This is a genomic window from Candidatus Nanosynbacter sp. TM7-057, from assembly GCF_022828295.1.
Lineage (GTDB): Bacteria > Patescibacteriota > Saccharimonadia > Saccharimonadales > Saccharimonadaceae > Nanosynbacter.
This window is the reverse complement of sequence record NZ_JAJQJT010000001.1, coordinates 170,708-228,378: the sequence shown is the minus strand read 5'-3', so window position 1 is coordinate 228,378 and position 57,671 is coordinate 170,708. Positions and strand designations below refer to the sequence as shown.

Annotated in this window: 52 protein-coding genes, 3 tRNA genes, 3 rRNA genes and 1 other RNA gene (1 of these 59 cut by a window edge); 50 read left to right on the top strand and 9 right to left on the bottom strand. The window is 43.2% G+C overall.

Annotated features, from left to right (window positions below; all coding sequences use genetic code 11):
- Nucleotides 1-42 precede the first annotated feature (42 nt).
- Nucleotides 43-1,566 (bottom strand): YifB family Mg chelatase-like AAA ATPase, encoded by a 1,524-nt coding sequence (locus LRM45_RS01170; RefSeq protein WP_243826414.1) that lies wholly within the window; start codon nt 1,564-1,566, stop codon nt 43-45.
- Between the two features lie 66 nt (nt 1,567-1,632).
- Between LRM45_RS01170 and ssrA the strand changes: the two genes are divergently transcribed.
- The 4 genes from ssrA to LRM45_RS01150 all read left to right on the top strand — a co-directional run bounded on the left by ssrA (nt 1,633) and on the right by LRM45_RS01150 (nt 7,159).
- Nucleotides 1,633-2,035: a transfer-messenger RNA gene (ssrA, locus tag LRM45_RS01165) on the top strand.
- A 1,348-nt stretch (nt 2,036-3,383) separates the two neighbouring features.
- Entirely contained in the window at nt 3,384-3,755 is a 372-nt protein-coding gene (locus LRM45_RS01160; protein ID WP_243826413.1) for a hypothetical protein, read from the top strand.
- A gap of 54 nt (nt 3,756-3,809) precedes the next feature.
- Complete coding sequence (locus LRM45_RS01155; protein WP_243826412.1) at nt 3,810-4,250, top strand: hypothetical protein; 441 nt, start codon at nt 3,810-3,812, stop codon at nt 4,248-4,250.
- Between the two features lie 8 nt (nt 4,251-4,258).
- Nucleotides 4,259-7,159 carry a type IV secretory system conjugative DNA transfer family protein gene (locus LRM45_RS01150; RefSeq protein ID WP_243826411.1) on the top strand — a complete coding sequence of 967 codons (2,901 nt, stop codon included), beginning with the start codon at nt 4,259-4,261 and terminating at the stop codon, nt 7,157-7,159.
- Nucleotides 7,160-7,173: 14 nt separating this feature from the next.
- Here LRM45_RS01150 and LRM45_RS01145 read toward each other — a convergent pair whose 3' ends face one another.
- Both LRM45_RS01145 and LRM45_RS01140 read right to left on the bottom strand, forming a co-directional pair.
- Complete coding sequence (locus LRM45_RS01145; RefSeq protein ID WP_243826410.1) at nt 7,174-7,743, bottom strand: hypothetical protein; 570 nt, start codon at nt 7,741-7,743, stop codon at nt 7,174-7,176.
- Nucleotides 7,744-7,753: 10 nt separating this feature from the next.
- Nucleotides 7,754-9,358, bottom strand: a complete 1,605-nt coding sequence (locus tag LRM45_RS01140) for a hypothetical protein (protein ID WP_243826409.1) — start codon at nt 9,356-9,358, stop codon at nt 7,754-7,756.
- Nucleotides 9,359-9,508: 150 nt separating this feature from the next.
- On the opposite strand from LRM45_RS01140, the gene LRM45_RS01135 reads away from it, so the two are divergent.
- From LRM45_RS01135 to LRM45_RS01075, 13 genes are all read left to right on the top strand, one after another.
- Nucleotides 9,509-11,497: a DNA gyrase/topoisomerase IV subunit B gene (locus tag LRM45_RS01135; RefSeq protein WP_243826408.1), complete on the top strand. Its 1,989-nt coding sequence runs from the start codon at nt 9,509-9,511 to the stop codon at nt 11,495-11,497.
- 9 nt (nt 11,498-11,506) lie between these two features.
- Nucleotides 11,507-14,005, top strand: a complete 2,499-nt coding sequence (gene gyrA, locus LRM45_RS01130; RefSeq protein WP_243826407.1) for a DNA gyrase subunit A — start codon at nt 11,507-11,509, stop codon at nt 14,003-14,005.
- Between the two features lie 2 nt (nt 14,006-14,007).
- The gene (locus tag LRM45_RS01125) at nt 14,008-14,439 is read left to right on the top strand and encodes a divergent PAP2 family protein (RefSeq protein ID WP_243826406.1); all 432 of its coding nucleotides are present in this window, start codon (nt 14,008-14,010) and stop codon (nt 14,437-14,439) included.
- Nucleotides 14,440-14,652: 213 nt separating this feature from the next.
- Nucleotides 14,653-16,179 (top strand): 16S ribosomal RNA (locus LRM45_RS01120).
- A gap of 599 nt (nt 16,180-16,778) precedes the next feature.
- A tRNA-Ala gene (locus LRM45_RS01115) sits at nt 16,779-16,855 on the top strand.
- Between the two features lie 49 nt (nt 16,856-16,904).
- Nucleotides 16,905-16,981, top strand: a tRNA-Ile gene (locus LRM45_RS01110).
- A 13-nt stretch (nt 16,982-16,994) separates the two neighbouring features.
- Nucleotides 16,995-17,071, top strand: a tRNA-Val gene (locus tag LRM45_RS01105).
- Between the two features lie 89 nt (nt 17,072-17,160).
- On the top strand, nt 17,161-18,300 hold the full coding sequence (pyrD, locus tag LRM45_RS01100; protein WP_243826405.1) for a dihydroorotate dehydrogenase (quinone): 1,140 nt from the start codon (nt 17,161-17,163) through the stop codon (nt 18,298-18,300).
- 270 nt (nt 18,301-18,570) lie between these two features.
- A 23S ribosomal RNA gene (locus tag LRM45_RS01095) occupies nt 18,571-21,688 on the top strand.
- A 181-nt stretch (nt 21,689-21,869) separates the two neighbouring features.
- Nucleotides 21,870-21,978 (top strand): 5S ribosomal RNA (gene rrf, locus LRM45_RS01090).
- Nucleotides 21,979-22,096: 118 nt separating this feature from the next.
- Complete coding sequence (locus tag LRM45_RS01085) at nt 22,097-22,795, top strand: DUF3152 domain-containing protein (protein ID WP_243826404.1); 699 nt, start codon at nt 22,097-22,099, stop codon at nt 22,793-22,795.
- Nucleotides 22,792-23,508: a hypothetical protein gene (locus LRM45_RS01080; protein WP_243826403.1), complete on the top strand. Its 717-nt coding sequence runs from the start codon at nt 22,792-22,794 to the stop codon at nt 23,506-23,508. The genes LRM45_RS01085 and LRM45_RS01080 overlap by 4 nt, the downstream gene beginning before the upstream one ends.
- 327 nt (nt 23,509-23,835) lie before the next feature.
- Entirely contained in the window at nt 23,836-24,045 is a 210-nt protein-coding gene (locus tag LRM45_RS01075) for a con-10 family general stress protein (RefSeq protein ID WP_129637339.1), read from the top strand.
- A gap of 41 nt (nt 24,046-24,086) precedes the next feature.
- Here the strand turns inward: LRM45_RS01075 and LRM45_RS01070 are convergent, their stop codons facing one another.
- Together LRM45_RS01070 and LRM45_RS01065 are read right to left on the bottom strand one after the other, a co-directional pair.
- The gene (locus tag LRM45_RS01070; protein WP_243826402.1) at nt 24,087-24,551 is read right to left on the bottom strand and encodes a hypothetical protein; all 465 of its coding nucleotides are present in this window, start codon (nt 24,549-24,551) and stop codon (nt 24,087-24,089) included.
- Complete coding sequence (locus tag LRM45_RS01065) at nt 24,523-25,335, bottom strand: ROK family protein (protein ID WP_243826401.1); 813 nt, start codon at nt 25,333-25,335, stop codon at nt 24,523-24,525. Before LRM45_RS01065 ends, LRM45_RS01070 begins: the two co-directional genes overlap by 29 nt.
- A gap of 76 nt (nt 25,336-25,411) precedes the next feature.
- Here LRM45_RS01065 and LRM45_RS01060 point away from each other — a divergent pair, with 76 nt between their 5' ends.
- From LRM45_RS01060 to LRM45_RS01035, 6 genes are all read left to right on the top strand, one after another.
- The gene (locus LRM45_RS01060; protein ID WP_243826400.1) at nt 25,412-25,882 is read left to right on the top strand and encodes a hypothetical protein; all 471 of its coding nucleotides are present in this window, start codon (nt 25,412-25,414) and stop codon (nt 25,880-25,882) included.
- A gap of 111 nt (nt 25,883-25,993) precedes the next feature.
- The gene (locus tag LRM45_RS01055) at nt 25,994-27,070 is read left to right on the top strand and encodes a 30S ribosomal protein S1 (RefSeq protein WP_129635204.1); all 1,077 of its coding nucleotides are present in this window, start codon (nt 25,994-25,996) and stop codon (nt 27,068-27,070) included.
- A 49-nt stretch (nt 27,071-27,119) separates the two neighbouring features.
- Nucleotides 27,120-28,889: a translation initiation factor IF-2 gene (gene infB, locus LRM45_RS01050; RefSeq protein WP_243819013.1), complete on the top strand. Its 1,770-nt coding sequence runs from the start codon at nt 27,120-27,122 to the stop codon at nt 28,887-28,889.
- 104 nt (nt 28,890-28,993) lie between these two features.
- Nucleotides 28,994-30,493, top strand: a complete 1,500-nt coding sequence (locus LRM45_RS01045) for an ICP22 family protein (RefSeq protein WP_243826399.1) — start codon at nt 28,994-28,996, stop codon at nt 30,491-30,493.
- A gap of 34 nt (nt 30,494-30,527) precedes the next feature.
- A complete protein-coding gene (locus tag LRM45_RS01040; protein WP_243826398.1) occupies nt 30,528-30,842 on the top strand; it encodes a DUF5663 domain-containing protein in 315 nt (104 codons plus the stop codon).
- A gap of 62 nt (nt 30,843-30,904) precedes the next feature.
- The gene (locus LRM45_RS01035; RefSeq protein WP_243826397.1) at nt 30,905-31,333 is read left to right on the top strand and encodes a DUF5663 domain-containing protein; all 429 of its coding nucleotides are present in this window, start codon (nt 30,905-30,907) and stop codon (nt 31,331-31,333) included.
- 42 nt (nt 31,334-31,375) lie between these two features.
- Here the strand turns inward: LRM45_RS01035 and fmt are convergent, their stop codons facing one another.
- From fmt to priA, 3 genes are read right to left on the bottom strand one after another with little or no spacing between them, the layout of a single operon-like run.
- Nucleotides 31,376-32,260, bottom strand: coding sequence for a methionyl-tRNA formyltransferase (gene fmt, locus LRM45_RS01030; RefSeq protein ID WP_243826396.1), 885 nt, complete (start codon nt 32,258-32,260; stop codon nt 31,376-31,378).
- Nucleotides 32,220-32,795: a peptide deformylase gene (def, locus tag LRM45_RS01025; protein WP_243826395.1), complete on the bottom strand. Its 576-nt coding sequence runs from the start codon at nt 32,793-32,795 to the stop codon at nt 32,220-32,222. The genes fmt and def overlap by 41 nt, the downstream gene beginning before the upstream one ends.
- Nucleotides 32,796-32,815: 20 nt before the next feature.
- On the bottom strand, nt 32,816-34,756 hold the full coding sequence (gene priA / locus LRM45_RS01020; protein WP_243826394.1) for a replication restart helicase PriA: 1,941 nt from the start codon (nt 34,754-34,756) through the stop codon (nt 32,816-32,818).
- 39 nt (nt 34,757-34,795) lie between these two features.
- Between priA and LRM45_RS01015 the strand changes: the two genes are divergently transcribed.
- The 26 genes from LRM45_RS01015 (at nt 34,796) to LRM45_RS00895 (ending at nt 56,764) form a co-directional block, all read left to right on the top strand.
- On the top strand, nt 34,796-35,455 hold the full coding sequence (locus LRM45_RS01015; protein WP_243816586.1) for a phosphoribosyltransferase: 660 nt from the start codon (nt 34,796-34,798) through the stop codon (nt 35,453-35,455).
- Between the two features lie 64 nt (nt 35,456-35,519).
- On the top strand, nt 35,520-35,822 hold the full coding sequence (locus tag LRM45_RS01010) for a helix-turn-helix domain-containing protein (protein WP_243826393.1): 303 nt from the start codon (nt 35,520-35,522) through the stop codon (nt 35,820-35,822).
- On the top strand, nt 35,822-37,450 hold the full coding sequence (gene recJ, locus LRM45_RS01005; RefSeq protein ID WP_243826392.1) for a single-stranded-DNA-specific exonuclease RecJ: 1,629 nt from the start codon (nt 35,822-35,824) through the stop codon (nt 37,448-37,450). The genes LRM45_RS01010 and recJ overlap by 1 nt, the downstream gene beginning before the upstream one ends.
- A gap of 87 nt (nt 37,451-37,537) precedes the next feature.
- Nucleotides 37,538-38,035, top strand: a complete 498-nt coding sequence (locus LRM45_RS01000; protein ID WP_243826391.1) for a hypothetical protein — start codon at nt 37,538-37,540, stop codon at nt 38,033-38,035.
- Nucleotides 38,036-38,094: 59 nt separating this feature from the next.
- Complete coding sequence (locus LRM45_RS00995) at nt 38,095-38,310, top strand: 30S ribosomal protein S21 (protein ID WP_039326918.1); 216 nt, start codon at nt 38,095-38,097, stop codon at nt 38,308-38,310.
- Entirely contained in the window at nt 38,310-38,768 is a 459-nt protein-coding gene (locus LRM45_RS00990) for a GatB/YqeY domain-containing protein (RefSeq protein WP_243777742.1), read from the top strand. The genes LRM45_RS00995 and LRM45_RS00990 overlap by 1 nt, the downstream gene beginning before the upstream one ends.
- Nucleotides 38,769-38,777: 9 nt before the next feature.
- Nucleotides 38,778-39,335 carry an adenylate kinase family protein gene (locus LRM45_RS00985; RefSeq protein WP_243809613.1) on the top strand — a complete coding sequence of 186 codons (558 nt, stop codon included), beginning with the start codon at nt 38,778-38,780 and terminating at the stop codon, nt 39,333-39,335.
- Entirely contained in the window at nt 39,332-40,099 is a 768-nt protein-coding gene (gene map / locus LRM45_RS00980; RefSeq protein WP_243826390.1) for a type I methionyl aminopeptidase, read from the top strand. The genes LRM45_RS00985 and map overlap by 4 nt, the downstream gene beginning before the upstream one ends.
- Before the next feature lie 47 nt (nt 40,100-40,146).
- Nucleotides 40,147-41,373, top strand: a complete 1,227-nt coding sequence (gene ftsA, locus LRM45_RS00975) for a cell division protein FtsA (RefSeq protein ID WP_243826389.1) — start codon at nt 40,147-40,149, stop codon at nt 41,371-41,373.
- Nucleotides 41,374-41,410: 37 nt separating this feature from the next.
- The gene (gene ftsZ, locus LRM45_RS00970; RefSeq protein ID WP_243826388.1) at nt 41,411-42,604 is read left to right on the top strand and encodes a cell division protein FtsZ; all 1,194 of its coding nucleotides are present in this window, start codon (nt 41,411-41,413) and stop codon (nt 42,602-42,604) included.
- 5 nt (nt 42,605-42,609) lie between these two features.
- Nucleotides 42,610-43,065, top strand: coding sequence for a transcriptional regulator NrdR (nrdR, locus tag LRM45_RS00965; RefSeq protein ID WP_129632309.1), 456 nt, complete (start codon nt 42,610-42,612; stop codon nt 43,063-43,065).
- The gene (locus tag LRM45_RS00960; protein WP_243812837.1) at nt 43,065-43,322 is read left to right on the top strand and encodes a hypothetical protein; all 258 of its coding nucleotides are present in this window, start codon (nt 43,065-43,067) and stop codon (nt 43,320-43,322) included. The genes nrdR and LRM45_RS00960 overlap by 1 nt, the downstream gene beginning before the upstream one ends.
- Nucleotides 43,315-43,923 (top strand): vitamin K epoxide reductase family protein, encoded by a 609-nt coding sequence (locus LRM45_RS00955; protein ID WP_243826387.1) that lies wholly within the window; start codon nt 43,315-43,317, stop codon nt 43,921-43,923. The genes LRM45_RS00960 and LRM45_RS00955 overlap by 8 nt, the downstream gene beginning before the upstream one ends.
- Nucleotides 43,924-43,995: 72 nt before the next feature.
- Entirely contained in the window at nt 43,996-46,416 is a 2,421-nt protein-coding gene (locus LRM45_RS00950) for an RCC1 domain-containing protein (protein ID WP_243826386.1), read from the top strand.
- 8 nt (nt 46,417-46,424) lie between these two features.
- Nucleotides 46,425-47,132, top strand: coding sequence for an LPXTG cell wall anchor domain-containing protein (locus LRM45_RS00945; protein WP_243826385.1), 708 nt, complete (start codon nt 46,425-46,427; stop codon nt 47,130-47,132).
- A 59-nt stretch (nt 47,133-47,191) separates the two neighbouring features.
- A complete protein-coding gene (locus LRM45_RS00940) occupies nt 47,192-47,560 on the top strand; it encodes a hypothetical protein (protein ID WP_243826384.1) in 369 nt (122 codons plus the stop codon).
- A 141-nt stretch (nt 47,561-47,701) separates the two neighbouring features.
- On the top strand, nt 47,702-47,836 hold the full coding sequence (locus LRM45_RS04210; protein WP_275973413.1) for a hypothetical protein: 135 nt from the start codon (nt 47,702-47,704) through the stop codon (nt 47,834-47,836).
- Nucleotides 47,837-47,936: 100 nt separating this feature from the next.
- Nucleotides 47,937-48,926, top strand: a complete 990-nt coding sequence (locus tag LRM45_RS00935; RefSeq protein ID WP_243826383.1) for a WxL protein peptidoglycan domain-containing protein — start codon at nt 47,937-47,939, stop codon at nt 48,924-48,926.
- Between the two features lie 28 nt (nt 48,927-48,954).
- Nucleotides 48,955-49,641, top strand: coding sequence for a LiaF transmembrane domain-containing protein (locus LRM45_RS00930; protein WP_243826382.1), 687 nt, complete (start codon nt 48,955-48,957; stop codon nt 49,639-49,641).
- Nucleotides 49,642-49,911: 270 nt separating this feature from the next.
- Nucleotides 49,912-50,571: a DUF4145 domain-containing protein gene (locus tag LRM45_RS00925; RefSeq protein WP_243826381.1), complete on the top strand. Its 660-nt coding sequence runs from the start codon at nt 49,912-49,914 to the stop codon at nt 50,569-50,571.
- Nucleotides 50,571-53,480 carry an isoleucine--tRNA ligase gene (gene ileS / locus LRM45_RS00920; RefSeq protein WP_243826380.1) on the top strand — a complete coding sequence of 970 codons (2,910 nt, stop codon included), beginning with the start codon at nt 50,571-50,573 and terminating at the stop codon, nt 53,478-53,480. The genes LRM45_RS00925 and ileS overlap by 1 nt, the downstream gene beginning before the upstream one ends.
- 112 nt (nt 53,481-53,592) lie before the next feature.
- Complete coding sequence (locus LRM45_RS00915; protein ID WP_243826379.1) at nt 53,593-53,781, top strand: acyl-CoA reductase; 189 nt, start codon at nt 53,593-53,595, stop codon at nt 53,779-53,781.
- Between the two features lie 46 nt (nt 53,782-53,827).
- Nucleotides 53,828-54,655, top strand: coding sequence for a sugar phosphate nucleotidyltransferase (locus tag LRM45_RS00910; RefSeq protein WP_243826378.1), 828 nt, complete (start codon nt 53,828-53,830; stop codon nt 54,653-54,655).
- A gap of 69 nt (nt 54,656-54,724) precedes the next feature.
- On the top strand, nt 54,725-55,030 hold the full coding sequence (rplU, locus tag LRM45_RS00905) for a 50S ribosomal protein L21 (RefSeq protein WP_129745226.1): 306 nt from the start codon (nt 54,725-54,727) through the stop codon (nt 55,028-55,030).
- A gap of 94 nt (nt 55,031-55,124) precedes the next feature.
- Complete coding sequence (locus LRM45_RS00900; RefSeq protein WP_243826377.1) at nt 55,125-55,889, top strand: ParA family protein; 765 nt, start codon at nt 55,125-55,127, stop codon at nt 55,887-55,889.
- Nucleotides 55,886-56,764: a ParB/RepB/Spo0J family partition protein gene (locus LRM45_RS00895; RefSeq protein ID WP_243777727.1), complete on the top strand. Its 879-nt coding sequence runs from the start codon at nt 55,886-55,888 to the stop codon at nt 56,762-56,764. Before LRM45_RS00900 ends, LRM45_RS00895 begins: the two co-directional genes overlap by 4 nt.
- Before the next feature lie 6 nt (nt 56,765-56,770).
- Here LRM45_RS00895 and lepB read toward each other — a convergent pair whose 3' ends face one another.
- Complete coding sequence (gene lepB, locus LRM45_RS00890) at nt 56,771-57,376, bottom strand: signal peptidase I (protein ID WP_129632352.1); 606 nt, start codon at nt 57,374-57,376, stop codon at nt 56,771-56,773.
- A 41-nt stretch (nt 57,377-57,417) separates the two neighbouring features.
- Here lepB and LRM45_RS00885 point away from each other — a divergent pair, with 41 nt between their 5' ends.
- Nucleotides 57,418-57,671, top strand: the start of a protein-coding gene (locus LRM45_RS00885; RefSeq protein ID WP_243826376.1) for an LCP family protein. The gene runs 1,390 nt beyond the window's last position; 254 of the gene's 1,644 nt are visible here — the first part of the coding sequence; the start codon lies at nt 57,418-57,420; its stop codon lies beyond the right edge, outside the window.

Here is a 57,671-nt window from a genome sequence, read left to right as displayed (position 1 = left end):
TGCTATTGTAACAGAGATGTCTGTTATTTTCAAGGATAATAATTAACCTATGTTAATCTGTCTGTATTGTAGGCTTTCTGCTATGTGCGGAACTTCTATAGACGCGGATCCTTCTAAATCTGCGATAGTGCGAGAAACTTTTATAACCTTAAAGTAGCTGCGAGTGCTTAAATCTAGTTTTTTGGCTGCGTTCGTCAAGAAGGTCTTTGCAGATTCTGAGATTGATGTAATTTTATCAACGTTACTACTTGGAATGTCATTGTTGTATTTATAACTACACTTATATCTGTCTCTCTGAATAGAGTAGGCTTTATATATCTCAGATAAAAATGTCTCTTGTTGTGATTTTGTCGACATTTTATTATTTAATAATTTTTCATGGGGGACTCGTGAAACCGATACCGTTAGGTCTATTCGATCGAGTAGTGGTCCCGATAATCTTTTTTGATAATTTAGAATTTGATTTTGTGAGCATATACAAGTTTTTTCTGGATCTCCAAGAAATCCACAAGGACAGGGATTCATTGTGGCTACTAATAAGAAATTGGCAGGGAAGTTGAATTTACCATTTGCACGACTGACGGTAATTTCGTGATCCTCTAAGGGCTGACGAAGTGATTCAAGCACAGTGCGTGGATATTCGAGTAGTTCATCAAGAAATAGGACACCTCTATGAGCTAAACTGATTTCTCCCGGCTGCACTTTCGATCCTCCGCCAATAATAGAGGCTCTACTTGCGGTGTGGTGCGGCGACCTGAATGGCCTATCTACTATGGGGTTATTTATTATAGTGTGTTCTCCAAGACTGTGAAGTTTTGTCACCTCTACTATTTCATCCTCTGATAGGGCTGGTAATAGATTCTTCAAAGATTTTGCTAACATAGTTTTTCCTGACCCTGGAGGGCCGGACAATAAAATATTATGTCTTCCGGCAACGGCTATTTGAATAGCTCTCTTTGCTTGTTCTTGTCCGTAGATGTCGTCGATGGTTGGAGTGTTTTTATGATTGCGAGATATATTTTTTATTAATGATCTGTCTATTGGCTTAATAATCTTTTCTTTTTTGAGATGTAAGAAGAGTGATTTTAGGTTTTCTACTGGGAATATGTCAACTCCAGCCACTAGCGCCGCTTGTTTGGTGTTTTGGGCTGGCACGTATACTGATTTAATTTTTTGGTTTTTAGCTACTTCGGCTGTAATAATTGCTGATCGTATTGGACGTAGGCTGCCGTCTAGCGCTAGTTCTCCCGCAAAAACCGCATTACTTACGTCGCTTTGGTTGAGTACGCCGTTGATGCATAAGATAGATAAGGCGATGGGAAGATCGAAGTGAGATCCGTCTTTTGGTAACTCTGCCGGTGCTAAGTTGATGATTATTTTTCCTTTCGGAAAATCCAGGGAAGAGTTTTTTATTGCACTGCGTACTCGATCTCTGGATTCGTCGATGGCTTTATTACCCATTCCGACAATTTGCAGGCTAGGAAGTCCTTTTGACATATCTCCCTCAACTTCGATGATTTGCCCGCTAAATCCATAAGGTGTAGCTGAAATAACTCTACTAATCATGAATCTATTAAAACATAAGCATGTAGATTTTTGAATGAGATCAGGGTATAATATGAACCGATATGTGGGGCTGATATAGCTTTCGACAATTGGACCTTATCACGACATTCTGCGAGCCGACGATACGCGTAACGTATGTTTTTAGATGCAAACTTTGTTGCAAAAGCAAAGTCATTCGTAGCGAGCGCTTTCGCTCCTAAGATGACCTTTGCGCCAATCGCTGCCTAATTTTTAGCGATCATCCTTGTATTGTGGCAACAGTCAATATCTAAGGGTGTTATATCTATGTTGCTAGCTATATATTTGGAAGTAGCGGATATATAGGACTTTTACTACGTAACGGAACTCGGTTTTCTTGGTTTATTTTAAATCCGAGTAGCGTTATTAAACAAATTTAGATAAGCCTATGCTCGTAGACGGATGTTGTGATACCAGTTGGACCCGGGGGCAGTACCCGGCAGCTCCACCAGATAGATTAAACTAAAAGTCAGCCTTGTCGCTGGCTTTATTTATATTAAAGAGTAGAATTTATCTTTAATATAGAAAAACAACCACCTGCGAGTAGTGGTTGTTTTCAAAAAAGTGGAGTTTTACAATTTCTTTTTATTTTTGGCCTCTGTATAACTTTTTTATTCAGAAGCTACCCCTATAATAAGCTATATAAATGCTTATGTCAACAATATTTTTGTAAAAAGTTTAGTAAAAAATACCACACATTTTATAATCTTCTTTCTAATTTTCGCAACTATTTTTTCTAATGGCTTTTACTATGAAGTTATATGTCGGAGACTGGCGTTTGTTTGATTGCTTTTTATGTCTTTTATGTGTGCGACAAATTAAATTATCGCACATTTTCTAGGACTCTTTTATTGAAGTGTAAAAAGTGGCTTTGTATACTATGAATAAACTTTATACTTTCGTTTTGTAATTTTTAATTAAAACTGTATAACATCTTTGGTGTATAGAATTTAATATGCATACTAACGTTTGGATGTTCTTGTAGTAATATAAAAAAATAATTTTGTTAAGTTTGCTGTAGTGTGACAATAAAAGTGAACAGAGTTTTATAAAGCGGGGAATAGAGATTATTTTTTATTGCGGATTTGAGAGTTAGGTGTCAGTCTGATATTGACTGTACAAACTTATTTTTGTGGCAATGTTTGGATGACAGGTAATCATAGGCTAGTTGTGTAATTGGGCGGTTGATAAGTCGACGATATCTTCATTGAATAGCACGTAATCTGTGCTAGATAATACTCAAAAATGACAAGATTGTTGTAAAATACACAGATGACTATAAAGTAATAAGAGAATAATTAACAGATGATAATTTTAACAACATTAAAAAATAGGTGAAAATTACAATATTTTTGGCCGAGTAATGGTTGACATATAAATAGGGCTATGCTAGTATAAGGTTAAGCTTTTAGAAAAACAAAAAAGCAAAAATACATTAACAATAAAATTTATATAAAGCCGCGTTTTTACGTATAAATCGACGGATAGTTGGCTGCATGATTTTTATAATGACGCAGCCAATGCTCCGCCTTTACTTCGTAAATTGTAAAAGCGTTGAGCGCGCGGCTAGTACCGCATACATCCAGTTAATCCTCGTTAAAGAACTAGCGGTGAAAGTCCTGGATGTATGCAGAGGAAAACTGCAAGGATGCTCCTTAATTAAGGAGCGGTCAAATCGCCTCGAGCGGTAATAGGCAAGTAGCACCCGCGCCTAATAGTTATTTTTTATCGGCGGATGGTTTGTGTCTATACGCTATAGTATTGTCGCTCAGGCTTCTTGTGTATAGTATGATGTGAGTATGGGGATGAAGATAATTAGTTTTATAGCGTTGGTTGCATTGATTTTGACTGCGGTTATTTTGAACGCGACAAACCCGAGTTCTGCTGGTCCGTTTGGGATTTTAGCGTTTTTTGTATGTTTGTATGTGCTATTTATCTGTCTAACTTATGTAGTATTTTTAACATCGGAGCGAATAGCTGCGAAATTTTTTAATTTCAAGAATAGTCGCAATGAATCTAAATATAAGACGTATTATTACTCTACTGTAATCTCTCTTGCTCCAGTTATTTATGTGGGTATGCAATCGATGGGAGATGTTGGGATTTTTGAGATATTATTACTTGGTGTGTTTGAGTTGCTGGCGTATTTTTTTATACATAAAAGATACTAATCTCGTCCTGAATGTAGTCGTGTATTTTAAGTAGTTACGTGGTACAATATATTTATGAATCCCGAACTGCCACAAGTTAATAGAACTCCTGAGGTACAGCCACAAAATATAGGTGGCGGTGAGTATAATGTAGAAAATACATCATTAAATCCTGAGATCGGAAGAGAGTCCGAGCAGTCACTTGGTGCTAGGGTTGAACAATATAACAATATCCCCGTGGCTTTGCCTGTTGATAATACTACAACAGTTCCTTTATCTCAAAACGACGCTCAAAGTACGAAGCAGTCGGGGGTAGTAGCTGATGATGATACTCCTCTGGTGGCAGCCGATGAAGATCTGATAGAAAGAGAATGGGTGGATAAAGTTAAAAAGATTATAGCTTTAACAAAAGATAATCCATATGAGAGGAATAGAGTTATTGCACAGCTGCAGGCTGATTATTTAAAAAAACGATATAATAAGACTTTAGGTCAAAATGACGACGGTAGTAAGTAGGGTTTTATATGGGTGCGGGTCCTTTGATAGTTAGTTTTATCGCGATTGTTATTATAGCCGCTGGTTCTGCGGTAGCTTTTGTGCTGTATCGTAACATGCTGAGGGAAGCCAAAAATTATGAACGAGGCTTGAAGATGGTGCCGCTACTTATACATTTGCCTCCGACAAGTGAAGACGTCAATAGTTCAAATCGAGATGAGCGAGATTTAACTGAAGAGGTGCTGTCGCAAGCCCAGGTGATGTACAATATTATCTCAAGTACGGCAACTAAAGGATTCAAAAGTAAAGTCTACGGCCAACGTCATATATCGTTTGAGATTGTTGCACATGGTGGGTTAGTTCATTATTATGCTGTTGTTCCGCTAGTGTTAGTTGATGTTATTCGTCAAGCTGTAGCGGCGGCATATCCTTCCGCTAGGCTAGAAGAGGTATCTGATACTAATATATTCAGCAAGGTCGGCAAGATGAGCGGAACCATCGGCGGCGAATTCACCCTGAAAAAGTCCTTTGTTTATCCAATATCGACTTATCAGGAGTCGAAAAGAGATGCTTCCAGGGCATTATTAAATGCTTTATCTTCGGCGTCCAGAGAAGATGGAATAGGTGTGCAATTTTTACTACGTCCGGCGTATGACGGTTGGTCCAAGGCTTCAGAGTCTCATATTGACAGCATGAAGAAAAATAAGGGCAAGAAGAAAGGCTTTGGAGGCGTTGCTCCTATGGATATTATGGAGGCTCTGTGGAAACCGCCAGAGAATAATGAAAAAGACGGCGGTTCTAGTTCTGAGGACAAGCAGCTAACATCTTTAGAGCAGGCGGAGGTGGATGCTATCAGCGAAAAAGCTCGCTATCCTGCGTATGAAGTTCTGGTGCGTGTTGTAATTTCGTCAAACACTGCGGCGCGCTCTCAAGTGTTGTTAAAAAATATAATAGCAGCCTTCTCGTTGTTTGACTCACCGCGCAATAATGGGTTTAAGTTCTCTTTAACTAGGAATGTTGAGGAAATGACAACAGCATATATTATGAGGTTCTTTCCTCAGGAAACTCGTAGTAATATTCTCAACAGTGTAGAAATGGCAACGTTATTCCATTTGCCTGGAGCTAACGCGATTCCGACTTCACAGGTTAAGCGACAGATGTCCAAGCAGGTTGATGGACCAACAGACGTTTTGGATGAGGGTTTGCTGATTGGGTATAACGAATTTCGAGGAGTCAAAAAACCTATCCGAATCGGCACAAAAGACCGCCGCCGCCACGTATATATTATTGGTCAAACAGGCGTTGGTAAATCTGTCTTGCAGGAAAATATGGCTTATCAGGATATGATGGATGGTCGGGGATTTGCCTTTATTGATCCGCACGGTGATTTGGTTGAATCTTTATTGGGTAAGGTTCCAAAAGAACGCGTTGAGGATATTATCTACTTTAATCCTGCCGATATGACTAATCCAATTGGGTTGAATATGTTTGAGTTCGACACTCCAGACCAAAAAGACTTTTTGGTTCAAGAGGCAATTAATATGCTGTATGGTCTTTACGATCCAGGCCATACGGGAATTGTTGGCCCTCGTTTGGAACATATTTTTAGAAACTGCGCCTTGCTGCTGATGTCGGATCCTGCTGGTGGAACGTTTATTGACGTGCCGAAGTGTCTTATTGATCCTGAATTTGTAAAAAGCAAGCTTAAGTATGTAAAAGATCAGCAAGTTATTGATTTCTGGACAAAGGAATTTCCTGCGTCACAGAGGTCAAATGAGGCAGGTGAGGTTATTTCATGGGTTGTATCAAAGTTTGGTCCATTTATCTCCAACGATGCAATGCGCAATATCATTGGTCAGACTAAATCTGGATTTAATTTGCGTGAAATTATGGATAATAATAAGATTTTGCTGGTTAACTTGTCGAAAGGTAAGATGGGTGAACTTAATTCGAAGCTTCTGGGTATTATTTTTGTGATGAAGTTCCAGGCAGCAGCGATGTCTCGGGCAGATATCCCAGAGGATCAGCGAGTTGATTTCTCATTGTATGTTGACGAGTTCCAGAACTTCGCCACTGACAGCTTTGAGTCTATTTTGTCTGAGGCTCGTAAGTATAAATTGAGTCTTATTATGGGTAACCAGTTTATGACGCAGTTAACAGATAAGATACGAGAAGCTATTATTGGTAACGTCGGTACGGTTATTTCTGGGCGTATCGGTGTAACTGACGCCGAATTGATGGTTAAGAAGTTCCAGCCGACCTTCGATGTCGACGACTTGGCTAAATTGCCAAACTTCCAATCTATAACCTCTGTGATGATTAATAATGTGCCGTCTGCGCCGTTTAGCATGAATTGGATTCCTCCGATGGGGCAAGTTAATAATCAGCTGAGAGACGCGTTAGTAAGGCTATCTGCTGCTAAATATGGTAGACCGCGAGCTGTTGTCGAGAAGGAGATATTTGACAGGATTAGAGGTAGTGTGCAACCAAAGACGAGTCCTTCTCAATTAGCGCCTTCTGCTAATCAAAAGGCATCTGGTGGGTCGTCGTTCTTGGATGAATGGCTAGCGAAGAGACAACAATTAGGAGGAAAGCCCGCTTCTAACTCAACTGTAAGACCAGTAAATTCGCAAGCCCCACAGACTTCCTCGCAAATACAGAATCCGCAAGGTCGCCCAGGGGTGGTTAATAATGCGCCTTCTAATATAAATAGCGTAAATGCTACAGCTTCTAATCTTGACAGCAAACAGCAAAGTCAACCTTCTGCGATAGATAGTGCTGTCGTCAATAGGACAAATGTGTCCATGACTACAAATAATAACCCTGTCTCTTCTGTAAATGTAAAACCGAACCAACCTGTGGTTAAGAATCGGCTCGATTTACGTAATGGTGATGATGACGATAGTGAAGTGATGATTAGTTTGAGATAAGATTCAACATCTATCTAGCTATTTTTCCTGTTATTGATAAACCCTACTCGAGCGTATTCGATAACAGCGCCGATAGACCAGCCAGCTACAAACAAGATAATAGTTTCTGATCCTGATAATAGATATCCGTATCGTTTGGCGATAAAATACACAACGACAGAAGCTATTGCACCTAAGGCGCCAGAGATGATTAAGTTAGGGCGGGCAACGGTATTGCCGATTGCGTCACTAGTCTTTTCGACGACTGGATTATGAATGACCTTGCTGAAAGCTCTGGATGGAGCTGATAGTTGGTCTTGTACATTTTCCAAAGTCTTCTTATACGAAGCTTCAATATCTTTTTTTGTAAGAGGCTTATCTTCTTTTATCTCTTTAGATTCTTTTTGTTCTTGTCGCTTTTCTTGGCGGGCGGCAATTTCTATAGCCTCATGTTTAATGCTATTTTCATTTTCGGCATTTGATTTTTCTTTTTCAACCGCCTTTTCTAGGGATCTTTCGATTTCAGCAGCTTTTTCTCTGCTTAAATCTACTAATTCTCTGGTGTCGACAGCATTCTCTACGGTAGATTTTAATTTTTCACTCATTTTTCACCTCCTATAAAGTTCCTGCGGACATGTCTCGCCGAATGATTCTAACTTCTTTATTTAATTGACGTGATCGAGCGTAGAAGTATACGACCACGGCTGCAATAATTCCTGCGAACATCATATTCTCGCTGGCACCAGTTTTTGGTAGTTGCGAAGTGGTTTGTTCAATAACTTTCGGTGCAGGGCAGTCAATTTTCGTACTGACAGTATTGCCAAATGTGTTATCGATCCTACAGTCATAAGACATTGGATTACTTTTACCGCTAGCCATCGCCGGGATGCTGTTCTTTATTTGGACGGTAAAGCTGCGCTTTTGAGTTTCTCCTGGCTTGATCTTGATAGGGTTCCATACTAGTACTTTTGCGTTGCCGCTGCCCGCGCTAGCACCTTTATCATCTGTCAATGTTCCGCCACCAGCGTCGAATATGTCTGCATATTCCAATAAATCGCTGACTTGATCTTTAAACGTAAATTCTTCCTCTTTAAGACCTTTGTTTTTTACCGAAAGAGTGTAGGTAATTCGATCTCCAGATTTCGCAACCGTAGTTGTTGCATCGGCATTATTTTGGGTGAGATTAACTGCGGTTTTTGTCTGCACGAACGAGGCAGAACATCGACTATCATTAATCCATATGGTAGAGTCGCCTGGGCATGGTTGACATTGAGGATCATCCTTTAATAATTTAGGGTTTTGAGGGCACCTTGCTGGCTCTGGTATAGTAAATGTCTTTACGCAGGCGTCTGAGGTCTTATCGCCTAATGAGCTCTTTACCGTTAGAACAACTTTGTATGATCCCGGTGTTTTCTCTGTATAAGTTACGATCTTATCGTTGCCTTCGATAGTCTTAACTAGAGTATTTCCTCGGTAAATGCTGTATACATATTTTTGGATTGTCGCACCATTGGCCGCACTGGCGTTAGCAGTAAATTGATATGTATCGCCATTCTTCTTTATGTCTAAGGCGTTACACGTAGCTACTGGCTGTGGCGGAGTGGAGCAGTTGGGGTATGTTCCGATTTGCCCAGTTGGACATTGATGGCTCGGTGGTGCGATTTTAAGGATTAAGTTACCGCAGTTAAGCATGATTGCAAACCATCCGGTTCCAGCTGAATATCCAACGAATGCTCTATATGAGAAGCTGCCCCAGAGGTTGTGAGGTCGATAGTAGAAAGTGCGAGCACTGCCTTGTGACGTACGAACTACGTAAGATCCTTCACCTCTTGCTGCGCCAAAGTGAGGTGTAAGTCCCCATGAATAGGTACCCATATTGCTATTTAAGGTTTGAAGATTACCAGTTGCCGCTACCAAATCAGAGCGGCTAATACCAAGATGATCGTAGAGGTCGTGAATATTATTTGTGTTCGCGTCATAATGAGCCATTAGTTGTTGGCCACTAGAAATTCCGCCGTAAATTAGGTCGCTGGAATCTGCTGCGTTGGCTGATTCTGGCGGTGAAAAAACAGTGAAAGATTGCACAATAAGCGCTAGGGCAGTTAAGATAAGCCCGATCTTTCGAGTAGCTTCTTCCTTACGTAAGCGTTTCGCATAAAAGCCCAAACTGTGGATCATTGAAGGGCTGTATGGTAGGCGCGAGATAATTTTTTTGAACATTTTGACCTCTTTTATTTTTGTTGTTATATAACTTTAATCTAACTTTAGCATAAGCATACTAAAAAAGTAAATAGTTTGAGAATATATCTATTTTGATGTATAATAAGGTTGTTGAAAAGAGCTGATAATTCAGGTAATAGTGAGGGAGATATGGCTAAACAAACAAATGAACAATCTTATGATGGCTCACAAATCCAGGTCCTAGAGGGTCTTGAGCCGGTTCGTAAGCGTCCAGGAATGTACATCGGTAGTACGGGGTATGAGGGCGTGCATCACTTGATTAAGGAGATTGCCGATAACTCAATTGACGAGGCAATCGCTGGTTACGCTACAAAGGTCGAAGTAACTTTGTTAAAGGATGGTGGTGTTCGAGTATCTGATGATGGTCGTGGTATTCCTGTCGATAAACACCCAAAGACAGGTAAGAGTACATTGGAGACGGTATTAACAATCTTACACGCCGGTGGTAAGTTTGGCGGAGGCGGCTATAAGGTTTCGTCTGGACTTCACGGTGTTGGTTCTAGTGTTGTGAACGCGCTATCTACGCGGATGATTGCTGAAGTTAGGAAGAACGGCAAAATCTATCGCCAAGAATACGCAACAGGCGTGCCTCAGGCAGAATTAGAAGTAGTTGGAAAGTCTGATGGTTCCGGTACGACAATTACATTTTATCCAGACCCAACCATCTTTAAGGAGACGGTTAATTTTGACTATAAATGGGTTGTTAATTATCTTCGTCATCAGGCGTACCTTACAAAAGGCATTCACACGTCGGTTATTGATGAGCGAACTGGCGAACGAAAGGCTTTCTACTTTGAGGGCGGTATTCAGAGCTATGTAAAAAACCTGAATATTGGCAAGGATGTTTTATCGGACGATATATTTTATGTCGAGAAGCAGGTTGAAGATTGTATGGTGGAAATTGCGGTTCAGTATAACGACACTTACGCTGAAGTGGTAAAGCCATTTGCCAATAACGTCTTAACTCCTGATGGCGGTACTCATTTGGTTGGTTTTCGAACAGCCCTCACGCGTGTAATTAATGATTATGCTCGCAAGAATAGCTTACTGAAAGAAAAAGAGGATAATCTGACTGGTGATGACATCCGCGAAGGTTTGACGGCAGTTATTTTGGTGAAGTTGCCAGATCCTCAGTTTGAAGGTCAGACCAAGAATAAACTTGGTAATCCAGAGATGCGCCGCTATGTTGATCAGGTGATGAGCGAATATTTTGCGTACTACTTGGAGGAAAATCCAGCTACGGCTAAGAAGGTTGTCGGCAAGGCTACGCTGGCGGCGCGAGCTCGTAAGGCGGCAAGAGCTGCGCGCGACAACGTTATCCGTAAGGGGGCATTTGAAGGCTTAAATCTACCCTCTAAGTTGACAGACTGCTCATCTCGTAATCGAAAAGATTGTGAATTATTTATTGTCGAGGGTAATTCAGCTGCAGGTTCGGCTAAGGATGGTCGCGATTCAACTATTCAGGCTGTTCTTCCTCTTCGCGGTAAGGTGTTGAATACGGAGCGTGCAAGGTTTGATAAGATGTTTGCTAATGCTGAAATTGTTTCGTTGATTAAGGCCATGGGCGTTGGAATTGGTGACCAATTTGATATCAGTGGTATTCGTTACGACAAGATTATATTTATGACAGATGCCGATGTTGACGGTGCGCACATTTCTACACTTTTGATGACATTCTTCTTCCGATACATGTCTGAAGTGATTGAAGCGGGTCATGTATATTTGGCGAAGCCGCCTCTGTTTGGGTTGAGTAGAGGAACTGGCAGCAATCGTAAGATAGATTACGTTTATGATGAAGTAGCCCTCGAGCAAAAATTGAACGAAAAGATCAATGAGCGCAAGGCTGCTGGTGTAAAGATTGATGAAAATGCTGAGAAATTTAAGCAAGCAGGCTACACGGCACAGCAGCGATTTAAGGGTCTTGGTGAGATGGATGCCGCTCAATTATGGGAAACGACTATGAATCCAGAAAATCGAACATTAGTGAAGGTTAATATTGAAGATGCGGAACGGGCAGATGCGATATTTACGAAGCTTATGGGTGATAGCGTAGAATTGAGGAAAAATTTTATTCAAACAAATGCCGCTAAGGTTAATGTGGAAGATTTGGACTTTTAAGGAGGAGATATGGCGGACAATGACAATAAAAATATAGTAGAACCAGAAATTCTGAACGGAGAGCCAGAAGTTCGCGGTATTGAAAAGTCGACAGTTGAGCGTGTTATGGAAGACTCCTTCCTTAAATACTCTATGTCGGTTATTATTGACCGTGCTTTGCCAGACGTTCGTGACGGACTGAAGCCTGTTAATCGTCGTATTTTGTATGCGATGAATAAGAATGGTTGGCGTGCTCCTCATGCTACAGTGAAGTCGGCGAAGATCGTTGGTGAAGTTATGGGTAACTACCACCCGCACGGTGACTCATCAATTTATGACGCCATGGTGAACTTGGCTCAACCCTGGAAGATGCGTTATACGCTGGTTGAAGGTCAGGGTAACTTCGGTTCTATGGACGGTGACGAGCCAGCGGCTTCTCGTTATACTGAGGCGCGAATGGATAAAATTGGCGGCGAGTTGCTGTCTGACATCGACAAAGAAACTGTTGATTTTCGTGATAACTTCGACGGAACAGAGAAAGAGCCGGTAGTTTTACCGTCAGCCGTCCCAAATATTCTATTGAATGGTCAGATGGGTATTGCTGTTGGTATGGCAACGAATATTCCACCGCACAACCTTGGCGAGGTGGTTGACGCTACAGTCGCTCAAATAGATAATCCTGAAATTACACTAGACGAACTATTGACGTATATTAAGGGTCCTGATTTTCCGACGGGTGCGGAAGTTTATGGTGGTGCGCCAATGCGTCAAGCATATGAAACTGGGCGTGGCTCGGTTACGATTCGTGCGGTTGCGTCGATTGAAGAGCGCAAAAATGGCCGTTACAGTATTATAATCACCGAAGTTCCGTATGGTATGAGCAAAGAGGGCTTTGTTGATAAGGTTCGAGAACTTGTCCTTGCCAAAAAAATAACGCACATTGCCGATGCGCGAGATGAAAGTGCTCGCGGTAAGGTTCGAGTTGTTGTTGAACTGAAAAAAGATGCTTATCCAAAGAAGATTCTTAACCAGTTGTATAAATTGACTGGATTACAAACATCATTCCATTATAATGTCCTGGCTTTGGTCAATGGTATTCAGCCTAAAGTTATGGGCTTGAAAGAGATTTTGGCGGAATTCATTAAGCATCGTCAAGGCGTTATTCGACGCAGGACTGAGTTTGAACTTCGAAAAGCTAAAGAGCGGGCGCATATATTGGAAGGTCTGAAAATTGCGCTTGATCATATCGACGAGGTGATCAAGACAATTCGCGAAAGTTATGACGATGCCGACAAGCGTTTGATGGAGAGATTTGGTCTGTCGGAAATTCAAGCGGCCGCAATTTTGGCGATGCAACTACGACGATTGCAAGGGCTGGAGCGCGACAAGATTGAAGAAGAATTGAAGCAACTTCATGAACTGATTAAGAAGCTGGAGGCAATTTTGGCTGACGAGAACGAGATTTTGCGTGTTGTTAAGGAAGAATTGCTTGCTATGAAAGAAAAGTATGGCGATGAGCGGCGCAGTAAGATCATTAATCACGAACTAGGAAAGTTCTCTGACGAGGAACTGATTCCAGAGGAAGAGTCGGTAATTCTGCTTACAAGCGAGAATTACATCAAGCGAACTCTTGTGAGTGATTATCGTAGGCAAAATCGTGGCGGTAAAGGCAAGCGCGGTATGACGACTAAGGAAGAAGATGTCATTGATCAGGTTGTTCAGGCAAGCTCGCACGATTATCTGCTATTCTTCACCAATATGGGTAGAATTTTCCGACTGAAGGCTTACGAAGTACCAGCCGCCAGCTTGAGTGCGAAAGGTGTTGCTGCGGTTAACTTATTACAACTTCAGCCAGAAGAGAAGATAACAGCGATTATCAAGCACGAAAAGAACGCTAATGAAGACGGATATCTATTTATGGCGACAAAGAAGGGTACAGTTAAGAAGACTCCTGTAAAAGATTATGCCAATGTTCGTACGAACGGATTGATTGCTATTAAATTGGATGAGGGCGATGAACTGCGCTGGATAAAGAGGACGACTGGCGAAAATGATGTGATTATATCTACGTCTGCAGGACAAGCTATTCGCTTTAATGAAAAAGATACGCGCCCAATGGGCAGATCGGCTCGTGGTGTTCGTGGCGTAAGATTACGTCCAAATGACTCTGTTGTTGGTATGGATATCGTTACGGGTGACGACCAAACCTTGCTGGTGGTTAGCGAGAAAGGTTTCGGTAAACGCACAAAGGTGTCGAATTTCCCAAGCCATAAGCGTGGCGGAGTTGGTATAAAAGCCGCTGTCGTAACTGCAAAAACTGGTCCGATTATCTCTGTGCAGACTATTGATCCAGAAATAACAGAGGCGCTATTGGTTTCTCAGAATGGTCAAACTATCCGCCTGGGCTTGAGCGATATTAAATTGCTCGGTAGGACGACTCAGGGTGTGACGATTATGCGTCTATCTGACGGCGACGCTGTTTCGTCAATCGGCTTGATGGCTGATCGCCCGCAGGATGAGGGTAATTAATAGTGAAGGTCTTGATAGTTCCAGTAATCGCATGGGCGATATCCCAAGGGCTGAAGCAAGTGTTTCATCTCATGGGGCGTAATCGTCGAGTATTTAGCGGTGATACAAACCCAAAAATACTTCTATCCGGAGGTATGCCAAGCGCTCATAGTGCGATTGTTGTATCGTTGGCGGTATTTCTGGGGCTACAAGACGGCTGGGATAGTTCTGTATTTGGACTAGCTACTTGGCTGGCTATTATAGTGATGTATGATGCTATGATGGTTCGCTATTCGTCTGGAATGCAGGGCGAAACGCTTAATAAGTTAATCTCTGAGCAGGGTAGTAAGTTGAAAAAACTTCGCGTTGCTCATGGTCACACCCCTGTAGAAGTGGCGGCTGGAGCGGTTATTGGTGTGTTTGTAGCTGCCGTTGTATTTTTCGCAACAAAATAATTGTAAAAATCTATTGACCTAGGCAATTATATACTGTAAGATTAGTAACAAGTCTGGTTGCTGGAGTGCGAGTTAAGCAACGATTTACAATCTGTAAAGCGAGGTAAATCATACTTCAGTCTGACTTAAAATGAACTTTAACAATTTGATTGTGCAATATCATCGTCAGTTTATATTTTTGTAGAGCCTTAATACTTTGATACAAAGTAGATTTTAACGGAGAGTTTGATCCTGGCTCAGGATGAATGCTGGCGGCGTGCCTAACACATGCAAGTCGAGCGGCAGCGAGTTTTACACTGAATTCTGGAAGCTTCTGGGTAATATAGAAGATCTATTCAAGAATTTTGTGTAAAATGTCGGCGAGCGGCGGACGGCTGAGTAACGCGTAGGAATTTGCCCCAAAGTGAGGAATAACTGCCCGAAAGGGTAGCTAATGCCGCATATGGTCTTCGGATTAAAGCCTTCGGGCGCTTTGGGAGAAGCCTGCGTTGGATTAGGTAGTTGGTAGGGTAATGGCCTACCAAGCCGACGATCCATAGCTGGTCTGAGAGGATGATCAGCCAGACTGGAACTGAGACACGGTCCAGACTCCTACGGGAGGCAGCAGTGAGGAATCTTCCACAATGGGCGAAAGCCTGATGGAGCAACGCCGCGTGAAGGATGAAGGCCTTCGGGTTGTAAACTTCTTTTATGAGTGAAGAATATGACGGTAACTCATGAATAAGCACCGGCTAACTACGTGCCAGCAGCCGCGGTCATACGTAGGGTGCAAGCATTATCCGGAGTGACTGGGCGTAAAGAGTTGCGTAGGCGGTTTAATAAGTGAATAGTGAAACCTGGTGGCTCAACCATACAGACTATTATTCAAACTGTTAAACTCGAGAATGGTAGAGGTAACTGGAATTTCTAGTGTAGGAGTGAAATCCGTAGATATTAGAAGGAACACCGATGGCGTAGGCAGGTTACTGGGCCATTTCTGACGCTAAGGCACGAAAGCGTGGGGAGCGAACCGGATTAGATACCCGGGTAGTCCACGCCGTAAACGATGGATACTAGCTGTTGGAGGTATCGACCCCTTCAGTAGCGAAGCTAACGCGTTAAGTATCCCGCCTGTGGAGTACGGCCGCAAGGCTAAAACATAAAGGAATTGACGGGGACCCGCACAAGCGGTGGATTATGTTCTTTAATTCGATGATAACCGAAGAACCTTACCAGGGCTTGACATCCAGGGAAGGTCTGCGAAAGTAGACTGTGCCTTTTGGAACCCTGTGACAGGTGATGCATGGCCGTCGTCAGCTCGTGTCGTGAGATGTTAGGTTAAGTCCTTCAACGAGCGCAACCCTTGTGAATAGTTGTATTTTTCTATTCAGACTGCCCCGGTAACGGGGAGGAAGGAGGGGATGATGTCAGGTCAGTATTTCCCTTACGTCCTGGGCTAGAAACGTAATACAATGGCTAGTACAATGCGCAGCGAAGCCGCGAGGTGAAGCAAATCGCATCAAAGCTAGTCCCAGTTCGGATTGTAGGCTGAAACTCGCCTGCATGAAGTCGGAATCGCTAGTAATCGCAAATCAGCAAGTTGCGGTGAATACGTTCCCGGGTCTTGTACACACCGCCCGTCAAACCATGAAAGTGACCAACACCCGAAGTCCGATTCGTCGGCCTAAGGTGGGGGGCATGATTGGGGTTAAGTCGTAACAAGGTATCCGTACCGGAAGGTGCGGATGGATTACCTCCTTTCTAGGGAGTAACGATGCCAATCTGTCGAGCAATCACAGATTGAGCTAGGTCGGTCTCGTAAATGTGTCGAGCTTACATATTTACAATAGTCCTCTCGAGGACGAGACAAAAGTTCAACCTTTCTCTACGATAAGCCGATTGATGAATTGCACAATCAAGTTGTTAAACGAAAAAGTCCCTCTACGAGGGGCTTTTTATATGATAGATTTAATTAAATCTGATATTTTGGTAGAATTGCGATTATAAAAAATAGCCAATAATTTTTGGCTATTTATGTTTTTTGCTGACGCTTATTATAGTCCGCCGCCAAAAAGTGAGTTTAGTAGCCAGTTTAATGGGATAGTGTGTAGGCTGAGCATAATAGCGAATCCTACTCCACATGTAACAAGTCCCCAAAATTTGAAACGGTCATAGCTACTTACGCCGCTTCCCAGATTGTCGGCTAATTTTTGATGAAAAACGACGACGATTCCACCAGCAATTAAGACTAAAATCCCAAAAAATAACGAGCCAAAACTAAATTGATATAACATATTATTAATTATACACTTGTCAGAATTAAAAAGATACTGTACAATTAAAAAGTCTTGGCAATTTATGGGGACATAGCTCAGTTGGCTAGAGCACCTGCTTTGCAAGCAGGGGGTCCAGGGTTCGAGTCCCTGTGTCTCCACCATATGGGGTGAAGTGGGCTTACGTCCACGACACTCCACCAAGACGAATGAGGGCGATTAGCTCAGCTGGTTAGAGCGCGTCACTGATAATGACGAGGTCGGAGGTTCGAGTCCCTCATCGCCCACCATATTTTTTAATATGGGCGCTTAGCTCAGTTGGCTAGAGCATCTCGTTTACACCGAGAGGGTCGGGGGTTCGAGTCCCTCAGCGCCCACCAATCATAGATAGTCAGGATTATCGCCGAGTAGGCGATTTTTTATTTACAATTCTTGCGTAATAAGCAATAGATAGCTATACTCTTAAAATATGTATAAGCGTATTATCAAGCCAATATTATTCCTACTAACACCAGACTTTACTCACAAGTTAACTATTTTTTGCGGTCGTTTGGCGCAGGCGTTTTCTCCTATTAGATGGTCTATTCGTAAATTATGGAGCTTCCAGGACAAGTCGCTACAGCAGGAAATTGATGGAGTTGTATTTAATAACCCAATAGGCTTATCAGCAGGATTTGATAAAAATGTACAATTGTCACCTTTAATGGAAGATGTTGGATTTGGCTTTGCTTCTGGTGGATCTGTGACTATGGAGCCGAGAAGGGGGAATCTGCGACCATGGTTTCATCGATTGCCGAACACCAAGTCTGTAGTTGTGTACGCTGGTATGCCAAATTATGGATTAGAGAAGATTAGTGACTACATTGAATTAAACAGACCTAAAGTTAAATCAATGCCGGCTGTTGTGTCTGTGGCTGTTATTGCTGATAAATCCACGAAAGACGAATTTGGGCCAGTCGTTCCGGAGGAATATATAATTCGGGACGTAAAAAAAGCGGTTAGTTATATCGTAGAAAACAATCTGGCAAGCGTTATAGAGATTAATATCTCTTGTCCGAATGCTGGCAAGGAGCCGTTTATCTATGCCGATACACTAGAGACTTTATTAAGCGAATTAGATTCTGTAGAGAGAAATGTTCCTTTCTGGGTTAAAATGCCACATTTGTATGATTTGAAGCAGTTCGACTCGCTATTAAAGGTTATTGTTGAGCATAATATTCAGGGCGTAACGGTTGCTAATTTAATAAAGGATCGTGAGAAGGTAGATCTTAAAGATCCTTTGACTGGTGACATTAGGGGTGGATTAAGCGGCGAACCTACTCGCACACATAGCTTAGAATTGATTAAGCATACATATAAAAACTATGGAGATAAACTGACTATTATTGGTGTTGGAGGAGTTTTTTCGGCCGAAGATGCATACGCTAAGATTAAGGCAGGCGCTAGTCTAGTTGGGCTTATCACTGGGCTGTTTTTCGAAGGTCCGCAGTTAATTGGGCGAATAAATCGCGAGTTGATTCAGTTGCTAAAAAATGACGGTTTTTCTAGTATTTCTGAGGCGATTGGTGCTGATTTTAATAAAAAGCAAAAAAAGTCGAAAAAACTTTGAAAAAACCCTTGCAAAAGAATCTCAGCTGCTGTATAGTTAATTACTAGTTAAGCGAATGTTCAAACGAACCTCTGGCAATACACTGCAAAGCGTGCGAGGGCAGTGAGAAAACATCTGAGTGTAGATAGATTTGTCAATTTATTGACCTGTCAATTGTGCACTCAAATGTGTGAGGCACTGATCATTAACAATTTGAGAGTAAAAGAAATTGAGTTTTTAATTGACGGTAGTAGTAATTGCAAAGTAGCAACTACTAGTTAAGTCAATGCATAAAAAGGTACTCAAGGGCGCTAAATGGATGCCTAGACGTATATTACCGACGAAGGACGTGGAAGACTGCGATAAGCTTCGGGAAGCTGTCAACAAGCTTTGATCCGGAGATCTCCGAATGGGGAAACCCAGCATGAGTCATGTCATGTTGCCACTTGCTGAACACATAGGCAAGCGAGCGGGAACCATCTGAACTGAAACATCTTAGTAGGATGAGGAAGAGAAAGTAAATAACGATTGCGAAAGTAGTGGCGAGCGAAATCGCAACAGCCCAAACCTTTTAAGTTTTTGCCTATTAATTTAGGCAAATAAGTTGGTAGACGAATACTTATAAGGGGTTGTGATATTACATATGACCAAGTCAGAGAATTTGATTCATTCAAATAATCTGATTTGCGATAACTGGCTATCAACAGTTAGTAAGGTAAGAAATCGGCGTGGTTAGTAGAATAGTTTGAATGACTAGCCAAAGAACGTGAAAGCCGTGTATATGAAAACGACGCTGACCTTATGTATGTTTTATCGAGTAGGACGGGGCACGAGAAACCCTGTTTGAATCTGGCTGGACCACCAGCCAAGGCTAAATATAATATACGATCGATAGTGAACTAGTACAGTGATGGAAAGGTGAAAAGAACCCCGGGAGGGGAGTGAAATAGATCCTGAAATTTAGTGCCTACAAGGAGTCGGAGCCGGCTTGTCCGGTGACGGCGTGCTTTTTGTAGAACGATCCAGCGAGTTAATTTTTACAGCGAGGTTAAGTCAATTGACGGAGCCACAGTGAAAGCGAGCCTGAATAGGGCGATTAAGTTGTAAGGATTAGACCCGAAACCGGGTGACCTAACCATGAGCAGGTTGAAGCCACTGTAACAGGTGGTGGAGGACCGAACCAGGATACGCAGCAAAGTGTTTGGATGACTTGTGGTTAGCGGTGAAATGCCAATCGAACTCGGAGATAGCTGGTTCTCCTCGAAATAGCTTTAGGGCTAGCGTCGTGTTAGTAGCACATGGGGGTAGAGCTCTGTAAAGGACTGGGGCGGGCAACTGTACCCACCCTTAACAAACTACGAATACCATGTGTGTAATCACGGCAGTTAGAACATCGGTGCTAAGATCGGTGCTCAAAAGGGAAACAGCCCAGACCATCATCTAAGGTCCCTAAATTAACGTTCAGTGGGAAACAAGGTGAGATTTCTTAAACAGCTAGGATGTTGGCTTAGAAGCAGCCATTCATTTAAAGAGTGCGTAACAGCTCACTAGTCAAGAGATCTTGCGTGGAAAATGTAACGGGGCTAAAACGTTATACCGAAGATATGGATGTCAGATTTATCTGGCGTGGTAGAGGAGCGTTCCTATCAGCGGTGAAGTCGAATCGGAAGGTTCGGTGGAGCGGTAGGAAGTGAGAATGCTGGAATGAGTAACCATAAGAGAGGTGAGAATCCTCTCGGCCGTAAGAGCAAGGTTTCCTGAGCCATGGTAATCATCTCAGGGTTAGTCGGGCCTAAGCCGAGGCGCAGAGCGTAGGCGATGGACATCAGGTTAATATTCCTGAACCGGTTAAGTTTTGTACACTGTTCACGGGGAAGTAATCGAAGCGGATTCATGGTTTATCCGTCCAACCGAGCGGGAACGCAAAGGGAGTGAAAGTGATTCTTCGGAGTCGCGATTTTGGTGAAAGCCCTGGCTAGAAAAGCAGGTGTACGCGTGGACTTAGCCGCCCGTACCGCAAACCAACACAGGTGCTCGAGTCGAGTAGACTCAGGCTTACGAGCGAACCTTCGCTAAGGAACTCGGCAATACAGCGACCGTAACTTCGGGATAAGGTCTGCCCCCACTTCGGTGGATATCAGCCGCGTTCACTCAGTGAATATTAGGTTAAAGAGTACATTTTTAATCACAAAACGAATTTTCTGAGATAGAGCAAACGAATTGTTCTTTTGAACGCGAACCTCTGACGTCTAACGATGTGGGGGCCGCAGCAAAAGAGCCCACGGAACTGTTTATCAAAAACACAGGTCTCTGCTAACACGAAAGTGGATGTATAGGGGCTGACTCCTGCCCAATGCTGGAAGGTTAAGGGGAGCGCTTCACGGTGCGAACTGAAGCCCTAGTCAATGGCGGCGGTAACTATAACCGTCCTAAGGTAGCGAAATTCCTTGTCAGGTAAGTTCTGACCCGCACGAATGGAGTAATCATGTGGGCACTGTCTCAGCGAAGGACTCGGTGAAAGTGCATTGGCGGTAAAGATGCCGTCTGTCCGTACCAGGACGAAAAGACCCCATGGAGCTTTACTACAGCTTTACATTGAATATGGTTTCAACATGTGTAGCATAGGTGGGAGACTTTGAAGCAGATACGCCAGTATTTGTGGAGTCACCAAGTGAAATACCACCCTTGTTGTGATTGTGTTCTCACGCTGACCGTTATCCGGTTAGCGGACCGTGTATGGTGGGTAGTTTAACTGGGGCGGTTGCCTCCTAAAGAGTAGCGGAGGCGTTCAAAGGTTGGCTAACTTCGGATGGAAATCGAAGTGATAGTGTATGCGCATAAGCCAGCTTGACTGTGAGGAGTACATTCCAATCAGAGACGAAAGTCGGAGCAAGTGATCCGCTGTACGTACATTTGTACATGAATGTGGGATCGACAGCGCAAACGGATAAAAGTTACCCTGGGGATAACAGGCTTATAGCGCCCAATAGTTCACATAGACGGCGCTGTTTGGCACCTCGATGTCGGCTCATCACATCCTGGAGGGGGAGCACCTTCCAAGGGTTCGGCTGTTCGCCGATTAAAGTGGTACGCGAGCTGGGTTCAGAACGTCGTGAGACAGTTCGGTTTATATCCGGTATGGACGATAGGAAACTTGAGAGGATCTACCCCTAGTACGAGAGGACCGGGGCGGACGCACCTCTGGTGTATCGATTGTGGCCACCTGCTGCATTGTCGAGTAGCTATGTGCGGACTAGATAAGCGCTGAAAGCATATTAAGCGCGAAACTAACCTCAAGATAAGGTTTCCCTATGAGGACACAGAAAGACTATCTGTTTGATAGGCGCAAGGTGGAAGTACAGTAATGTATGGAGCTAAAGCGTACTAATAGTCCCATTGCCTTTTTATGTCCTTGTCCGTGGAGTTTATGCTTGCATAAACATTGCGGATAAGGTAGACTTAACTAGTAATTGGTGCTTTTCAAAAGTACCGGTCAATTAAAAATCAATTCCGTGCTGATGTTGGACATCGAAGAAAGGGGTTTGGCCCACCGTGGAGTATATACGGAACCAAGCGTCGTAACCCCCTCCTTCGGTGCCCATAGCGAGGAGGAAACACCTGTTCTCATTCCGAACACAGAAGTTAAGCTCCCCAGCGGCGATTATACTGCGAAAGTGGGAAACTAGCACGGTGCCGAATTATAAGAAAGCCATCCTAATAGGGTGGCTTTCTTCTTTATTTTAAAACGTTTGTGGTATGTTTTGGCAGATGCTAGAATATAAGTATGTGTATAGTGTGCAGGGTGGCTACTGGTGGTATGGCGATTGCTGTTGCCCTAACGCCAGCGGTTAATATAACAGCACCCAATGAGACTAAGAGTGATGTGAAGAAGGCGATTAGTGCTAAAATTTTCTCTGAAATAAAATCTCCGTCGTCGCTATCCAGCTTTAAGGTGTCAGATATCCAGACTCCAGATTGGCACTCCATATATCAATCGTCAAAAAAATCAAATTCTGGAGTGAAAAAAGAAGTCACATACACAATATCAACAAAGGGGAATGTCCGATCAAATTTGTCTGAATTCTCGAAACAGGTAAACGAAACCTTAAACGACAATCGAGGCTGGGCGCGTATGGGAATTGTTTTTAAAGAGGTAAAAGAGGGTGGAAACTTCAATTTAGTTCTGTCGCAAGCCGAATTAATGTCGTCGTTCTCGTCAGGTTGTGACGCGGATTGGAGTTGTCGAGTCGGGTCTTCTGTTATTATCAATGATAATCGATGGTCTGGCGCGACTACAGCGTGGAATAAAGCGGGTGGCGACATTCGTAATTATCGACATATGGTAATCAATCATGAAGTTGGGCACTGGCTGGGGCATGGGCATTTGAATTGTTCTGGGGTTAATAATCCAGCGGCGGTTATGCAGCAGCAATCAATTGACTTGCAAGGTTGTACCTTTAATCCTTGGCCGCTTGATAGTGAATTGTGGTCAACTACGCTAGGGATAGAACTATGAAATTGATAAAAAATTATCGCACACTTAAATTGGCCATTGCCATGAGTTTTATAACGCTGATAATGATATTGGCGTATGGATTCATGAGTTGGAAATCTTGGGAAAACGTTCAAAGCGTAACAAAAAACACTAACGAAGTGGAAAGCTCGCTGTTTGTTAACTTGCAAAAAGACAAATTATCCGCTGAAAAATTGAACGAATATTTGGTTGATTTAAAAAATAAACGCCAAAGCTGCGATGTGGTATTTTTTATATCTTGGCAGAGGGACATTAATGCTAGATTTAAAAAGTATTCGGAAGAATGTAATAAATCAGTAGAGAAGATGAACCGAACTATACAGAGTATAGAGAAGATTGTTGGCTTTATGGAGTTTGATAAGGAGTTGAGCGGTGAAATACGTACAGTGTCAGATAACCTATCGAAGACCAGGCAAAATGACTTTATTGCTATAGAGAAAATATGGACTGGCGTAAAGAAGAGGTTGGAATCCAGAGAAGACGAGGTTGACTTACGTAAGCTAGTGATGAAGAGGATAGACGCTATTTTATTGGCTGTGCGTGATTTGAAGTCGGCTAACGAAAAGAAAGACAGCGACCAGTTTGCTATAGCTAGGGATAAATTTACTGTGGCTATTAACGCTTGGATTGGTTTACAAAATGAGTTGACACAAGAATCTCAGCTTAGGATAGATAATCTATTAAGAGAGTTTTAGAATAAATCTGCAATAAAAAATATCCCTCTATGTGATGGGATATTTTTCTTCTCGAATCTCGCAGAAAACGAGAATTTTTTGTGGTGGAACTCATGATTTCTAAAGCTCCAACAGGTGCCGTCAGTAACTGACTTTATTAGTATAGCTAACGTGTCAGTAAAATGCAATATTTTATTCACAATAAAAACTACTTATGTAAATATTGACAAAGTATTAGTAATATGCTAGCATATAAACATAACACATATCATGTGTGATATATAAAGGTGAGGGTTTCCATTTAAATTTATGTGGAAATCTTTTTTAAAAACGGAGGAAAACCTTCCTATGGCAGGAACAAAGGCTGGCGGCTTAAAGGCTGCTCAAAAAAATCTAGCTCGTGATCCAGATTTTTACGCAAAAATCGGACGTAAGGGCGGTAAAAACGGTCGAACTGGTGGCTTTGCTGCAAATCCAGCTTTGGCTCGTATCGCTGGTGCTAAGGGCGGACGCATTTCACGCCGTACTAAGAAGACAGTACAAAAAATTGCAGAATAAGACCGCTCCAATCTCTTAAAATTAGCCTCCGTATGAGAGGCTTATTTTATTTGATATCTTTTAAGCTGGCAGGATTTTGCTTGATTTACACGCCATTCTGAATGGCAATTAATACACCTGTAAGATGAGGAAGTGGCCTGTAATCCAACTGCGCCACACTGAGGGCAAAGACTGCGTTTATGTAGCCAGTCCCTGTAACTATCCAAAGAATCTTGAATATTATCGTAATCCATACTGAGAGTTAAGCCGTATTTTGGAGCCAAAGTATCAACGGCGTACTCCCAGGCGGATCTTTCCATTTCGATTAACTGGATATCATATTGATAATTTTTATGACCAAGTTTAGCGTGGGCGATTTCGTGTAAAAGTTGCACTAAGTCTTCTTGTGAATCTAATTTTTCGTAATAGACTGTTTGCGAATTAGGATTCCAGGAAAATACTTCACCCTCCTTGAATTGTAGTTCTGGAAAATCGTGTTCAATTTGAGGCAAGCTGACTGATGGCATTGTCGTAGCATCCGTATAATACAATTTCTTCTGGGTTAGGGGCGCTGATTATTTTTGGTACCGATATAGCGGCGGGTAAGTTTTCTGCCAGAAGACCGCTTAAAATATCTGAAAAATAGGATGTGAACACTCCCACGCTCCCGCCAATAACAACGACATCTGGTTGCGTAAAGGCTATGAGGGGTTGCAATCCAGCTTTTATCCTATTGGCGACCTCTTCCCAGACTTCCAGGGGTGTGTCTGATGATAATTCGCCAAAAATTCTCTGTAAAACCCTACCCGCAGCAATCTCTTCCCAAGTGGTAATCTTGCCATTGTAATTCAAAGACATATGTCCGCCCTCGCAGTCGCTAAGCTCTTTATGTAGATTTCCATTCAGGATTAAGGAAGTGCCAACGCCGGTCCCTAGGGTGATGTATAGACCGCATCTGGGAGTTTTGGGCAATCTGAGCATACTTGCCAGTCCTGCCATATTGGCGTCATTTGCGATGAATATTGGTATATTAGGAAAGTATCGGGAAAGCAGCTCGCGGATAGGTTGATTTTTCCAACCGAGATTTTGACACCACACTGCCATGCCGTATTTGACTACTCCTGGCAGGGCTATGGAAATTGCGTCAATTGGCTTATCATTCGTAATCAGGTGAATTTGATCGGCAACACGTTGAATATATTGGTTTACGTTTTTAGGGGTGGGGAATTTAATGATATGCTTAGGATTTTTTTCCTCGTCAAAGCCGGCTACTAATGTTTTGGTCCCACCTGTGTCAACCGTAATAATCATATATTTATTATATCACCAGCTTTACTTATAAGAGGTCATTATGATATAATAAAGAAAATTTGAGTGGAGATATAATATGAAGCGAGTAAATCAGACTGGATCAATTGGAATTTTTGTAGTAGTGGGTGCTATTTTAGTGGCTATATCTTTGGCTGTTCTTTACGGAATTAGGCAGAATAATTTGTCACAAGACGGGTCGCCAATTTCTAGCGATTTGGTAGCATCAGAGAATAGCAACAAGAATTCGCAAAACAACAGTACACCTCAGCAGTCTGCAGATCAAAAAACGAATAGTCAGTCGGGCGGAAGAGGTGAGGCGCGAACCGACGTGAAGACTGAAGAGTCAAAAAAGACAACTCCTGCGTCTGAATCTTCTCAGTCTCAACAATCACCATCATCTACAACGCCAGCTCCCTCTACTACTTCTAAGCAATCTGATAAAGGATTGCCAAAAACTGGACCAGAAGATGTAGCTGTTTCTGCAGTGGCCTTTGGTATTTTGGCGTTTTTGACGGTGGCTTATCAGCGATCTCGCTATCTTATCTAACTTTGACTTCTATCTATCTGTTGTGATATAATTGTGATAATCTGTGGGGATATTTTTATTATGTCCCTGAAGAATAATATCAATTTTAAGGAAGGGGTCTTTAGAAGACTTATGGCAGATGCCAAAATTACAATGGATGACCTGCTGGCTCAAGCAGGCGATAGTGTTAAACAACTTACTGTTGGCGAAACGGTTGACGGTACTGTTTTATCAGTAAAGAAGCACGAAATTTTAATCGATTTAGGACCTTTGGGTGTTGGCTTGGTTCCACGCCGCGAAGTTAGCCTTTCAAAGAACTACAATGTTGGCGATTCAGTAATTGCTAGCGTAATTGATACCGAATTGGAAGATGGTTATTCGCTACTTTCATTGCGCAAGGCTGCGAAAGATCGTGGTTGGGATGAAGTTATGGCTAAATTGGAATCTGGTGAAATCATCACCGTTGTGCCATACGACGCTAACCGTGGTGGACTGCTGGTTGAATATGAAGGTATTCGCGGATTCTTGCCAGTATCGCAACTGTCAGCTGAACACTATCCTCGTGTAGGTTCTAGCGACAAGGACGAAATCTTGCAACGATTGAACAGCTTGGTAAAGAAGGACATTAAAGCGCGAATCTTGGACGCTGACCGAAAAGCTAACAAATTGATCTTCTCTGAAAAAGAGGCGGTTAAAGAAGGCTTGGCAGAGCGATTCCAGAAGTTGGCAATTGGTGATACGGTTACAGGTGTTGTTACGGGTGTTGTTGACTTTGGCGTATTCGTTAACGTTGAAGGTATTGAAGGTTTGATTCACATCTCAGAAATTAGTTGGGAGCGTGTTAATAACCCATCTGACTACGTAAAAGTTGGTCAAACTATCGAAGCTAAGATTATTGCAATCGACAAAGAGCGCTTGAGCTTGAGTATGAAGCAATTGACTAAGGATCCATGGTTGGATGAAGTTGAGCAATTTAAGCCTGGCGAGAAAGTTGAGGGAACTGTAACTCGAATTACTCCATTTGGTGCATTCGTACAATTGAGCCCAGCGGTTGAAGCTTTGGTTCACGTGTCAGAGCTTGGCGGTGACGGTACTGATCCTGAAAAGGTATTTACGTTGAACGAGCGTAAAGAATTTACAGTTTTGGATATCGATAAGGAAAATCGTAAGATTTCTCTTTCACTCGGCAAATCATCAAAGAAAAAATAATACAAATCCCCTGAAGCGTAGTTACGCCCAGAGGTGAGAGGAGCTTATTATGGCAGAAAAAATCGTCAATATTGCGGATTCGGTAACGGTTGGCGAGTTGGCCGAAACTCTGGGATTGTCAGTAACTACGCTGATTGGTGAATTGTTTAAGAACGGAATCGCTGCGACAATTAATCAGCGACTAGATTTTGAGACTGCACAGATTATTGTTGAAGAATTAGGGCTAGATGTGCAGCTGAAACGGAAGACGGTTTCTGCGGAAATTCATCACCATGCGCACAAATTATCAGACAAGGCAGTTCCTCGTCCGCCAATTGTAGCTGTGATGGGGCATGTTGACCACGGTAAAACGAGTTTGCTAGATGCGATTCTTGATAAGAAAACAGCGGCTAGTGAAGCCGGAGGAATTACTCAGCATATTAGCGCTTATCAAGCTCAGCGCAACGGACGAACTATCACTTTACTAGATACTCCAGGTCACGAGGCTTTTGCGGCGCTGAGGCAGCACGGAGCTACACTGACCGATGTGGTGATTATCGTGGTGGCAGCAGATGATGGAGTTAAACCTCAGACTGTTGAAGCTATTCGATTTGCTAGGTCAGCTAACGCTAAAATTGTGGTGGCAATTAACAAGATTGATAAAGAAGCGGCTAATCCGCAACTGGTAAAAACTCAATTGGCGTCTGAACATGGCTTGAATCCTGAAGAATGGGGCGGCGACACTGTGATGGTTGAGGTTAGTGCAAAAACTGGTCAGAACTTAGACAAGCTTTTGGATATGGTTTTATTGGTGGCGGATATGGAAGATTTGCGCGCGGATGAAGACGTTCCGGCTGAAGGTTTGGTTATTGAGGCACACATGGAAACTGGTCGTGGCGCTGTTGTTGGGCTATTGGTGGAGAATGGTCATTTGAAACCTGGTCATTATTTGGTTGCTGGGACGGCTTACGGGCGAGTCCGAACGCTTCAAGATTTCCGTGGTAAAACCGTTAAAGATGCCGGTCCAAGTATGCCAGTGAATATGACTGGATTTAAGGAATTGCCACAATTCGGTGATGGATTTGAGATTGCGAAGAGCGAAAAAGAAGCTCGCAATTTGGCGCAAAAGGCTAAAATTGAACAGGAGAAAATGGCAGCCACAACCAATGTTACTGGCGCAGATATTCTTAAGATGATGAATCGAAAGCTTGATGCGGAAGAATTTAATGTAATCGTTAAGGCTGACGTTCAGGGTTCGGTAACGTCTGTGGTTGATAGTTTGAAGCTGATTGACACTAATGGCGAAGTTGAGCTTCATGTTGTTGGAACTGGTGTTGGCAATATTTCCGAGAACGATATTCATTTGGCGGTCGGTGAAAATACGGTGATTTATGGCTTTAATGTCGATTTGCCACCAGCAGTTAAGCGATTAGCGGCGCGTGAACATGTAGAAGTGCGAATTTTTAAGGTGATTTATGAATTGTTGGATGACGCTAAGGCTTCAATGGAGGCTTTGCTAGCGCCAGAAATCGTTGAAACTGAAATTGGTGAGTTGGAAATTAAGGGCGTATTTAGGACGATGCGCGAAGAAGTGATTGCTGGTGGCGAAGTGAAGCACGGTAAAGTCGCTAAGGACTTGCTGGCGCGCGTAAAACGTGGCGGAGAGCAAATTGCCGAGGTTGAGGTTTCTTCTGTACAACGTCAGCAACAAGAGGCAAAAGAAGTCTTTGAAGGTGAAATGTGTGGATTGAGCCTCAGGACGAAGAAAAAAATTACCTTAGAAATTGGCGACAAGCTGGAGTTCTTTACTAGGGAATTAGTGAAGAAGACACTGGGATAGACTGTTCTAAGCATTGACTTTTTTGTGTATTTATGATAGTATCTTAGATATACATAAGTTTATTGCCATTCTGCGTGCAGAAGGCGAAAGGAAACCACCACAAAATGAGCGAAAAACAACCTACTAGGCTTAATCCAGAAGACTTAACGCCATACGAACAGGCTATGCGAGATAAATATTTTGGTGATGAGTATGATGAAGCTGAATATGGTGATGATGAACCAAAGAAGGATGATAATCCAGAAGACTTAACGCCATACGAACAGGCTATGCGAGATAAATATTTTGGTGATGAGTATGATGAAGCTGAATATGGTGATGATGAACCAAAGAAGGATGATAATCCAGAAGACTTAACGCCATACGAACAGGCTATGCGAGATAAATATTTTGGTGATGAGTATGATGAAGCTGAATATGGTGATGATGAGCAGTCTGAGGGTAAAACTGATGCTGAAAAGACCGAGATGAGCGCAGAAGAACATGAAGCTGCTGCTAAACTTAAAATCGCTAGGGAGAGGTTCGCTAAGGCTGGTATCGCCGTTGAATCACACTTCTTTAAGAAGTTCTTTGGCGGAAAGAAACGACAAGAAGAGTTGAATGCTGCTACAGAAGAATTGAAGCAGTGCGAACTGGAATACATGCGTCTTAAGTTTGCTGATAAAATCGAAGCAGCAAAACAGGATCCAGAAAAGCAGGCTGAGTTAGCAGCGGAAATGGGTCAAGCGGCGTTTGCAAGTATGCAAGAAACCTCAAGAACAACGACAGATAAGTATGACAACATGCTCGATGATCGTGGTAAATTTAAGAAAGCTGCCGCTAAAGTTGGTAAATGGTTTAATAAGGGTGGTAGGATTGCTCAGTTGTTGAAGTTGGGCGGTACTGGTTTTGCGGTAGGTGCTACTACAGCGACCTTCGCTGGATGGCCTATTACTACGGCTGTCGGTATTGTAACGGAATTAGGAGTTGCTGGAGCAACAAAGCAGGCTGTTCTGGAGGAGTATCGTGGCGAAGATCGCATAGCTGATGCCCGTCTTGAAACTATAGATCCTTCATTTGAAAAAACTGTGGCTAACATGAAAATTGACGATGTTATGGAGCATGCAGTCAATGTATCAGTTGACAATCTTAAGGACGTGAGTATAGAGAGGCAGGATGCCCTGCGTAAGAAGGTGCGATCGTCATTAGGTAAGTATGGTGTTGGTTTTGCCTTGGGTGGTTTTGCTGGTAAATTTGTTGGCGACTGGGCTAACTCTGCACACGCTACTGGAGCTGAGAGTAATACTGCTGCACCTTCACAATCTGGTAGTGAGCAAATACCACAGTCTAGCGGCGCATCTTCTGTGGACAACTCTGTTGACAAAATCGTAAATAATATTAATCCAGATACATCAAACTTCAATTCTTACGACTATCCTTGGGACTGGGCTGCTGAGAAGTTTGGTGACGCAAACGCAATGGATCAACTTCACAACCTGGCTGACAAGGCAATAGCTGACGGTCATACCGTACAGTGGTTTGATGGCCCTGGCGGAACATGGATGGAAGTTGACGGATCTAGCGCTACTGCAGACGTGTTGAATGTATTGAATAAATACGCTTAATAGATAAAATATAAAATAAACAAGGAGATAAAAAATGTTTGAAATTACTGACGAATTCTTAGCACAGGCTGGTTTTGGATCATTGCCTGCGGATAAAAAAGAACAGATGAGGGAAGACGTCGCTAACAGTGTACAGGATAAGATTACAAGGAAGATCTTGCTGGCTGTTGGCGAAGCGAAGCTGGATGAGTTTATGAAATTACTGGATGGCGACGATGCTTCTGTAGTATTGAATTGGTGCGCAAACAACGGCGTTAATTTAACAGAAATTGTTCAAACCTCGATGAATGAGACTATGGTCGAGTTACAAAAATTATACAATGACGTGCTGAATATGATGCGTGGATAGTAATATTAAACAGTTACTGGTATAATTTAACTTAATCATATAGACGAAAGAAAAGGAGGACTATGTTCCAACTGAATGAAGAATTTCTTAAAGAATTGGGGCTGGACCAGTTGCCGGAAGATCAGCAAAAATCGTTGTTGCAACATATTTATAGCGAACTAGAGCTTCGAGTTGGCGAACGATTAAGCCAGGGGATGAGCGATGCTCAGCTGGAGGAATTTGCGGGGATTATCGATAAAACTCCTGGTGCTGTGGATGATTTTCTAGCGAAACATGCGCCTAATTATCAGCAGGAACCAATGTTGCAGAAAATGTCGCAAGCTTCAGGTTTGCTAGTTGACGATCCGCGTCTGAAGGATGAATTTGCAGCTACTAAGTGGCTAGAGGTCAATCGGCCAGATTATCGTGACGTTGTGGCTGCGGTGATGGCTGACTTGAAAAAAGAAATTATAGCGAATAAAGATGCTATTTTAGGCTCAGTCCAAGCGTAATTTTATGCGGACGATAAAATAACCCCTTATGCGGGGTTATTTTTATTTGTAGCCTCTTAGGTAATCTTCAGCGGTCATTGTTTTTCCGCTGGGTGCGATGAGCTCGTCAATGATTAAATAGTTGCCGTCGGCAAATTTTTTATCAAGATGAGAACTCGGAGTTTTGTCGCAATGGGATTTCGTGATGATGATATCTCGATCGTCAATTGTCATTCGACTACGCGGAAACCCGAGGTGTGCGCGGACGTGAGCTTCAGCCTCGGCGGCGGTCATACGCTCCGTATCGAGCCATGAATTGTCCTTGCTTAATAATTGGCAATATGAAGCCAGAGAATCGTCCTGTGGTGTTGGCTGAAGACTCCCGCTGATGATATTTGGCAAGTTTTTTATTAGCAGAGAAGTGCCCTCGTGGAATAGTTTGTCATATAATTCGAACTTTGTTTCTTTTCCAGTGAGCGATTGTCGAGTTTGGATGTATATAGGACCGGCATCCATTTTACTATCAAGTTGCATTATTGATACGCCAGTTTCGGTATCTCTGTTGACTATGGCTGATTCGATAGGCGAGGGTCCTCGATATTTTGGTAGTAGAGAAGGGTGAACATTGATAATTCCCGGTGTAAATAAGTCGATAATTGACTGGGGAATGATTTTTCCGTATGCAACCAAAACTCCCGTTACTGGCTGAAGTTGTTTTATGTGGTCGGTAATTTCACTGACTTTGCTTGGCTGCAAAACTGGAATATTGTGAGATTTAGCGAATGTTTTTACTGGAGGTTCAGTAAGTTTGTGTCCGCGACCGCGCTTGGTGTCAGGCTTGGTAATAACGCAAACAACGTTAAATCCCTCTTCAACAAGAGCTTCTAAGGTAATTAGACTGTAATTTTCAGTCCCAAAGAATACTATTTTCGGCGATATCTTTGTCATAATCTAACGGTTGCAACTCGCCTTTCTTATCGAGCGTGTAAAAAGCGTCTTTTTTATCCTTAATATGGTCTATGAAAACTAATCCGTTACAGTGGTCTATCTCGTGCTGTAATACGCGCGCCAAAAATCCTCCGGCTTTAATTCGCACTTCTTCGCCATCTAAATTCATGGCTTTTACTCGAATTTTACTATAGCGAGGAACTTTTCCGTAAATGCTTTTAACACTTAAGCATCCCTCGAAGTCTTCAACAATCTCGCCTTCATATTTCACGATTTCTGGATTGATAAGAGTGATAAATTCGCGAGTTGATTTTCTTTCAAAGTCCGCTCGAACAATCACGACACGTTCTAATTTGTCGACTTGCACAGCAGCCAGGGCAGCGCTAATTTCATGTGGTCTGGAATCTTCCCAGTCCAGTGCGGCTGCGGTCATTTCGTCTGCCAGTTTTACAACATCATTAGTAACAACGTGGATTTTCGATGATTTTTGGCGAAGATGTGGGTTTGGTAATGTGATAATATCGTCTTTTGTCATTGCTATAATTATACCAGAAATTACAGTAGACTTACAGGGTCAAGCTCGTACTGCCAGTGTGATGGCGGCAGGAAGTTTAAGGCGTCGAGAAGCTCTTGTCGTTTGGGACTTTTTACTACGATTTGCCATCGATATGTATCGCGGACGCGCTCATAAAAAGCGGGCGTTGGTCCAAAAACTTCAATGTTATCAAAATTGGATTTTAATAGTTCGGACAATTTTTTAGCGTTCCTTATGGCGGCGGCTTCGGTTTTATAAACGCAAGTTAGTTTTAATAAGTAAGTAAAAGGTGGAAAGTTGGTTTTTTGCCGCTGAGATATGGTTCTTTGATAAAATTCTGTATAGTTTTGAGATAGTCCGTTTGTGATGGATGGGTGACTTGGCTGGTATGATTGGACGACAACTTCTGTTGACGTGCTTGACCTGCCGACGCGGCCGACGACTTGGGCGAGCAATTGAAATGTTCGTTCGGGTGATGAATAGTCAGGGAGAGAAAGTCCGGTGTCAGCCTGAACGACTCCGACGACTGTTAAATGTGGCAAATCTAGTCCTTTGGCGATAACTTGCGTACCGATAATTATATCTATTTCGCCATTTTTCAGTTCATCGTAACGCTCGTCTACGGTAGCCTTCAAATCGGTGTCTTTGTCAAATCGAGCAATTTTTTTGTTCGGGAATAACCTCTGTAATTCGTCTTCAATTCGCTTAGTTCCGATACCTTTATGAATGATGTCGGCGTTTTTACATTCAGGGCAACTAGTAGGAACTTTGGTCGAAAAACCGCAAATGTGACATGACAATTTATGACTATCCGCGTGCAGAGTGAGCGGAATAAAACAGCGTGGGCAGCCTGCCTGCCAGCCGCAGTTATCGCATAATGTGATTGATGCTGTGCCGCGTCGATTGTGAAAAATAAGAACTTGTTCATTTTTTGATAATGCTGTGTTTATAGATTTCAGAAGTGAGTCAGAGAGAAATTGATGTTGAGTAAAATTGTTGCGCTTTGTCATATCGACCAGCGTCACGTTTGGGCGAACGGTGTCTGGTCTTGCTGGTTTTGTCATTGTAATGATTGGCGTGTTTGATTTTTTTGCAACGTAATAGTCGGCGACTGCTGGAGTGGCGCTACCTAGAATTAGCTTGCCGCGATGTTGACTCGTAAGAACTGAGGCGACGCGGAGGGCTGAATATCGAGGGGACTGCTCCTGTTTGAAACTTGGTTCGTGACACTCATCAATCACCACAAGTCCGAGCTGTTGCACGGGCATGAAAAGAGCAGATCGCGGGCCAATGATTACTACCGGATCGTTTGAGCTGATGACTCTTTTCCAGATTGCATATCGTTGAGCTTCGGTTTGTTTGGAATGGGTAACTATGACATTTGGTAGATGAGCGGAAAACTCAGCAACCAGTTGCGAGGTTAGGGCGATTTCGGGGACTAAAATTATTGACGATCGCTCTTCTTCTAAGACTTGTTTTACGGCTTCTATGTACACTAAAGTTTTTCCTGAGCCAGTTACGCCGTGTAAAAGTATCGTTCCGGAATGGAGATTTTCGATGGCCTGGAGGGCTGCTTTTTGCTCATTAGTGAATACATTTTTTGTTCGATTTTCTGCTGTATTAACTGGGGTGGACTGGTTAATTGAGCGACGTTTTTTGGATAATCCGCTGGGTAAAATTGTTTGCCATACGGTTGCTTGGTGTGTAGAGTAATATTTACTCATCCATATGGCGGTTTGGACGAGTTCGATTGGCAAGGGATATTCTTCAACGATTTTACTAATTGGCTTGACTTCAAAATCTGGTTGGCGAACTTCTTGTAGGACTACGCCAATAGCATTGATTTTGCCGATTTCTATAGCAACAATCGTTCCAGTTGGCAGTCTTTCCTCTGAAGAATACGTAAACGAACTTGCGTCGGTACGGACGATTCTTGTTGGCGAAACCAAATAGTAATGCATGTTTATATTATATCGCGAAAAAAATGCTAAAATAAGCATATGTATTTTGAGAGTCGTTCGCAGGCTGGGGCAATTCTGGCTGATCAAGTACTGGAAAAGTATCGCTATGAAAACTGCGCAGTGGTTGCAATTGGCGAAGGTGGCGTGCTGATCGGCGAGCAAATTGCAGTGAAGCTTCACTGTGTCCTCATGATGTTGCTTAGCGAAGGGATTGAGATTCCTGGGGAAAGTTTAAGCATCGGAGCGATGTCGCAGTCTGGGCAATTTACGTATAATAGTCAATTTTCTGACGGTGAAATCAATGAATATACTAGTGAATTTCACGGTTATCTGGAAGAGAAAAAGCGCGAGGCTCATCAGAAAATGAATAGGCTTTTGGGCGATGGTGGAATTATTGATAAGGATATGCTAAAAGATCGGGTGGTGATTTTGGCAAGTGATGGTTTTGGCGATGATTTGTCGGTTTTGGACGTGGCTTTGAGTTTTCTGAAGTCAGTTCGGATCGAGAAATTAGTGATTGCGGTGCCGTTTTGTGGCGTGGCGGCGGTGGATAAATTGCACATGACGGTTGATGAAATGCATATCTTGGACGTGAAGGAGAATTTTATGGGATTAAATCATTATTATGAGGATAATATATTGCCGTCCAAAGAGGAAACGATAGCGAAAATTAATCAGGTTATTTTGAATTGGAAGTAAAAAACTTGTCGGGTGTTGTAAAATTGTGATAAACTTTAATTAAGAAAGATGCGTTAGGGAGGTTATGTTAGACGTTTTTATTACATCTAGGGTGCGGCGAAAAATTGTAGTAGTATACGCTAAGTATCCTGATTTTCACACACATGTTCGCGGATTAGCAAAGCTAATTAAGGAAGATCCTGGAAATATTCAACGAGAGTTGAAGCGACTAGAAAAGGTTGGATTTTTGCAGAGTGAAAAGCAGGGTAACTCACGTACGTATTTCACTAATAAACAATTCCCAATTTTTAAGGAATTGCAAAGTATGGTGATTAAATCTCAGCAATATTCAGCGCGATCGAAGCGCGGCCTGGCTGATAAAGACTAATGACATTATTTGAGAAAATTTTAGCGGCTCGAGGCTTGACTACGCGTGCGGCGCGTGAAGAATTTTTGCATCCGAATTACGCGTCAGTAAAGCACGATCCGTTTTTATTGCCAGATATGAAAAAAGCAGTGGACCGCTTGAAAAAGGCGCACACTGAGGGTGAGAAAATTGTTATTTACGGCGATTATGATATTGACGGGCTGAGTGCAACGGCAATTTTGTTGGATGCGTTTGGCAAGTTTGGCTTTAAGGAAGTTGGTGCGTTTATTCCGAATCGGTTTGTTGAGGGTTACGGAATGACGATGGGCGCCGTTGATAAGGTGCGAAATATGGGCGCGGATTTAATTGTTACGGTTGATACGGGAAGTTTGTGTCATGCAGAAATTGAATATGCGTCGAGTTTGGGGATTGATACGGTGGTGACTGATCATCATAATGTTGCTAAGACTCCACCGCCGAGCGTTGCTGCGGTTAATCCGAAGTTTCCTGGTCATAAATATCCGTTTCGCGATTTATGCGGCGCGGGTGTGGCGTTTAAATTGGTTCAGGCTCTACAAACCGAACTGGACGGGTTGCCAGATGGTTACGAGAAGTGGCTATTGGATTTGGTGGCGCTGGGAACGGTTTGCGACATAGTTACGTTGGCAGATGAAAATAGGGCGAATGTCTATTGGGGATTGGAGGTTTTGAAAAAGCAGAGGCGTCCTGGTTTGAAGGCGTTGATGTCGGTGGCGGGAATTGAGCCGGAGAAGGTTAACGCTAGGCATTTGGGATTTGGCTTGGGTCCACGAATGAATGCGGCGGGCAGACTGGAAACGGCGCAATATGCTCTGGATATGCTGACGGCGAGTGATGGGTTGGAAGCATTGGAAGCTAGTGAAAAGTTGGAGGAATTGAATATTAAGCGTCGTAGTATTCAGGATGAGATTTTTGACGAAGCTTGCCAGCAGGCGGACAATATGACCGATGATAGAGTTTTGGTGGTGAATAGCGGCAATTGGAATCACGGAGTTATCGGCATCGTGGCGTCAAAGTTGGTTGAGAAATATAAGAAGCCAGTTTTTATAATTGGCGAGCGTGGCGATGAGGCTACGGGCTCGGCGCGAAGTTTTGGCGATTTTTCCGCAGCTGACGCGGTTCGTGCAGCTGACGACATCATTATTAAAGGTGGTGGTCACGGAGCGGCGGCGGGCGTGACGCTGGCGACCGAGAGAATTGACGATTTTAGACGACGAGTGAATGAGTTTTACGACTCATTGCAATTGAAAAACCAAGAATTATATCTACTGCCGAGAGCTGACGTTGAAATTGACGATTTTTCGGAAATTAATGAGGAGCTGATTGATAATTTGGCAAAGATGGAACCGTTTGGCAATGGTAACGCAGAGCCTATATTGAAGATAACCAAAGCGACGGTTTTAAATGTGAGGAGAATGGGTGCGGATGGGCAACACGCGAAGTTGACCCTGCGTGATAAAAATGACGTTGCGCTGCAGATGCTGGCTTTTAATGCACCAGAAGAATTTTTCCGTGAAGTGGGCGACGAGGTGTCTGTCTGGTTCCAGCCGACTGTGAATGAATGGCAGGGAATGCGGTCTGTTGAGGGGCGATTGTTACATTTGGCTTAGGTGTAATAGTTTCATTACTTATAGAGTAGTGTATTATAGTGTAGTAATATTTTTTAAGTAGAGGGTGATTTTAGGAGTTGTGGTAATATGAAAAACTATGAAAATTTTACTGAAGTTGGGCGTGGAGAAGGTTTGACGGAAGGTGAGTTGCGGACAATGGGTGCTTTAGCCATGGAAGCGACTGAAGAGCTTAAAAAAACTACCATTAGGAAAGAGGCTGTCTTATTAGGGGGCATTCCATTTGATTCTTGGGACGAATTCGCAAAAGCCGTACAAGAAATGGCTGCACATAGTTATGAGCCTATTCCAGTTAAAATTAATACAAAAAGGCTTATGGTAACAGCATTCCTAGATGATAGAGGAGAGATGTCTGTAGAAGAGCGTTCCGTACCTGAGGAGGTGTTTATAAACTTATCAAGCACGAGGTGTGTTGTGGGTGCGGATAGAAGTCATAAGTCGTATACATTCACGTGCCCAGTACTTAAGAAATATCCAGATGGAGAGCTCTATCCAATACGCGAGGTGTATGTTATATCGGCAATAGATGTCAACGGTAGCCAAGAAGTGGATTTCAAGATTATTTAAGGCGGTCTTAACTAAACCTAGTTGGCAAATACTTTCTTATCTGTTATAATGTTTGCAGTATGGTACAAGTAACACGTAAAGATCAGAAGGAAGCGAACGAAAATATCATTCGTCGTTTCAACCGCAGGGTTTTGCAAAGCGGTGTTTTGGCTCGCGCTAAGAGCGTTATGCGTTTTGAAAAACCAATTTCAAAGACCGAGCGTCGTAAAAAAGCTATTATTCGCCGCGAGCGACGAGCTGAAAAAACGGCAAAAATGCGCCTAGGGGTGCGTTAATGTCTGCGCTAAAAGAGCGCATTACTAGTGAAATGAAAGCCGCTCTATTGAGCGGCGATCGTTTTCGTGGTGATGTTTTGCGTAATCTAAAGGCAGCAATCTTAAACGAAGAAGTTTCTTTGGGCAAGCGAGAAGATGGCTTGGATGATGCTGAAATTGAAAAAGTCGTCGCTCGAGAAGTGAAAAAGCGCGTCGAAAGTGCAGATTTATATCGAAAGAACGACCGTGCGGAGTTGGCGGAACCTGAAGAAAAAGAAGCGGAAATTTTACGAGAATTTTTGCCAGAGCAACTTGGCGAGGCGGAAATCTCAAAGATTGTAGAAGAAGTTATTGCGGGTATGGATGATGTCTCAATTCAGAAAATGGGACAAGTTATTGGCGCGGTAAAAAGTAAAGTCGGCAATGCTGCGGATGGCGCGTTGGTGGCAAAAATTGTTAAAGAAAAACTCACAAAATAGGAGGAAAAAATGATTGTATTTTTTGGGCCGGCGGGTGCTGGTAAGAGTGTGCAGGGGCAGATTCTAGCGGCACGACACGGTTGGCGTTGGCTTAGTGCCGGACAGCTGCTTCGCGACACACATGATGGTGAATTGATTCATCGCATGCAATCTGGCGAACTGGTGCCGATGGAAACTATCAACGGTTTGATGGGCGAGGCCCTTAATAAAGCTAAGGATATTAATGGCGTGATTTTGGATGGCTATCCACGACAGCTGGAGCAAGCGAAATGGCTTATTGAGTCGCGTTCACATCACGGAAAAGACGTTAAGTTGGTGATTGTGCTGGAAGTTCCGCGCGATGAAATTCTGGAGCGTTTGAGGGTTCGCGGTCGAGTTGATGACACGCCTGAAGCAATTGACAAGCGACTCAGTATTTATCGAGGTGAAATTTACCCAATTCTGGATTATCTAAATGAAAACGGCGTTCCAATTATTCATATGAGCGGCGTTGGAACTGTTGGTCAAGTTCATGATGAAATCGAGAGAGAACTGGTTAGCCGCGGCATCGTTGAGGGCGTAAAATGAGCCAATTGATCACCGGAGAAAAAACGCCGCAACAGATGAAAGATATGCGCGAGTGCGGCAAAATGCTTGCGACAATTTATGACGAATTGAAAAAATCTGTAACGGCTGGAATGAGTGAATTGGATGCTAATGATTTTGTAGCTAAGCGAATTAAAGATTTTGGCGCAGAAGCGACTTATCTTACGGATGAAGTGAAGTTTCCGGGAGTGATTTGTATATCGACGAACGAACAATTGGTGCATTCTTTCCCGACCGAATATGTTTTTGAAAAGGGCGACGTGGTCAGCTTTGATTTGGTAATTGGCTATCGTGGAATGAAAACGGATAGTGCCTTTACTATGGTTGTTGATGAGGAGCCTAAGGGTGTGAAGAAACATTTATTACACACAACAGAACAGAGTTTATATGCGGGAATTGACGCGATAACTGGCGATGGAACGCGAGTTGGCGATATTTCAGCGGGAGTGGAAGCTGTGTTGAAGAAGGCTAAACTTGGTATAATCCGTGAACTAGTTGGTCATGGCGTGGGGCTGAGTATGCATATGGAGCCAGAAATTCCGAATTACGGCAGGCGAGGAACTGGTCCGATGCTGCACGCTGGCGACACAATTGCAATTGAACCGATGGCGAGCTTGGGCGGTGAGAAAATTATCACCGACAGCGACGGCTGGACAATTAGTATGAAAGACGGCAGTCTGGGTGCGCATTTTGAGCATACGGTATTGATTACCGAAACTGGTGCTGAAATTCTGACGAAGCTTTAGGCTAATTCACTTGCCAAATTATAGACATAACCTGTATAATAGAGCTTATGCAGGAGCAATCTCGATATGTGGTAGGAATTGATATTGGCACGAAAAACGTGCGCTGTGTCGTTGGTTATATTGACGCAGAAAATGGTGCGCCAAAAATTGTTGGCGTCGGTGAAGCGCCGAATAGCGGAATGCGAAAGGGGACTGTAACGAATTTGAGCGGTCCAGCTGAGGCTATTGATAAGGCGCTGGAACCAGCTGAGCGAATGAGCGGCCATCAGATTAACGCAGCCACGTTGAGTATTAACGGATCTCATTTATTGAGTACAAAAGCCGACGGAATGATTACCGTTGGAACCGTTAATAATGAAGTTACGCACGATGATATATTAAGGCTGGAGGAAGTTGCTACAACTGGAAAAGTGCCACAGAATAGAGAGATTTTAGATATTATTGCGCACGCGTATAGGCTGGATGGTCAGGATAATATTAAAGATCCAATTGGTATGACTGGCGCGCGTCTGGAAATTAGGGCGAATGTCGTGTCTGGTTTGGTTCCACACATTACTAATTTACAGAAGTCGGCGGAAATGGCTAAGGTTGAGGCCGTATCTGTTGTTCCGTCGGTTTTGGCGGCAGCTCAATCCGTTCTTACGGAAAGTCAGCGTGAAAATGGCGTTGCAGTGATTGATTTTGGCGCGGCAACTACGGGAATTGCCATTTACGAAGAGGGCGATTTGCAACATCTGGCGGTTATCCCAATGGGCGGTCAGAATGTAACGAACGATTTGGCTATTGGACTTAGGACGGATCCGGAAATTGCAGAAGTTGTTAAATTGGCACATGCGAGATTTGGCGGCGAGGCTCTGGGTGAAGTTGAAACGAAGATTAAAAAGCAGACGTATAAGTTTAACCAAGAGGAAATTGACGAGATTGTTCAAGCGCGATATGAAGAGATCTTTGAGGCAATTGCTAAAGAGCTAAAGCGAGCTGGACGATTAGGAAAGCTACCGAGCGGCGTTGTGCTGGTTGGTGGTGCGGCGAAAGTCAAGGGTATGGTGGAGTTTACGAAAGATCAATTGAGTGTGGCGGCACGCTTGGGTGTTCCGGCTGGATATAGCGGAGTTAGCGATGAAGTGAAAGGCGCGGAATTTTCGGCTGCGGTTGGTCTGATGTTGATTGATTCTATGGGCATTTCGCAGCAGGTAAAACCGATAGTTGGCGCAAATGATGTCACTAAAAAAGCTGGCGGTTTACTCAAAAATATTTTCGCTAGATTTAAATAAATGATATACTTTATGTAAGGATTAAGAGAGGGAATATATGCCGCAAATACAACCAAGTGAAGTTCAAACATTTGCCAGCATAAAAGTCGTCGGTGTCGGCGGCGCTGGTGGTTCAGCTATTAACCGAATGAAAGATGCCGGTCTGACTGGCGTTCAATTTATTGCTATGAATACGGACGCTCAGGCGTTGCACAATTCAAAGGCTGACATAAAAATTCATCTTGGTCGTGACGCAACTAATGGTTTGGGCGCTGGTGCCGACCCTACTGTTGGTGAGGCTGCAGCTAATGAATCTCGTGACGAAATTAGGGAAGCGCTAGAAGGCGCAGACATGGTATTTGTGACAATTGGTGCTGGTGGTGGAACTGGTTCTGGTGCTGGTTATGTTGTGGCAGAAGTGGCACGCGAACTAGGCATTTTGGTAGTTGGCGTGGCAACTCGACCGTTTAGCTTTGAAGGCGAGAAGCGTCGAGTTAACGCGGATTGGGCAATCTCTCACTTGGGTCGTGAAGTTGATACCTTGATTACTATTCCAAATGACAGATTGTTGCAAACTATTGATCGTCGAACTCCTTTGTTGGAAACTTTCAAAATTGCTGACGATGTTTTAAGGCAGGGTGTTCAGGGTATTTCTGAACTGATTACTGAGCATGGTTTGATTAACCTTGACTTTGCTGACGTTAAGGCAATTATGAGTAATGCCGGTTCAGCATTGATGGGAATTGGGCGAGCGAGCGGTGATGATCGAGCGGTTCAGGCGGCGCAACAAGCTATTGAAAGCCCTCTAATTGAGGTGTCGATTGATGGCGCCAAGGGCGTGCTATTCAATGTAACTGGCGGCTACGATATGAGTATGGCAGAAATTCAGGAAGCTGCAGAAATTATTACTAGCGCTGTTAGTCCGAATGCCAACATTATCTTTGGTGCGACTTTGAAGCCGGAAATGGAAGACGAGCTGGTTATTACGGTGATTGCGACAGGATTTGATAGCGATACATTCCGCCAGCAGGAAGTTAGCTTGACTGTAGGCGACGACACGAAGCCTGCCGAAACAGAAGTTGATGACGAAATGGTTAAGAATATTGACCTAGAGTTGGATAAGGAAGAGTCTGCCGAAAGTTTTGCGGCTGAGCCAGAGACTAATATTTGGGAAAATTCAACTGTTGAAGCTGACGATGATGAGGATGATACGCCGGCATTTCTGAGGCGACGAAAGAAGAATAAGGAGTAGGCAGAATGGTGTTTAATATCGGCAATAGTCGCGTTATTGAATCACGCGAAGTTTCTGACGGTGCTGCAATTCGACGTCGCAGGGAAACTCCAGACGGCAAGCGATTTACTACATATGAGCGAGTTGAAAAACCAAACCTGGCGGTGATAAAGAAAAATGGTGATCGTGAGCTGTTTGACCGGGTGAAATTGGCGAATTCGACGCGCCGTTCGGTCGGAAAATTCTTTAAGTCTGACGAGGAAGTTGATAATATCATTACGGCGGTTGAAGACTCTTTATACGCGCTGGGTGAATCGGAAGTTACGTCAAAACAGATTGGCGATCAAGTTTTGGATGAATTAGAAAAACGTAATGAAGTGGCGTATGTTCGTTTTGCTAGCGTTTTTTATGAGTTTAAGACATTGGACGATTTTGTGGAGATTTTAGCGAAGCGACGCAGTAAGGGCGAGCGGGAATTGTAATGCGAGTAGTTGTGATTTATCGTTCGGAAAGCGATTATGCGCGCCAAGTTTCAGACTTTTTGCGTGATTTTAGCCGACAAACTGGTCATGTTTTAGAGGAGATGAGTCCTGATTCTGCAGAAGGTAATAATTTTTGCGAAGTGTATGACATTGTGGAGTATCCAACAATTATTGCGCTGAGTGATAGCGGTCAACTGCAGAACCTTTGGCGTGGCTTGCCGCTACCGACAATTAGCGAAGTGAGTTTTTATGTTTAGTAAAATCAAAAACTGGTTATTCCACGAAGATTTGAAAAAGCAAAATTTGGCGGCATTTATAATGCTTGTCGGTAGTGGGTTAGGGTTATTGGCGTCATTTGTGTTGTCTATTGAAGCCTTGGAGTTAGCAAAAAACTCTCACGCTGTATTAAGTTGCGATTTTAGCTCGGCTCTGAGCTGTTCGGCGGTGGCGAATCATTGGTCGGCGGCTATTTTAGGATTTCCAAACAGTTTCATCGGCGCGATGACTTTGCCTGTTATGGTGACAATTGCAGTGGCGTTGTTGGCGGGAGCAAAGTTTCCGAAGTGGTTTATGCAGGCGGCGCAGGCTGGTGCTGTCATCGGAATGATATTTGCTATTTGGATGTTTTATATGAGCTACGTCGAAATTGGTGTGCTTTGTCCGTGGTGTTTGACCTTGGACCTTGGTGTGCTGATGATTATGTTCGGTTTGACGCGCTATAATGTTCTACAGAAAAATATTTCTTGTCAATATATGCAGAAGATTGTTGGTGGCGGATATGATGCGCTTGTCGTGGTGTCGCTGATCGTCGCGGTAATTGTCGCGATAATCGCCAAATTCGGCAGCCAATTGTTCTAGTTTTGCTTGCTTTATGTAAAGTGCTTATGGTATATTTATGATGTATATTTATGCTCAATCTATACCACCACTATGGAACATAATAGAACGTTATCAATAATAAAAGACCGTAAAGCCAAGAGATTTTTTATCCTTGGCGGTTTTATTGTCGTTAGCGCAGCTTTAGGGTTTATGTTTTTGAGCTCTCAGCAAAGTCGTGCGACTATTCCTAGTGGTAGTAAGCAGATTGAAGTGGGGCAAGTGTCTTATCGATTGTACGAATCGTCCAATGGTATTAATCCAGGAAGTCCGCTGGCAAACACCAACACCGCTGCCACATTGCCAAAAGTCGGCGCTGATTTTCGGCTGAGGCTTGGTCTTCAAAATAAGAGTGCGTATTTTAAAAAATTAGCTGAGCACGGAAGCGGGTCTGAGCATAACTGTGCCATTATGTCGGATGATAGTGTTTATTGTTGGGGTAATGGTCAGTATGGAGCTCTTGGTACTAATTCAACTAGTTCATCAACAACCCCAGTGCCCGTATATACACAAGACGTACTCAACGGGAAAACCATCAAACAGATTACTACGGGTTATTATCACACTTGTGTAATCGCTTCTGACAATAAAGACTATTGTTGGGGCTCTGGTGCAGTTGGAAGACTAGGAAATGGTGGCATAATTCAGCGCAACGCTCCATATCCAGTTAGAGAGACCACGACTACAGTCATCTCTCAGATTGCCGCGGGTAATGAGCATACTTGTTCGCTTAACTCGGAGGGAAAATTGCACTGTTGGGGTAGAGGCATAAATGGAGAATTAGGTCGTGACGTATTCCTAGCTTCATACACGCCAGCAGCGGTTAATATGAATAACTTTGGAACGGAATCGGTTAAGCAGGTTGTGTCAGGGGATAGATTTACGTGCGCTTCGACGGTCGAAGGTACAGCATTCTGCTGGGGGTATAATGCTACAGGAAGGACTGGAGTAGGGAGTGTTGCTGGTAGAACTCAATATCCCACTAAAGTCAAAGGTTTTAATGGGAAAAAAGTTGAGTCAATATCTGCTGGCGATTCGCATGCCTGTGCTGTTATTTCTGGCGGTCAAGAAGTGTATTGTTGGGGAAGAAATCACAATGGTCAGTTGGGTAACACAGCATCTGGCTATAGAAATACTGCTTCAAGAGCTTCTTTTGGAAGTAGCATTCTTTCTGGAGGGAAGACTATTAAAAATGTTTACGCTGGCGGCGAATTTACGTGTATGGTATTAAACACTGGCGAAATTTATTGTTGGGGTGATAACTCTAAGGGTCAAATAGGCAGTGGAACTGCCACAGGATTTTTGCCCTCTCCCGTAAAAGTGAATGTTCCATTTACGAGTTCTGGTGAAACTTCCATGTATTTAGGTAAAGACTTTTTATGCGCCTTGCGTACAGGTGAGATGTATTGTTGGGGTAATAATAACAAGGGGCAGGTAGGAAATGGCCAGTCGAGTAATGATCCTGTCACGCGCCCTACGTTAATAGCACCTCCAGGAGGAGCCATTGAGCCTACATCAATGAAGCTGCGCATTGAATATGCAAAAAAGGGTAGTGCGGCAACTTGTTCGGCGGTAAGTGGTTCAGATTGGCAAGTCGTGACTGGAGTATCAAAACTTGCTTATTCTGTGGGTGGTCCCGCTGATGGCACTAGTATCAATAGTAACTCGACTGATCTAGAACTGCCGGCGGGAGCTATCGCTTCTCGACCTCAAAGTCTGGTGAGAAAAAGCGGAGTGGCTGGAGCGTTCACGAATGCGCAAAAAATATCTGCTGGCGAAGTGGGTGTGTGGGATTTGGCGCTTGTTGATAAAGGGCTTGATAGGAATGAAAATTATTGCGTCCGCGTAGCAACTGACACAACTGTCGCTCCTGGATCTAGTATTGATAGCTACATAATGTATCCAGAATTTAAGACCGCTCCTGGGTCGTTAGACATTCGTTTTAGAGATAATGCTGGCGCTACAATTACAGATACTGGTACGAGGTTTGATAATTCCATGATGAGTAGCAGCAGCGTAGCTACCAGCGCTCTCTTATCCAACTCAAACTCGAAGCAAATTGAAGTGACGAATACACAAACCAGCTCTGGGTGGAGCGTTGTGTTGTCGGCATCTGACGGCGCGACCGCCAAATGGAAGCGAACTGTTGGTACAGAATCGTATATGTTCAACGGCACTAATGGCGATCAGGGATTTCTGTCCGTCAATTTTGGTACATCATCTGTCTTAGCTTCGGGTAGTTCATTGAGCGGGTCAACTTGCCAAACATCAGGAATATCAAAGGGTGTTGATGTTCAATTTAAGGTAGGGACCGCTACGGCTAACGGCGTTACATTGATGAGTAGCAGCGGGTCAACTGGTCAATTGGGGTGCGCATTTTTGCTACAGAACGTTCGATTAAACCAGACTATTCCGGCATATCAAAAACCAGGAACTTATGAATTGCCAATGACATTAACAGTAACAGCGCAATAGGGTTGAGTATGAAAAATAGAGTAAAAAAATTATTCATCGTCATAACATTACTAACTACTTTGAGTAGTCCTTATTCGGCTTTTGCGGATTCGTCAGCTAACTCTAATTTGTCGCAAGTGATTACTGACTGTGCTCGCGATTCTCTGGAAACAGGTAGCCAGATGAATGAGCCAATTTGTCCGACTTTTCCGTCAAAATTCTCTAAGTTTGATTTGGTAAATAGAAAACATCTGCGGGTGTATGGCGTTTATGACGCGGTTCATACGGTAGTTAATCCTGATACAGGTCGGCACGATCTGAAGGTTGAATTTAATGGTCGAACTTTTGTTTTAGGGCGGGATAGAGAGCTTAAAGTTAACGGAAATATATGGATGTTGGATTTTTCAAATTGGCAGAATAATCATCCAGGCGACAATTCTATGTCGTCAGCTCCAGAATACACCCATAACGGTCGTGTTACGGCTAAACTGAAGGCTAATGCGACATCTCCAGAAGTAGTGCGGTTTGCTGATTTTTCATTTACGACTCCGAAAAAGACCGTGGAAAAGACCATTGAAGATGTTATTGGTATTCCGAAGGTTGTTAAAGAGGTGAGTAAGGTTTTGGCTAATACGGGAATTAATTTATGGATGATTATGGCTGCTGGTATTGGTGTAATTGTTGCGGCGTTCATTATGTTATTTATTGTTAAAAAACAGAAAAAGAGGGATAAATGAAAAAATAAGCATAATAAGTTATAATGTAGTAAATTAAATCAATTAAGTAAGGAGAAAAAATGAAAAAGTTAACATTATTAATCGTTGCGAGCGTAGGCGTAGTTGGTCTATTGGGATTGTATAATATGACAAACTCTTCTGTAGCTAATGCCGCAACTACTGCTAACTCTAAACTCTCTCAGACAATTAATCCTGGAGTTTTGAGTACTGATATCCGTGACTCGGCTAATTCCTTAGTTAATAATCCAACATTCGCTATGGGCGCTACGACAGTGTCATCCTCATTAGGATCGGGAACTGGTGTTTTTGGGGATAACGACAATCGAATTTATGCCGAAAACCCAGGTGCCGCAGATAATGGCTGGACGTTGACACTGAACGTAGCGACTCCAGGAACTGGTGTTTGGTCTGCAGGCGGCGGAAAGTAGTATAAATACAACGGAACTATTAACGAGGGTCGCCTAACAGTTAATCCGTCTGGCGGTACGGTAACTCCTGTAATTGGTACAGCTGCAGGTATTACCAAGGGTACTTCTACGACCTTTTCTGGTACTAGTCCCGTAACACTAATGAGCGCTTCAGCGACTGCTAGTAAAGTATGGGCTGGATATATAACTAATACCTCATTAGCCCAAACCATCCCAGCTGGTCAGGCAGCAGGTACATACGTATTGCCAATGGTTCAAACGATTACGGCTCTTTAGCAGACTTAAATTATTAAGCGAGAATAGACATTCTGATGAGTGTCTATTCTTTTATGTGTGACATTGATATAATAAACATAATAGGTTTTTAAGGAGGGGTATGAAGAATTTATTGTGGAGTAAGATTATTGGAGTGGCGATGATTGCAGGGCTGATTTTGCCTGTGGTGGTGTCTGCTAATGGTATTGGCGGTCGGCCAGCAAATCCTGATCCGGATAATCCCAGGACAAGCTCAATTTTCATCTATAATCTTTCTGGTGGCGCTTCGAAATCTGACCAATTGTATGTTCAAAACGGGTCTGATAAAGAAGAAACGATTGAAGTTTATTCGGTTGATGGCACGGTTACGACGACTGGTGATATGACTTGCAAGGAGAAGTCAGAGGACAAAGTTGGTGCGGGCAAGTGGGTTTCTGTCTCTAAAAAAGAGGTGACTCTTGGCGCGAACGAGAACGCACTTGTTGATTTTACGGTAAATGTTCCAAGCAAAGCAGATGTTGGCGAGCATAATGCATGTATGGTTGTTCAGCGGAAGGTTAATCAGGCGTCAAATAATGCTGGTGGCATTCAAATTCAGACTCGTCAGGCTATCCGTATGGCGATAACCGTTCCTGGTGATATTCACCGTGATGTGACGATTGAGAAGTTTAACATTAAGAACTCTAACAGTAGTCAATTGTATGAAATTGCCTTAAAAAATTCTGGCAATGTGTCGGCTGATGTTGACGTAAAGCTGGTCGTGAAAGACCCGATGGGGAATGTTGTCTATAAAAACGGTGGCGTGAATGCAACGATTGCGAATGAAACGCGGCAGTTTAATTATGATAGCAATTTGGCGCCGTTTTGGGGCGGAAAATATAAGGTAGAGCTGTCGATTTCCTATAAAAAGAAGGCTGGCGAGTGGGGAATTAGTCAGGATCAAAATGAGCTAATCACCAAAACCGCCGAGTCAAAAGAATTATTCTTCTGGCCATCAACTACAGCGTTAATGATGATTGGCGGTGGAATACTTTTGTTCATTATCTTGATAGTGATAATTGTCATAAAATCAAAACGGAACAAAAAAACTGTTCAATTTAAAAAACGTTAAGTTTATAAAAAAGTGATAGAATAGACGTATGAAGAAAAGTTCTCTGATTAGAGCGTTTTTGAGCATTGTAATCGTGGCGCTCGGCGGGGTTTTGCTGTTGAAGAATCTCGAAATTATTAACATTAGCTGGGATATTTTCTGGGGTACGGTTTGGGCTACGGGATTTGTGTTGTCTGGGCTGGTAAATATATTCAATTATCGAAATAAAACGGCGTGGATTTGGGGATTATTACTGGTTGTGATTGGCATTCTGATTGGCTTAAATTCTTACGGAATAGTTGACGTTAGTATCTGGAGGGTATTCTGGCCTGTAGTTTTGATTGCTGCTGGTTTGTCGATGATGTTTAATACTAGTCCTAAGAGCGTTAAGCGTTCTAAAAAGCTGGATAAAGACGGCGCTTCTAATGAGAAGATTTCTTGTTTTTGGAGTGAAGAAGACGCTGTAAAAGGTGATTATACTGGCGGTTCGTTGGTTGCCACATTTGGCGGCGTGGATTTGGATTTGCGTCAAGCAAAGATTAAAGACGGTTCTGTGATTGAAATTTTTACATTTTGCGGTGGCGTTAATATTACTTTGCCAGACGATGTGATTGTTAAGAACGAAGTGCGCGGATTTTTGGGTGGAACTGATGATAAAACTCTACCTAAAGATTCTGCCAAAAAGACTCTATATCTGAAGGGTGAGTGTGTTTTAGGCGGTCTGGAAATTAAATAAAGTTCTTGGGATTTTGATGAAAACGCGCTACAATAGCAGTAGGGCGTTTTCGCGTATGTTGAATTGGCGTGAAATGAGCGGTTATCAGCCGTGAAGTCTGCGGGAAGAAATCGGCACAAAGTCGAGATTAGAACCTGCCGTGAGCTTGCGTAAATAGCAAATAAAGAGCTGAAAGAATCACTTCTTTTGGAATCGAGATGGTACCGTCCGCATAAAACACCTAAGCGGATTCTCGAAGTCAAAAGAGGTGATTTTTAATTTAGGAGAATTATGACGAAAATAACGTATTATCCACCGGAATACGGGAAAGATGAGTTTAATTGCGCACATTGTAAGGTGTTTGCGCATCAATCATGGGGTGGTAGTTTGTCTAGCAATCTGCTTAACTCATCCTTGCCATCAGATTTCCTTACTGTATCAAAATGCAGACATTGTTACGAGCTGTCTATCTGGATTGAGGGGTCTTTAGTTTATCCGGCACAAATTACAGTAGAAGATCCGAACGACGATATGCCAGATGAAGTTAAAAAACTATATAGAGAATCAGCTCAAATTTTGCCTATTTCACCCCGTGCGGCTGCAGCATTGTTGAGACTAGGATTGCAAATACTTCTCGGCGCTGTGGGGGGAGATGGCAAAAATATAAATAATGATATAAAGAAAATAGTTGCGTCGGGTGTTGAATCTGAAACACAAAGAGCCCTGGATATTCTGAGGGTGTTTGGCAATAACGGAACTCACCCCGGGGAAATTAATCTTGACGAAAATCCTGATCTAGTGCACAGTATGTATAGGCTAATGAATTATGTTACCGATAGCCTCATCACCCGGAAGAATCAGATAAACGAATTATTTGAAGGTTTGCCAGAGGGAATTAAAAATCAGATTGAATCACGAGATGGTAAAAATAAGAATGAGGAGAAATTGTAATGAAATTCAAACATGGAACACGTCGTCGAGCTGCAGAATATGAGAAAGATTGGGTGCAGCGATGGAAAGACGATGACACATTTAACAAGTCGGTCGCGCAGCGTCCTGCTGATAATTCTTGGGTTTTTTATGACGGTCCTCCGTTTTTGACGGGAACGCCACACCACGGACATTTGTTGGTTAGCACGGTGAAGGATACGATGGGACGATTTCACACGATGAAAGGTCAGCGAGTTGAGCGCCGTTGGGGTTGGGATTGTCACGGACTACCAGCAGAGGTTTACGTCGAAAAAACGCTAGGCATTTCTAATAAAAAAGAGATTGGCACGAAGATTAGCGTTTCGGATTACGTAAAGGAATGTCGAGCGGCTATGGTGCGAACTGGCACCGAATGGGAAGACACGATTGAGCGAATTGGTCGTTGGGTCGAGTTTAAGGGCGCTTATAAAACCATGGATAATAATTACATGGAATCTGTTTGGTGGGCGTTCAAGAGACTTTACGAAGAAGGCAAAATCTACGAAGGCGAAAAGATTTTGATCTATTGCACGAAGGATGCGACACCAATTTCTAAGAGCGAAGTGGCTATGGAGAATAGTTATCAAATAGACACTGATCCGAGCTTGTTTGTCTACTTTAAGCTGGAAGATGAAGATGAGTATTTGCTTGCATGGACGACGACGCCGTGGACTTTGCCAGCAAATATGGTTTTGGCGGTAAATCAGGATGTCGATTATTCTTTGGTGGCGTATGGCGATAAAAAGTTTTACGTTGCAAGCGACCGTGTTGAGAAAGTTATGACGGACGAAAAGCACCAGCCGCTGGAATATTCAATAGTTAAGACGATTAAAGGTTCTGAATTGGTGGGCAAGCGATTTGAGCCGCTATTCGAAAATCGTGGTCCGGCTGCGCATAAGATTCTTAACGCCGATTTCGTGACGACTGAGGACGGTACGGGAATTGTTCATATTGCGCCAGCTTACGGCGAGGATGACTATGAATTGTGCCGAAAAAATGACGTTCCAGTACTATCGTTGGTTGACGGTGATGGAAATTACACAGAAGGTAGATGGCTGGGCCGCAATATCTGGGAGGTGAATAAGGAGATAGCGAAGACTTTATTAGAAGAAGGTCGGGCGCTGAAAATTGAATATATTCGCCACGAATATCCGCATTGTCATCGATGTGGCACGAAATTGATGTACCGTGCTCATCCGAGTTGGTTTATGGATATTCAGAGTCAGAAAAAGGAAATGCTGGAGGCGAACGAGCAGACAAGTTGGACGCCAGACAATCTGAGAACTGGACGATTTCATAACATCATCGAGCAGGCGCCAGATTGGAATTTGAGCCGCGATCGTTATTGGGCAACACCAATTCCAGTGTGGAGGGGCGTGAAAAATGACGGTACGGAAGTGGTGAAGGTGATTGGTAGCTTTGCGGAATTTGAAGAAGTTACGGGCCGCAAGTTGGACGATTATCACTTGCCGCAAGTTATGGACGTTACGTTTGAGTGCGACGGCGCAGAAATGCATCATATTGGTAAGGTTTTGGACTGCTGGTTTGAGTCTGGCTCGATGCCGTTCGCTCAGTTCCATTATCCATTTGAGAACAAGGAAAAATTTGAAGCAAGTTTTCCTGCCGATTTCATCATTGAGGCGATTGATCAAACACGCGGTTGGTTTTATAGCTTAACGGCGGTGAATGTGGCTTTGTTTGGTAAATCTCCGTGGAAGAATTTGATTTGTACTGGATTTATCAATGCCGCCGACGGTAAAAAAATGAGCAAGAAGCTGAAGAATTATACCGATCCGATGGAGTTGATGAATAAGACTTCGGCCGACAGCTTCCGATTCTTGATGCTTTCAAGTCCGCTAACAAATGGCGAAAACTTTGCCTTGGCGGATAAGGATGTGATGGATGTAGCGCGTAAGCTTGGTATGATCTGGAATATGTACGACTTCTTCACGATGTACGCTGAAGTTGACGGCTGGGAGTTTAATGGCGATATATCAGATCCGCTTCATGATTTAACAAATCCGTTGGATATTTGGATTGTGTCGAGGTTGCATCAATTGATAACAGAGGTCGAGCGAGGTCTTGATAATTACAACCTTCAGGATGCAACTAAGCCGATTTTGCCATTCTTAGACGACGCAAGCAATTGGTATGTCCGACGCAGTCGCCGCCGCTTCTGGAAATCTGAAGATGACGGTGATAAAGATGACGCTTACCGCACACTCCATTACGTTTTGGTGCGACTCAGTTATATGCTAGCGCCGTTTACGCCATTCTTAGCGGAAGAATTGTACCATAATTTGACGGGCGATAATGAGTCGATTCATCTTAAAGATTGGATGCCAGCTGGTGAAATAGATAATTCAATGCTACGCGACATGAATGCACTGCGTACTGCGGTGAATGACGGCTTATCGAAGCGCGCATCGGAGGGAATTAAGGTGCGTCAGCCGTTGGCGTCTGTGAAGCTTATCAATACTATTTCTCAGGATACGCCGGCGGAAGTTGCGCAGTTCTTGATTGATATCGCTAAAGATGAATTAAACGTGAAATCGGTTGAAATTGTTACAGATTCAGAATCTGAGTCGGCGCAACCGAGCGTTGTTTATGACTTAACAATCACTCCTGAACTAAAGCGCGAAGGTTTGATGCGTGAAATCGTTCGCCACGTACAAAGCGCGCGCAAGCAGGCTGGTCTGCAGATAGATGATCGAATTGTACTGAGTATTTCCAGTGACGATTCTGAAATATCTCAAGCTATTGACGCTTTCGCCGATGTCATTAAATCTGAAACGCTCGCTGTGGAATTAAATTCTGCGGTTGATGAATCAGAAAAATATGATGCCAAAATCGAGGGTAAATTGGTAGAAATTTCCCTGAAAAAAGCCTAAAGGCTAGCGAGTGAAATGAGAATATCCTCCTCTTAGCGGGGAGGATATTCTATTGACTTTTAATCAGACTTATGCTAATATATTAATATTAATTGATAAAAATAAAAAAGTTATGCAAAATTTATTCAACAAATTATTTGGTAGTAAAGTAGGATTTTTGCCAATTGATCCGCTGGCGGATGGGCTTGCTGAGGAAATTATTAAAGAGCAGCGGGAGCCGCAGGCGATTCGTCTGGATGCCGACGACATAGAGGATATTCGTAGGTTTTGGTCTCGTGCAGATGGTAACTTTGACGATTGATGATGTATAATTACTCTCACAAAGAGCTGAAAATGTAGGAGGTTCTATGATTACTAAAGCTATTATTCCGGTTGCTGGTTGGGGCACACGAATGTTGCCGATTACCAAATCTATTGAAAAATGTATGTTGCCGGTCGGTACAAGGCCAGTGATTGATTATATCGTGCAAGACGTCGTGCGAGCGGGCGTTAAGGATATTTACTTCGTAGTTGGCGAGCAGAGTACTCAAGTGCAGAGCTATTATCGTTCGAATATTCAATTGAACGATTATCTGCGCCGTGCGGGAAAAGAAGATAAATTACCTCTGGTGGCGCCACTTCGCGACGTCCGAATACATTTTTTAACCCAGCCGGGAACTGGTGGTTACGGCACAAGTATTCCAGTTGGTTTGGCGAGTGAATTCATCGAACAGGGCGAGTCGGCCTTTGTGATTATGGGCGATCAATTCTTTTGGCGTGACGACGGCGGCTCAAATGCGGCTGATTTGGCGGAGTTGGTGGAATCGCGTGGATTGTCGGCTGGGCTATTGGGAAATCCTGTCGAAGAGGAATTTATTCCGCAAACAGGGATTATTGAAACTGACGATCAGGGCAATTTTGTGCGAATAATTGAAAAGCCAAAACTGGAAGAAGCTCCAAGTAACCTCAGCAATTCAAGTTTTTACGTTCTGAATAAAGAGATTTTTGAGTTGGCGCGAACTTTGCCAGCAAATCCTAAGAGGGGTGAGTTTGAATTAACGGACGCGATTAATGCGTACATTGATGGCGGCGGCGTGATTGCTGTTGGTGAGGCTAAGGGCGAATATATGGAATGCGGCTCACCGAGTGGTTGGTTGAAGGCGAATAACGCTATGGCGAAAAACGCTACTTGCTAACTGTACTTGATTTTATTGCTAGTTTTTGATAGAATTATTAGAGTTAATTCATAATAATTAAGGAACGAAATGAAAGCAGTCGTAAAAATCTCTGGCAAACAATATCTTGTCAGCGAAAAAGAGTCCCTCTTGGTGGATCTCCTCCCTGAAGGCACAAAAGAACTCACTCTCGACGCACTTTTAGTGATTGATGGTGATAAAATCAAGGTTGGTACGCCAACTGTAAAAGGCTCTAGCGTTAAGGCTAAGGTCATAGAAGCGGAAGTTAAGGGCGATAAGCTTCGCGTTATCCGCTACAAGAGTAAGAAGCGTGTACACAAAGAAACTGGTCATCGCCAGAAGTACACGAAGATTGAAATTACGTCAATCAAATAGTCTAAGAGCCGCTTCCGCAAAGGAAGCGGTTTTTTGATGTCTGTTATTTATGTTCTGCTCATGCTATAATTAAGGCAGGTAAAAAGGGGAACGAATGACAAAAATCATTGCGGTGACAAATCAAAAAGGCGGCGTCGGCAAAACAACGACGTCGATTAACGTGGCGTATTTTTTGGCAAAAGCTGGCAAGAAAACATTGTTGGTGGATTTTGATCCACAGGGTAATGCTACCAGTGGACTTGGAATAGATAAACAGAATTTGGGCGCAACAATATCAGAGGTGATTATGCGACAAATTGACCTATCGAATATCATATTGCCAACGGAATATAAAAACTTATCAATCGCTCCAGCTACACCTCATTTGGCGAATACGGAAGTGGAACTGGCGCAGGCGCAGGGAAGGTTTGTTCGCTTGCGAGAGGCTTTGCAGAAGGCGACGGATTACGACTATGTTATTATTGATAGCCCGCCGAGCTTGAGTCTGTTGACAGTCAACGGTATGATTGCTGCTAATTACGTATTGCTTCCAGTTCAGGCAGAATTTTACGCATTGGAAGGATTGGGGCAGCTTTTGGAAAGTATGAAATTGATAAAGAAGGGGCTTAATCCACCTCTGGAATTATTGGGCGTTTTACTGACGATGATGGACTCCAGGACTACATTATCTGGGCAGGTTCATGCTGAGGTTAAAAAGTATTTTCCAGATAAGATTTTTAAGAATAGCATTCCGCGAAATATTCGCTTGGCTGAAGCTCCTAGTCATGGCGCGCCAGTTGGTGCGTATGATCGTTTTTCAAAAGGTTCTCGGGCTTATAAGGCGCTAACGAAAGAAATTATAGAGAGGGTGGAACGATGAAAAAAGGTTTAGGCAGAGGTTTTGGGTCGTTGATTCCGACTAACTTAATTGATGAAACGTTTGATCCAACCGCACAACAAGATGTGAAAGTTTCTCATTTGAGAGATATTGCTATTGACCAAGTCGTCCCAGATCCTGATCAGCCGCGTCGCTTTTTTGATGAAAATGCTTTGAATGAGTTAACAGAATCGGTGCGCGAGCATGGTGTGGTTCAGCCAATTGTTGTGACGCCAAAAGGCGATAAATATCTGATCGTGGCGGGTGAGCGACGTTGGCGTGCGGCGAATAGGGCGAATTTAACAGAGGTGCCGTGTATTGTCAGGAGTATGAGCGACCAGAATCGCTTGGAGATTTCTTTGATTGAAAACTTGCAACGACATGATTTGAATGCGCTTGAAACTGCGACTGCTTATCAAAAATTGCGTGACCAATTCAATATGACGCTGGAGGAGATTGGCAAGCGTCTGGGTGGCAAATCTATAAGTGCGGTCAGTAATACGTTAAGGCTACTGAAATTGCCGAAGTCTGTGCAGCAGGCGTTGTTTGAGGGGCGATTAAATGAAGGGCAGGCAAGGCCTCTAATCGGTTTGCCTGATGATGCCGCGGAAGATATCATGGAGCGAGCTATTCGCGAGGAGTGGTCAGCGCGACGGATTGAACAAGTGGTGACTTTATGGAAACAGGCGAAGGCTAGTCCAATCGAGAACAAACGCCGCCCAGCAGATATGCCTCATGCAGATGCTATTGAAAGCCTTTCGAAGCGATTTGGAACAGGTGTAAAAATCCGTACAAACGGCCGTGGAGCCGGTCAGATTAGTATCAAGTTTAAGGATAATCTTGAATTTGAACGAATAAGAGAATTGCTCGAAAAGTAATTTTTATTAGAACGAGCGAATTTTATTGAATGGAAATATTCGTAGACTAACTGGTCCGACGATGTCATAAAGGGGGATCGGCCCCATGCAGTTTCGAGAGTCGCAAGAATAGCTTCCTTGGCGGTGATCGCCCATGACGAATATCGTGCCTTCCGGTACGGTCGTATCGACATCTCCAGAAGTAGGCTGTCCTGGCTCATTTTTATTGACTGAGGTGTCAGGGTTAAATCCGTCGGGATTTTCTGTATTGTAAACAGTTACGGTGCCGTTTTTCACAGTAACTCGCTCACCAGCAAAGGCAATTACGCGCTTAACGATGTACTCATCTTTACCTGTGGATGCATTGAAATTCGGATTCTTAAACACAATTACCTGTCCGCGCTTTGGAATATAATTTTTATTCTGCAATTTTGAACCAGTGACGGGCAATCGATTGACGATCAGGCGATCACCGGTGTACATCGTCGTTTCCATGCTGGCACCTTCAACATTGAAAGTTTGAAATACGAAAGTGTTCAATAAAAGTGTACCAATCACCACGCCAACAACGAAAATGACCATTCCCAGGCCATCTTGTAATTTTGGATGACGATCCATAAAAGTAGCGTCCATTGTTTCAATTATAAGCGTTTTGTGTGTTATAATCAATAGATATGAAACCACGCAAACAGTCGATGGACGGATTTGTCGCCAAGCGACCACAGCGAACTTCGTTGGGGGAAATTACTAGCAAAAAAACGACTACGCTCGGGCATTATCGTAGTAACGAAGATAACCCGCAAGTGTCGAATAATGCGACAAGAAATATTCAGCAACCAACTTCTGCTAATAAATTAAAGCAGAATATTAGTGAATCGTTGGCGGCAATTGATGAAAATACCAAGCCTTCTCATCGACAGGAACGTAA

What these genes read in the sequence shown, in the direction of transcription:
- LRM45_RS00960 (WP_243812837.1), top strand. Translation starts at nt 43,065, where the DNA reads ATGCGAGTAGTTGTGATTTATCGTTCGGAAAGCGATTATGCGCGCCAA.
- LRM45_RS00985 (WP_243809613.1), top strand. Translation starts at nt 38,778, where the DNA reads ATGATTGTATTTTTTGGGCCGGCGGGTGCTGGTAAGAGTGTGCAGGGG.
- LRM45_RS01070 (WP_243826402.1), bottom strand. Translation starts at nt 24,551, where the DNA reads ATGCCATCAGTCAGCTTGCCTCAAATTGAACACGATTTTCCAGAACTA.
- recJ (WP_243826392.1), top strand. Translation starts at nt 35,822, where the DNA reads ATGACATTATTTGAGAAAATTTTAGCGGCTCGAGGCTTGACTACGCGT.
- LRM45_RS00950 (WP_243826386.1), top strand. Translation starts at nt 43,996, where the DNA reads ATGGAACATAATAGAACGTTATCAATAATAAAAGACCGTAAAGCCAAG.
- fmt (WP_243826396.1), bottom strand. Translation starts at nt 32,260, where the DNA reads ATGACAAAGATATCGCCGAAAATAGTATTCTTTGGGACTGAAAATTAC.
- gyrA (WP_243826407.1), top strand. Translation starts at nt 11,507, where the DNA reads ATGGCGGACAATGACAATAAAAATATAGTAGAACCAGAAATTCTGAAC.
- LRM45_RS00925 (WP_243826381.1), top strand. Translation starts at nt 49,912, where the DNA reads ATGACGAAAATAACGTATTATCCACCGGAATACGGGAAAGATGAGTTT.
- LRM45_RS00895 (WP_243777727.1), top strand. Translation starts at nt 55,886, where the DNA reads ATGAAAAAAGGTTTAGGCAGAGGTTTTGGGTCGTTGATTCCGACTAAC.
- nrdR (WP_129632309.1), top strand. Translation starts at nt 42,610, where the DNA reads ATGGTGTTTAATATCGGCAATAGTCGCGTTATTGAATCACGCGAAGTT.
- LRM45_RS01000 (WP_243826391.1), top strand. Translation starts at nt 37,538, where the DNA reads ATGAAAAACTATGAAAATTTTACTGAAGTTGGGCGTGGAGAAGGTTTG.
- LRM45_RS01160 (WP_243826413.1), top strand. Translation starts at nt 3,384, where the DNA reads ATGGGGATGAAGATAATTAGTTTTATAGCGTTGGTTGCATTGATTTTG.
- LRM45_RS01145 (WP_243826410.1), bottom strand. Translation starts at nt 7,743, where the DNA reads ATGAGTGAAAAATTAAAATCTACCGTAGAGAATGCTGTCGACACCAGA.
- LRM45_RS01065 (WP_243826401.1), bottom strand. Translation starts at nt 25,335, where the DNA reads ATGATTATTACGGTTGACACAGGTGGGACCAAAACATTAGTAGCCGGC.
- LRM45_RS00995 (WP_039326918.1), top strand. Translation starts at nt 38,095, where the DNA reads ATGGTACAAGTAACACGTAAAGATCAGAAGGAAGCGAACGAAAATATC.
- LRM45_RS00940 (WP_243826384.1), top strand. Translation starts at nt 47,192, where the DNA reads ATGAAAAAGTTAACATTATTAATCGTTGCGAGCGTAGGCGTAGTTGGT.
- infB (WP_243819013.1), top strand. Translation starts at nt 27,120, where the DNA reads ATGGCAGAAAAAATCGTCAATATTGCGGATTCGGTAACGGTTGGCGAG.
- LRM45_RS01080 (WP_243826403.1), top strand. Translation starts at nt 22,792, where the DNA reads ATGAAATTGATAAAAAATTATCGCACACTTAAATTGGCCATTGCCATG.
- LRM45_RS01155 (WP_243826412.1), top strand. Translation starts at nt 3,810, where the DNA reads ATGAATCCCGAACTGCCACAAGTTAATAGAACTCCTGAGGTACAGCCA.
- LRM45_RS01150 (WP_243826411.1), top strand. Translation starts at nt 4,259, where the DNA reads ATGGGTGCGGGTCCTTTGATAGTTAGTTTTATCGCGATTGTTATTATA.
- LRM45_RS00955 (WP_243826387.1), top strand. Translation starts at nt 43,315, where the DNA reads ATGTTTAGTAAAATCAAAAACTGGTTATTCCACGAAGATTTGAAAAAG.
- priA (WP_243826394.1), bottom strand. Translation starts at nt 34,756, where the DNA reads ATGCATTACTATTTGGTTTCGCCAACAAGAATCGTCCGTACCGACGCA.
- LRM45_RS00945 (WP_243826385.1), top strand. Translation starts at nt 46,425, where the DNA reads ATGAAAAATAGAGTAAAAAAATTATTCATCGTCATAACATTACTAACT.
- LRM45_RS01055 (WP_129635204.1), top strand. Translation starts at nt 25,994, where the DNA reads ATGGCAGATGCCAAAATTACAATGGATGACCTGCTGGCTCAAGCAGGC.
- LRM45_RS01045 (WP_243826399.1), top strand. Translation starts at nt 28,994, where the DNA reads ATGAGCGAAAAACAACCTACTAGGCTTAATCCAGAAGACTTAACGCCA.
- LRM45_RS01040 (WP_243826398.1), top strand. Translation starts at nt 30,528, where the DNA reads ATGTTTGAAATTACTGACGAATTCTTAGCACAGGCTGGTTTTGGATCA.
- LRM45_RS01085 (WP_243826404.1), top strand. Translation starts at nt 22,097, where the DNA reads ATGGCGATTGCTGTTGCCCTAACGCCAGCGGTTAATATAACAGCACCC.
- def (WP_243826395.1), bottom strand. Translation starts at nt 32,795, where the DNA reads ATGACAAAAGACGATATTATCACATTACCAAACCCACATCTTCGCCAA.
- LRM45_RS00930 (WP_243826382.1), top strand. Translation starts at nt 48,955, where the DNA reads ATGAAGAAAAGTTCTCTGATTAGAGCGTTTTTGAGCATTGTAATCGTG.
- LRM45_RS01060 (WP_243826400.1), top strand. Translation starts at nt 25,412, where the DNA reads ATGAAGCGAGTAAATCAGACTGGATCAATTGGAATTTTTGTAGTAGTG.
- LRM45_RS01015 (WP_243816586.1), top strand. Translation starts at nt 34,796, where the DNA reads ATGTATTTTGAGAGTCGTTCGCAGGCTGGGGCAATTCTGGCTGATCAA.
- lepB (WP_129632352.1), bottom strand. Translation starts at nt 57,376, where the DNA reads ATGGACGCTACTTTTATGGATCGTCATCCAAAATTACAAGATGGCCTG.
- ileS (WP_243826380.1), top strand. Translation starts at nt 50,571, where the DNA reads ATGAAATTCAAACATGGAACACGTCGTCGAGCTGCAGAATATGAGAAA.
- ftsA (WP_243826389.1), top strand. Translation starts at nt 40,147, where the DNA reads ATGCAGGAGCAATCTCGATATGTGGTAGGAATTGATATTGGCACGAAA.
- LRM45_RS00900 (WP_243826377.1), top strand. Translation starts at nt 55,125, where the DNA reads ATGACAAAAATCATTGCGGTGACAAATCAAAAAGGCGGCGTCGGCAAA.
- map (WP_243826390.1), top strand. Translation starts at nt 39,332, where the DNA reads ATGAGCCAATTGATCACCGGAGAAAAAACGCCGCAACAGATGAAAGAT.
- LRM45_RS01170 (WP_243826414.1), bottom strand. Translation starts at nt 1,566, where the DNA reads ATGATTAGTAGAGTTATTTCAGCTACACCTTATGGATTTAGCGGGCAA.
- pyrD (WP_243826405.1), top strand. Translation starts at nt 17,161, where the DNA reads ATGTATAAGCGTATTATCAAGCCAATATTATTCCTACTAACACCAGAC.
- LRM45_RS01035 (WP_243826397.1), top strand. Translation starts at nt 30,905, where the DNA reads ATGTTCCAACTGAATGAAGAATTTCTTAAAGAATTGGGGCTGGACCAG.
- LRM45_RS00990 (WP_243777742.1), top strand. Translation starts at nt 38,310, where the DNA reads ATGTCTGCGCTAAAAGAGCGCATTACTAGTGAAATGAAAGCCGCTCTA.
- rplU (WP_129745226.1), top strand. Translation starts at nt 54,725, where the DNA reads ATGAAAGCAGTCGTAAAAATCTCTGGCAAACAATATCTTGTCAGCGAA.
- LRM45_RS00915 (WP_243826379.1), top strand. Translation starts at nt 53,593, where the DNA reads ATGCAAAATTTATTCAACAAATTATTTGGTAGTAAAGTAGGATTTTTG.
- LRM45_RS01075 (WP_129637339.1), top strand. Translation starts at nt 23,836, where the DNA reads ATGGCAGGAACAAAGGCTGGCGGCTTAAAGGCTGCTCAAAAAAATCTA.
- LRM45_RS01010 (WP_243826393.1), top strand. Translation starts at nt 35,520, where the DNA reads ATGTTAGACGTTTTTATTACATCTAGGGTGCGGCGAAAAATTGTAGTA.
- LRM45_RS01135 (WP_243826408.1), top strand. Translation starts at nt 9,509, where the DNA reads ATGGCTAAACAAACAAATGAACAATCTTATGATGGCTCACAAATCCAG.
- LRM45_RS01140 (WP_243826409.1), bottom strand. Translation starts at nt 9,358, where the DNA reads ATGTTCAAAAAAATTATCTCGCGCCTACCATACAGCCCTTCAATGATC.
- LRM45_RS04210 (WP_275973413.1), top strand. Translation starts at nt 47,702, where the DNA reads ATGAGCGCTTCAGCGACTGCTAGTAAAGTATGGGCTGGATATATAACT.
- ftsZ (WP_243826388.1), top strand. Translation starts at nt 41,411, where the DNA reads ATGCCGCAAATACAACCAAGTGAAGTTCAAACATTTGCCAGCATAAAA.
- LRM45_RS00910 (WP_243826378.1), top strand. Translation starts at nt 53,828, where the DNA reads ATGATTACTAAAGCTATTATTCCGGTTGCTGGTTGGGGCACACGAATG.
- LRM45_RS00935 (WP_243826383.1), top strand. Translation starts at nt 47,937, where the DNA reads ATGAAGAATTTATTGTGGAGTAAGATTATTGGAGTGGCGATGATTGCA.